The organism is Streptomyces sp. NPDC097640 (assembly GCF_040302705.1).
In the GTDB taxonomy this organism is placed as follows: domain Bacteria; phylum Actinomycetota; class Actinomycetes; order Streptomycetales; family Streptomycetaceae; genus Streptomyces.
The window spans coordinates 1-57,671 of record NZ_JBEOSB010000043.1; the positions used below are offsets into that span (position 1 = coordinate 1).

Annotated in this window: 40 protein-coding genes and 1 pseudogene (1 of these 41 running past the window's edge); 30 read left to right on the top strand and 11 right to left on the bottom strand. The window is 69.5% G+C overall.

The features are described from left to right. Positions 1 to 248, bottom strand: a pseudogene (locus ABTY62_RS43515) (alpha/beta hydrolase); the annotation flags it as partial. Then, a complete protein-coding gene (locus tag ABTY62_RS43520) occupies positions 245 to 766 on the bottom strand; it encodes a hypothetical protein (RefSeq protein ID WP_352134929.1) in 522 nt (173 codons plus the stop codon). The pseudogene ABTY62_RS43515 and the gene ABTY62_RS43520, both read right to left, overlap by 4 nt. Positions 767 to 1,065: 299 nt before the next feature. On the opposite strand from ABTY62_RS43520, the gene ABTY62_RS43525 reads away from it, so the two are divergent. The 4 genes from ABTY62_RS43525 to ABTY62_RS43540 all read left to right on the top strand — a co-directional run bounded on the left by ABTY62_RS43525 (position 1,066) and on the right by ABTY62_RS43540 (position 11,887). Beyond that, positions 1,066 to 5,808 carry a putative T7SS-secreted protein gene (locus tag ABTY62_RS43525; RefSeq protein WP_352134930.1) on the top strand — a complete coding sequence of 1,581 codons (4,743 nt, stop codon included), beginning with the start codon at positions 1,066 to 1,068 and terminating at the stop codon, positions 5,806 to 5,808. Between the two features lie 95 nt (positions 5,809 to 5,903). Then, entirely contained in the window at positions 5,904 to 6,587 is a 684-nt protein-coding gene (locus tag ABTY62_RS43530; RefSeq protein ID WP_352134931.1) for a hypothetical protein, read from the top strand. Between the two features lie 144 nt (positions 6,588 to 6,731). Next, a complete protein-coding gene (locus tag ABTY62_RS43535) occupies positions 6,732 to 11,438 on the top strand; it encodes a putative T7SS-secreted protein (protein WP_352134932.1) in 4,707 nt (1,568 codons plus the stop codon). Between the two features lie 8 nt (positions 11,439 to 11,446). Then, positions 11,447 to 11,887 (top strand): hypothetical protein, encoded by a 441-nt coding sequence (locus ABTY62_RS43540; protein WP_352134933.1) that lies wholly within the window; start codon positions 11,447 to 11,449, stop codon positions 11,885 to 11,887. A 107-nt stretch (positions 11,888 to 11,994) separates the two neighbouring features. On the opposite strand, the gene ABTY62_RS43545 is transcribed toward ABTY62_RS43540, so the two are convergent. Further along, entirely contained in the window at positions 11,995 to 12,930 is a 936-nt protein-coding gene (locus tag ABTY62_RS43545) for an NmrA/HSCARG family protein (protein ID WP_352134934.1), read from the bottom strand. A gap of 91 nt (positions 12,931 to 13,021) precedes the next feature. Between ABTY62_RS43545 and ABTY62_RS43550 the strand changes: the two genes are divergently transcribed. The 4 genes from ABTY62_RS43550 to ABTY62_RS43565 all read left to right on the top strand — a co-directional run bounded on the left by ABTY62_RS43550 (position 13,022) and on the right by ABTY62_RS43565 (position 20,623). After that, the gene (locus tag ABTY62_RS43550; protein WP_352134935.1) at positions 13,022 to 13,597 is read left to right on the top strand and encodes a TetR/AcrR family transcriptional regulator; all 576 of its coding nucleotides are present in this window, start codon (positions 13,022 to 13,024) and stop codon (positions 13,595 to 13,597) included. A gap of 867 nt (positions 13,598 to 14,464) precedes the next feature. Next, positions 14,465 to 14,707: a hypothetical protein gene (locus tag ABTY62_RS43555; protein ID WP_352134936.1), complete on the top strand. Its 243-nt coding sequence runs from the start codon at positions 14,465 to 14,467 to the stop codon at positions 14,705 to 14,707. Between the two features lie 706 nt (positions 14,708 to 15,413). Beyond that, entirely contained in the window at positions 15,414 to 16,001 is a 588-nt protein-coding gene (locus ABTY62_RS43560; protein ID WP_352134937.1) for a hypothetical protein, read from the top strand. After that, positions 16,001 to 20,623: a putative T7SS-secreted protein gene (locus ABTY62_RS43565; protein ID WP_352134938.1), complete on the top strand. Its 4,623-nt coding sequence runs from the start codon at positions 16,001 to 16,003 to the stop codon at positions 20,621 to 20,623. Before ABTY62_RS43560 ends, ABTY62_RS43565 begins: the two co-directional genes overlap by 1 nt. A gap of 626 nt (positions 20,624 to 21,249) precedes the next feature. On the opposite strand, the gene ABTY62_RS43570 is transcribed toward ABTY62_RS43565, so the two are convergent. Next, positions 21,250 to 21,537 (bottom strand): DUF397 domain-containing protein, encoded by a 288-nt coding sequence (locus tag ABTY62_RS43570; protein WP_352134939.1) that lies wholly within the window; start codon positions 21,535 to 21,537, stop codon positions 21,250 to 21,252. 12 nt (positions 21,538 to 21,549) lie between these two features. Further along, a complete protein-coding gene (locus ABTY62_RS43575) occupies positions 21,550 to 22,404 on the bottom strand; it encodes a helix-turn-helix domain-containing protein (protein ID WP_352134940.1) in 855 nt (284 codons plus the stop codon). A 205-nt stretch (positions 22,405 to 22,609) separates the two neighbouring features. Here ABTY62_RS43575 and ABTY62_RS43580 point away from each other — a divergent pair, with 205 nt between their 5' ends. Beyond that, entirely contained in the window at positions 22,610 to 22,945 is a 336-nt protein-coding gene (locus ABTY62_RS43580) for a hypothetical protein (protein WP_352134941.1), read from the top strand. 61 nt (positions 22,946 to 23,006) lie between these two features. On the opposite strand, the gene ABTY62_RS43585 is transcribed toward ABTY62_RS43580, so the two are convergent. After that, positions 23,007 to 26,879, bottom strand: coding sequence for a GH92 family glycosyl hydrolase (locus ABTY62_RS43585; protein WP_352134942.1), 3,873 nt, complete (start codon positions 26,877 to 26,879; stop codon positions 23,007 to 23,009). 333 nt (positions 26,880 to 27,212) lie between these two features. On the opposite strand from ABTY62_RS43585, the gene ABTY62_RS43590 reads away from it, so the two are divergent. Further along, complete coding sequence (locus ABTY62_RS43590; protein ID WP_352134943.1) at positions 27,213 to 28,841, top strand: IS200/IS605 family accessory protein TnpB-related protein; 1,629 nt, start codon at positions 27,213 to 27,215, stop codon at positions 28,839 to 28,841. A gap of 42 nt (positions 28,842 to 28,883) precedes the next feature. On the opposite strand, the gene ABTY62_RS43595 is transcribed toward ABTY62_RS43590, so the two are convergent. Further along, on the bottom strand, positions 28,884 to 29,402 hold the full coding sequence (locus ABTY62_RS43595) for a hypothetical protein (RefSeq protein WP_352134944.1): 519 nt from the start codon (positions 29,400 to 29,402) through the stop codon (positions 28,884 to 28,886). A 345-nt stretch (positions 29,403 to 29,747) separates the two neighbouring features. Between ABTY62_RS43595 and ngcE the strand changes: the two genes are divergently transcribed. From ngcE to ABTY62_RS43635, 8 genes are all read left to right on the top strand, one after another. Then, positions 29,748 to 31,184, top strand: a complete 1,437-nt coding sequence (gene ngcE, locus ABTY62_RS43600) for an N-acetylglucosamine/diacetylchitobiose ABC transporter substrate-binding protein (RefSeq protein ID WP_352134945.1) — start codon at positions 29,748 to 29,750, stop codon at positions 31,182 to 31,184. A 156-nt stretch (positions 31,185 to 31,340) separates the two neighbouring features. Continuing rightward, on the top strand, positions 31,341 to 32,300 hold the full coding sequence (locus ABTY62_RS43605; protein WP_311723876.1) for a carbohydrate ABC transporter permease: 960 nt from the start codon (positions 31,341 to 31,343) through the stop codon (positions 32,298 to 32,300). 61 nt (positions 32,301 to 32,361) lie between these two features. After that, the gene (locus tag ABTY62_RS43610; protein WP_502997641.1) at positions 32,362 to 33,309 is read left to right on the top strand and encodes a carbohydrate ABC transporter permease; all 948 of its coding nucleotides are present in this window, start codon (positions 32,362 to 32,364) and stop codon (positions 33,307 to 33,309) included. Between the two features lie 305 nt (positions 33,310 to 33,614). Then, positions 33,615 to 35,087, top strand: a complete 1,473-nt coding sequence (locus tag ABTY62_RS43615) for a class I adenylate-forming enzyme family protein (protein ID WP_352134946.1) — start codon at positions 33,615 to 33,617, stop codon at positions 35,085 to 35,087. Then, positions 35,087 to 35,335: an acyl carrier protein gene (locus ABTY62_RS43620; protein ID WP_311723656.1), complete on the top strand. Its 249-nt coding sequence runs from the start codon at positions 35,087 to 35,089 to the stop codon at positions 35,333 to 35,335. Before ABTY62_RS43615 ends, ABTY62_RS43620 begins: the two co-directional genes overlap by 1 nt. Continuing rightward, positions 35,332 to 36,786: a condensation domain-containing protein gene (locus tag ABTY62_RS43625; protein WP_352134947.1), complete on the top strand. Its 1,455-nt coding sequence runs from the start codon at positions 35,332 to 35,334 to the stop codon at positions 36,784 to 36,786. The genes ABTY62_RS43620 and ABTY62_RS43625 overlap by 4 nt, the downstream gene beginning before the upstream one ends. Next, positions 36,776 to 37,816, top strand: a complete 1,041-nt coding sequence (locus ABTY62_RS43630) for a glycosyltransferase (RefSeq protein ID WP_352134948.1) — start codon at positions 36,776 to 36,778, stop codon at positions 37,814 to 37,816. Before ABTY62_RS43625 ends, ABTY62_RS43630 begins: the two co-directional genes overlap by 11 nt. Continuing rightward, on the top strand, positions 37,813 to 38,769 hold the full coding sequence (locus tag ABTY62_RS43635) for a hypothetical protein (RefSeq protein WP_352134949.1): 957 nt from the start codon (positions 37,813 to 37,815) through the stop codon (positions 38,767 to 38,769). The genes ABTY62_RS43630 and ABTY62_RS43635 overlap by 4 nt, the downstream gene beginning before the upstream one ends. On the opposite strand, the gene ABTY62_RS43640 is transcribed toward ABTY62_RS43635, so the two are convergent. The 3 genes from ABTY62_RS43640 to ABTY62_RS43650 are packed head-to-tail and all read right to left on the bottom strand — an operon-like array spanning position 38,744 to position 42,153. Further along, complete coding sequence (locus ABTY62_RS43640; RefSeq protein ID WP_352134950.1) at positions 38,744 to 40,309, bottom strand: class I adenylate-forming enzyme family protein; 1,566 nt, start codon at positions 40,307 to 40,309, stop codon at positions 38,744 to 38,746. The genes ABTY62_RS43635 and ABTY62_RS43640 overlap by 26 nt on opposite strands. Next, positions 40,296 to 41,912 carry an AMP-binding protein gene (locus ABTY62_RS43645; RefSeq protein ID WP_352134951.1) on the bottom strand — a complete coding sequence of 539 codons (1,617 nt, stop codon included), beginning with the start codon at positions 41,910 to 41,912 and terminating at the stop codon, positions 40,296 to 40,298. Before ABTY62_RS43645 ends, ABTY62_RS43640 begins: the two co-directional genes overlap by 14 nt. Beyond that, the gene (locus ABTY62_RS43650; protein ID WP_352134952.1) at positions 41,905 to 42,153 is read right to left on the bottom strand and encodes an acyl carrier protein; all 249 of its coding nucleotides are present in this window, start codon (positions 42,151 to 42,153) and stop codon (positions 41,905 to 41,907) included. Before ABTY62_RS43650 ends, ABTY62_RS43645 begins: the two co-directional genes overlap by 8 nt. 150 nt (positions 42,154 to 42,303) lie before the next feature. Here ABTY62_RS43650 and ABTY62_RS43655 point away from each other — a divergent pair, with 150 nt between their 5' ends. From ABTY62_RS43655 to ABTY62_RS43710, 12 genes are all read left to right on the top strand, one after another. Next, the gene (locus ABTY62_RS43655; RefSeq protein WP_352134953.1) at positions 42,304 to 43,062 is read left to right on the top strand and encodes an acyl-CoA dehydrogenase family protein; all 759 of its coding nucleotides are present in this window, start codon (positions 42,304 to 42,306) and stop codon (positions 43,060 to 43,062) included. Beyond that, positions 43,059 to 44,300: an acyl-CoA dehydrogenase family protein gene (locus ABTY62_RS43660; RefSeq protein ID WP_352134954.1), complete on the top strand. Its 1,242-nt coding sequence runs from the start codon at positions 43,059 to 43,061 to the stop codon at positions 44,298 to 44,300. The genes ABTY62_RS43655 and ABTY62_RS43660 overlap by 4 nt, the downstream gene beginning before the upstream one ends. Positions 44,301 to 44,305: 5 nt before the next feature. Beyond that, positions 44,306 to 45,349 carry a 3-oxoacyl-[acyl-carrier-protein] synthase III C-terminal domain-containing protein gene (locus ABTY62_RS43665; protein ID WP_352134955.1) on the top strand — a complete coding sequence of 348 codons (1,044 nt, stop codon included), beginning with the start codon at positions 44,306 to 44,308 and terminating at the stop codon, positions 45,347 to 45,349. Then, positions 45,336 to 46,616: a type III PLP-dependent enzyme gene (locus ABTY62_RS43670; RefSeq protein WP_352134956.1), complete on the top strand. Its 1,281-nt coding sequence runs from the start codon at positions 45,336 to 45,338 to the stop codon at positions 46,614 to 46,616. The genes ABTY62_RS43665 and ABTY62_RS43670 overlap by 14 nt, the downstream gene beginning before the upstream one ends. A 35-nt stretch (positions 46,617 to 46,651) precedes the next feature. Next, entirely contained in the window at positions 46,652 to 46,909 is a 258-nt protein-coding gene (locus ABTY62_RS43675) for an acyl carrier protein (protein ID WP_311723646.1), read from the top strand. Between the two features lie 3 nt (positions 46,910 to 46,912). Further along, positions 46,913 to 47,626, top strand: a complete 714-nt coding sequence (locus ABTY62_RS43680) for a hypothetical protein (protein WP_352134957.1) — start codon at positions 46,913 to 46,915, stop codon at positions 47,624 to 47,626. Between the two features lie 469 nt (positions 47,627 to 48,095). Beyond that, positions 48,096 to 49,295 carry an ROK family transcriptional regulator gene (locus tag ABTY62_RS43685; protein WP_352134958.1) on the top strand — a complete coding sequence of 400 codons (1,200 nt, stop codon included), beginning with the start codon at positions 48,096 to 48,098 and terminating at the stop codon, positions 49,293 to 49,295. Between the two features lie 345 nt (positions 49,296 to 49,640). Continuing rightward, a complete protein-coding gene (locus ABTY62_RS43690; RefSeq protein ID WP_352134959.1) occupies positions 49,641 to 50,744 on the top strand; it encodes a substrate-binding domain-containing protein in 1,104 nt (367 codons plus the stop codon). Positions 50,745 to 50,872: 128 nt separating this feature from the next. Continuing rightward, a complete protein-coding gene (locus ABTY62_RS43695; RefSeq protein ID WP_311723642.1) occupies positions 50,873 to 51,661 on the top strand; it encodes an ATP-binding cassette domain-containing protein in 789 nt (262 codons plus the stop codon). Then, complete coding sequence (locus ABTY62_RS43700) at positions 51,658 to 52,947, top strand: sugar ABC transporter permease (RefSeq protein WP_352134960.1); 1,290 nt, start codon at positions 51,658 to 51,660, stop codon at positions 52,945 to 52,947. Before ABTY62_RS43695 ends, ABTY62_RS43700 begins: the two co-directional genes overlap by 4 nt. Before the next feature lie 222 nt (positions 52,948 to 53,169). Continuing rightward, positions 53,170 to 55,143: a 1-deoxy-D-xylulose-5-phosphate synthase gene (gene dxs, locus ABTY62_RS43705; protein WP_352134961.1), complete on the top strand. Its 1,974-nt coding sequence runs from the start codon at positions 53,170 to 53,172 to the stop codon at positions 55,141 to 55,143. A 154-nt stretch (positions 55,144 to 55,297) separates the two neighbouring features. Next, positions 55,298 to 56,857, top strand: coding sequence for an amino acid permease (locus ABTY62_RS43710; RefSeq protein WP_502997642.1), 1,560 nt, complete (start codon positions 55,298 to 55,300; stop codon positions 56,855 to 56,857). Between the two features lie 28 nt (positions 56,858 to 56,885). Here the strand turns inward: ABTY62_RS43710 and ABTY62_RS43715 are convergent, their stop codons facing one another. Then, positions 56,886 to 57,671 carry the 3' portion of an ABC transporter substrate-binding protein gene (locus ABTY62_RS43715; RefSeq protein WP_352134963.1) on the bottom strand. It continues 252 nt past the right edge of the window, so 786 of the gene's 1,038 nt are visible here — the last part of the coding sequence; its start codon lies beyond the right edge, outside the window — the gene reads right to left on this strand; it ends in the stop codon at positions 56,886 to 56,888.

Here is a 57,671-nt window from a genome sequence, read left to right on the forward strand (position 1 = left end):
GTGAGCACCAGCGCGCACTCCACCTGCATGTAGTGGAAGTTCTCGCTCAGCCGCTCCAGCCGGCCCAGCGCCGTACCGACCCCCTGGCCCTTCAGGGCCCCGCGGAGCTTCGCGTTGATCTCATTGTCCAGCCGGTCCTTGGACGCGCTGGCATTGCTGCTGACCTTGTGCCAGCCGTCCGCCGCCTCTTCGAACTGGGCCGGGTCAAGCGCCCTCAACTGCGCGAAAGTAACCATGATGCCGGTCACCAACTCCCCGACGGGCCGCCCGGCGGGGGAATCGGCCTCGTATCCTGCGCCTTGAAGAGCGCCTCAATGGCGTCGTCCTGGTTGGCGAGGTCGTTGCCCGCCTTCTTCAGCTTTCCCGTGAGTTCGCCGCATTCATCGCGCAGGACCTCCAGCCGGGCCTCCCAGGAGTTGAAGACCCGCTGCTGCATGGAGGTGCTCTCCAGCCCCTCCACGCCTTTGCTGGCCGTTCCCGCGCCCTGCTGCCCGTGCTGAAGGTCGCCCAGCGCACGCACGGCATTCCGGCGCAGATCGTCCATGGATGTCGACGCGGTATTCCACGGCCCCTTCGACGATTTCAGATCGCCGTCGCCGCCGCCCTTGCCATCCCCTTTATTCCCGTCCGCACTGGCCAGCCTGGTTTGGACGCTTTTGCCGTCGGTTTCCGTTCCGCCCGCCGCGTCGTAATACGCCTGCCAACGCTCAGACAGCCCTGAGTCCCCCATACTGCCTTCCTCCACCCGCTGAACCATGTTCTTCATGGCAGAACAAGGAAGGTAACAGAGCGCAATAACAGGGGGAAACTCTTCGGAGTTCCGTATCCCTGGCCCGCGGCGCCGGCGGCCCGGTGGCCGTGCCGGGCGGCGGTCGTGCCCGGCGATGTCGTTTGTATGGGCTTTGCAACAGCCCGAGCTTCAGTGGCGATCATGGCGAGGCGCGACCGTATTGTGTCAAAGGTTGCACGTTGTGCAGGTGGGGACGGGGTCCAAGAGCAGGAGCGGGGCCTGCGCCAGGGCCGGATCCGTCGAGGATTGAACCGCTGATCGGGGGATGAGCGCTCGTGGGGCTTGGGGATTTCGTTCCGGACTCGTTGGAGGACTGGGTCGAGGACCGGGTGGAGGACGTCGGTGAGGCCATCGACGTCGCCGGGGACTGGACGGCGGACCGGCTGGATGATGTCGGCTGGGAGAGCGGTGCGGACTGGGTCCGGGACAAGACCGATTCGGCGGCGAACGCGCTGGGTGCGGATGTCGACGAGATGCAGTTGGGTGAGTCCGAGGATCCGAAGAAGCTGGTGCACGGCAGTCCGGACAAGCTGCGGACCACGGCGGGTCATCTGAGGGATTTCCAGACGGCGTTCGACAATGTGGGCAAGGGGTTGCAGGGGCTGGACGCGGCTCATCTCAAGGGCAAGTCGGCGGATGCTTTTCGGGAGAGTGTGTCGGTCGAGCCGAAGAAGTGGTTCTCGGCGGCGGACGCGTGTGAGAAGGCGGGCGGGGCGCTGGACAGCTTCGCGGGGACGGTGGAGTGGGCGCAGAAGCAGGCCGAGACCGCGATCGCGCGTTACAAGAAGGGCAAGAAGGCGTCGGATGATGCGCGGTCGGCGCACAACGACAAGGTGTCGGCGTACAACACGGCGGTGGACGCGTACAACGCGAAGCCTGCGGACAAGCGTGACAAGTCGACGCTGCCGGAGAAGCCGGGGGAGTTCCATGATCCGGGGACGGCGGATGTGCAGGCCGCGCAGGACATTCTGAAGGAGGCGCGGCGGCAGCGGAACGAGGCGCAGACGACGTCGAAGGCGGCGGTGGAGACGGCGCGTGACAAGGCGCCGGCCAAGCCCTCGTACGCCAGGCAGCTGGCGGACGGTGTGGACGGGCTGAACCTGGACGCGTCGCATTTCGTGGGCGGCATCGTCAAGGGGACCGCCGGGATCGTCAAGTTCGCCCGGCAGCTCAACCCTCTGGACCTGTACAACATCACCCACCCCGCCGAGTACGTCACCAACCTCAACAACACGGCCGCCGGCCTGGTGCGTGTGGCCAACGACCCGTGGGGGACGTTGGGCACCATGTGGGACACCTTCCAGAAGGATCCCTCCGAGGGCCTCGGCCGGCTGGTGCCGGAGCTGATCGGCACCAAGGGCCTCGGCGGCATCAAAAAGGTCGCGACCACCGCCCGGCGCGTGGCCGAGGTGAAGCCGCCCGGCCGCGGCCTGCTGGACGAGGGCGGCCCGGCCTCGCGGGCCACGCGCGACGGTGCGAAGACCACCACGGGTTCGGACCCGATCGACTTCGCCACCGGCCGGATGTTCCTGCCGCAGACGGACGTGACGCTGCCGGGCGTGCTGCCCCTGGAGTTCCGGCGCCGCGTGGAGTCGGGCTACAGGGCGGGTCGGTGGTTCGGCCCGTCGTGGTCGAGCACGGCTGACCAGCACCTGGAGATCGGTCCGGAGGGCGTGGTTTTCGTCTGCGAGGACGGACGTCTGCTCGACTATCCGCACCCCGCGCCCGACCTGCCCACCCTCCCCACGGCAGGGTCCGTGCGTTGGCCGCTGGAGCGCACGTTCGACGGCGACTACACCGTCATCGACCCCACCACCGGCCTCACCTACTTCTTCACCGCCCCTCGGGACAGCGCCGACGGGATCGCGCCCATCGAGGAGATCCGTGACCGCAACGGCAACCGGATCGCCTTCCACCACGCCCCCGACGGCACCCCGACCGACATCGTGCACTCGGCGGGCTACCACCTGAAACTCACCACGCACGAAGCCCGTATCACCGCCCTCCACCTCGCCGGCGCCGCGCCCGACGGCAGCGACCAGGAGATCGTCCGCTACGGCTACACCGACGGCGACCTGACCGAGGTGTTCAACTCCTCCGGCCTGCCGCTGCGGTTCGAGTACGACGACGAGAAGCGCGTCATCGCCTGGACCGACACCAACGACCGCCGCTACGACTACATCTACGACAACCGCCACCGCTGTATCGCTGAGGGCGGCACCGCGGGCCATGTCTCCATCCGGCTGGACTACCACGGTGTCGACCAGCGCACCGGCCACCGGATCACCACCGTCACCACCGCCGCCGGCCACATCGCCAAGTACCTGATCAACGACGCCTGCCAGGTCGTCGGCGTGATCGACCAGCTGGGCGCGTACACCCGGACCGAACACGACCGCCACGGCCGCGTGCTGGGCCACACCGACGCCCTCGGGCACCGCACCGCGTACGCCTACGACGACCACGGGCGCCTGGTCTCCCTCACCCGCCCCGACGGCAAGCAGTCGCACGTGTCCTACGACGCCCTCGGCCTGCCGGCCGTCGTCACCGGCGTGGACGGGGCCACCTGGACCCATGAACACGACGCGCGCGGCAACCGCCTCGCCGACACCGACCCCGTCGGGGCCACCACCCGCTACACCTACGACGACCTGGGCCGGGTGACCTCGATCAGTGACGCCCTGGGCGAGACCAGCCGCGTGCGCTGTGACGCCGCGGGCCTGCCGGTGGAGATCGCCGATCCCCTCGGCGCGGTCACCGCCTACCGCCGCGACGCGTTCGGCCGCCCCGTCTCCATCGTCGACCCGCTCGGTGCCACGACCCGCCTGGAGTGGTCGGTCGAGGGAGACCTCCTGCGCCGGACCAACCCGGACGGAACGCGGGAGACCTGGACCTACGACGGCGAGAGCAACTGCACCGACCACGTCGACGCGGCGGGCGGGGTGACCTCGTACGAGTACACCCACTTCGACCTGCTCGCCGCGCGGACCGGCCCGGACGGGGCGCGCTACGCGTTCGAGCACGATGCCGAGCTGCGCATGACCAAGGTCACCAACCCCCAGGGGCTGACCTGGTCCTATGAGTACGACCCGGCCGGTCGGCTGCTCTCCGAGACCGACTTCGACGACCGCACCATCCGCTACGAACACGACGCCGCCGGGCAGCTGATCGCGCGCACCACACCACTGGGCCGGACCATCGCCTTCGAACGCGATGTGCTGGGCCGCGTCGTCGCCAAGGACGCCGACGGCCTGACCACCACCTACGCCTACGACCCGGCCGGACATCTGGTCGCGGCCACGGGCCCGGACACCGAGATCGTCCTCCAATGGGACCGGGCGGGCCGAGTGAAGTCCGAGGTGGTGGGCGACCGCGTGCTGACGCACAAGTACGACGCCCTGGGCCGCCGCACCCGCCGCACCACCCCCGGCGGCGCCACCACCACCTACGCGTACGACGCGGCGGGCAACCGAACCACCCTCACCGCCTCCGGCCGCACGCTGGCGTCCGAATACGACGCCTCCGGGTGCGAGATCGCCCGCCACATCGGGGGCGCCCTGTCCCTGTCCCAGGCCTGGGACGCGTCGGGCCGCCTGGCCGAACAGGCCCTGACCAGCCCCTCGGCCGGAACGGTGCAGCGCCGCGCCTACGCCTACCGGGCCGACGGTCATCTGGTCGGCGTGGAGGACCAGTTGCGCGGCCACCGCTCCTTCGAGCTGGACGCGATGGGCCGGGTCACCGCGGTGCACGCCAGGCGGTGGAGCGAGACCTACGCCTATGACGAGGCGGGCAATCAGACCCACGCCACGTGGCCCGCCAGGCACCCTGGCTCGGAGGCGGCGGGCGAGCGCGCGTACACCGGCACCCGTATCACCCGGGCGGGCCGCGTCCGCTACGAACATGACGCGGCGGGCCGGGTCACCCTGCGGCAGAAGGACCGGCTGTCGAAGAAGCCGGACACCTGGCGCTACGCGTGGGACGCCGAGAACCGGCTGACCTCCGTGACCACCCCCGACGGCACGGTGTGGCGCTACCTCTACGACCCCCTCGGCCGCCGTACCGCCAAGCAGCGGCTGGCGGCGGACGGCGAGACGGTGGTCGAGCGGACCGACTTCACCTGGGACGGCGCGATCCTCGCCGAGCAGACCACCACGGTCCCCGGCCGCACCGACCTGGTGACCCTGACCTGGGACCACGACGGCCTTCAGCCGGTCGCCCAGTCCGAGCGCATCACCGACGCCACCAGTCAGCGCGAGATCGACCGGCGCTTCTTCGCCATCGTCACCGACGTCGTCGGCACGCCTTCCGAACTCGTCGACGAGAGCGGCGAGATCGCCTGGCGCACCCGTACCACCCTGTGGGGCAGCACGACCTGGGCCCGCGGCAGCACCGCGTACACCCCCCTCCGCTTCCCCGGCCAGTACTACGACCCGGAGAGCGGCCTGCACTACAACGTGCACCGCTACTACGACCCCGAGACCGCCCGCTACGCCACCCCGGACCCGCTGGGGCTGGCCCCGGCCCCCAACCCGGCCACTTATGTGCACAACCCGCACACATGGGCCGATCCGCTCGGTCTCTCTCCGTACAAGCGGGCCAACAAAGCGGCCGACAAGGTCGTCAACAACGCGCAGAACGGTGTCAGGAAGGAACTCAAGCCGTACGAGGGGTCGCCTCGCGGCTACCACGGCCATCTGTCGCCCACCCGGGAGCTCGAGATCCTCTCGAACCCGGACGCGGTCTATCTGTCTCAGGGAAAGAGCGGGCGCATGCTCTTCCACCAGGGGGAGGACATCGTCATCACGGAAGGACCCGGCTCCCGCGCGGGGCAGATTGTCACCAGCTATGGGCCGAGTGGTCCTCGTATGGAGTCGGGGGTCAAGGCGTTCGGCGGCTCGCCCGAGGAACCCGGACTGCCGATCACGAGGGATCAAATCATCAATGGCAAGATTCCCTCCGGCGGCAACCCGATCGCCCCGGCCAAGGAGATCTGGCCGAACTTCCCGTCCGAGGGGTGACGCAGATGCTCAGGCTCGAACCCTCAGTCGTCGTCGAACTGTGCGGCCTTCCGGGAATCCCCGAACCGCCCAGGTACTTCCCAAGGGGCCTTTTCGTGGACGCCGGTCCGCGCATGAACGCGGCCGAGTACGAGCGGTATGTCATCCACGAGACCGTCGGAAGCGTCGACTGGGACTCACCGGAAGGCGTGGACGAATTTCGGTTCGACCGCACGACCGGGCTTTTGTCCCGGGTCTCCCTGCGTATTCCGGAATATCTGGAGGAGGACCGCGACCGGGCCTTGGGCTGGCTGTCGGTGGATTCCACACCGGGGAACCTTCGCCTGATCGAGCCGAAGGCGGACTTCCATGTCGAGCCCGCGGGGGCGCGATGGAGCACCGACCGCGAGCTGATCCTCCTGCGCGACGGCCCGGACGCGCCGACAGCAGCGGACCCCGCGGACCGCTTGCGCGTCCAGGTGGCCCCGGGGCTGCATCTGCTCTTCGCGGACGGACTGCTCACGGGCTGGATGCTGGACGCCCCGGAGTCGCGCATCTCCCCGTCGTCCGGTCAGCCGTCGTCCAGCCCTCCCGACCCCGTGCTGGCACAGGTCCTGGAGGACTACCTGCGGCTGATGGCGTTTCCGGCCCTCGACGACCTGATGGACGGCGAACCGGGCTTCCGGCGCTCGCTCGAGGAACTGGCCGCGCGCATCGACGTCGGCGGCGGAGCGGCCGACCGGAGGTCGGCCTTGCGTGACTGCATCGATGACGTGATCAAGGAGTGGTACGAGGAGTAACCGATCCCGCGCGCCCCCTGATACGTCCGGATCCCGTTTGTGCGGGATTTGCAACAGCGGACTTCTTGACCGCAACTTTGCCGTTCTTTGGCCTTACGGTGGAGGGAGTTGCTCATGCGGACGCTGATCGGGGGATAAGCGATCATGGGATGGGGGGACTTCGTTCCGGACTCGATTGAGGACTGGGCCGAAGATCGGGTCGAGGATGTCGGCGAGATCGTCGATGGTGTGGGGGACTGGACCGCGGACCGGCTGGACGACGTCGGTTGGGAGAGCGGTGCGGACTGGGTCCGGGAAACGTCGGATTCGGCGGCGAACGCGCTGGGCGCGAATGTCGACGAGATGCAGCTCGGCGAGACCGAGGACCCGAAAAAGCTGATCCACGGAAGCTCTGGAAAGCTGCGTTCCACGGCGGATCATCTGAGGGATTTCCAGACCGCATTCGACAACGTGGGCAGGGGGTTACACGGGCTGGACGCCGCCCATCTCAAGGGCGAGGCGGCGGAGGCCTTCCGGGAGAGCGTGTCGATCCAGCCGAGGAAGTGGTTCACGGCCGCGGACGCGTGCGAGAAGGCCGCCGGGGCGCTGGACAGCTTCGCGGGGACGGTGGAGTGGGCGCAGGGGCAGGCCGCGGAGGCCATCGCCCGCTACAAGCAGGGCAAACAGGCGTCGGAGGAGGCCCGCTCGACCCACAACGAGCGGGTGTCGGCGTACAACACGGCGGTCGACGCGTACAACGCCGCGCCCGCTGGTGAGCGTGACCGTTCGTCGCTGCCGGACAAGCCGGGGGAGTTCCGCGACCCGGGCACCTCGCACCTCAATGTCGCCCAGGAGATCCTGAGCGAGGCGCGGCGGCAGCGGAACGAGGCGCACACCACCGCGAAGGCGGCGGTGGAGACGGCGCGCGACGCGGCGCCCGACAAGCCGTCGTACGCGGAGCAGGTGAACGACGGCTTTACGGGGCTGGCCCTGCACTATTCGCACTTCTACGGCGGCATCATCAGGGGCACCGCGGGCGTCGTCAGCTTCGCGCGGCAGATCAACCCCTTCGACCTCTACAACATCACCCACCCGGCGGAGTACGTCACCAATCTCAACAGCACGGCCGCCGGGCTGGTCCAGATGGCCAATGACCCGTGGGGGACGTTGGGCACCATGTGGGACACCTTCCAGCAGGATCCCTCCGAGGGCCTCGGCCGACTGGTTCCCGAGCTGATCGGCACCAGGGGCCTGGGCAGCGCCAAGAGGGTCGCGACCACCGCGAGGCGCGTGGCCGAGACGAAGCCGCCCGCCCGCGGCCTGCTGAACGAGAACGGGCCGCATGGCCACGACACCCCCAACAGCGGGAAGAGGTCGGACGGCTCGGACCCGATCGACTTCGCCACGGGCCGGATGTTCCTGCCCCAGACGGACGTCACGCTCCCGGGCGTGCTGCCCCTGGCCTTCCGCCGCCAGGTCGAGTCCGGCTACACGGCGGGTCGGTGGTTCGGGCCCTCGTGGTCGAGCACGGCCGACCAGCACCTGGAGATCGGCCCGGAGGGTGTGGTGTTCGTCTGTGAGGACGGACGTCTGCTGGACTACCCGCACCCCGCGCCCGGCCTGCCGACCCTGCCCACGGCGGGCATCGCGCGCTGGCCCCTGGAGCGCACGGTCGACGGCGACTACACCCTCACCGACGTCGACAACGGCCACACGTACTCCTTCACCACGCCCCGGCACGATCCCGATGGCATCGCGCCGATCGAGGAGATCCGCGACCGCAACGGCAACCGGATCGCCTTCCACTACGCCCCCGACGGCACGCCGACGGACATCGTCCACTCGGCTGGCTACCACCTGAAGCTGACATCGGAGGACGGCCGGATCACCGCCCTCCACCTCGCGGGCGCCGCGCCCGACGGCAGCGACCAGGAGATCGTCCGCTACGCCTACACCGACGGCAACTTGACCGAGGTGTTCAACTCCTCCGGTCTGCCCCTGCGGTTCGAGTACGACGACGAGCGCCGTGTCATCGCCTGGACCGACACCAACGACAGCCGTTACGACTACGTCTACGACAACCGCCACCGCTGCATATCGGAGGGCGGCACCGAAGGCCATGTCTCCATCCGGCTGGACTACCACGGTGTCGACCAGCGCACCGGCCACCGGATCACAACCGTCACCACGGCCGCCGGCCACATCGCCAAGTACCTGATCAACGATGCCTGCCAGGTCGTCGGCGTGATCGACCAACTGGGCGCGCGCGCCCAGACCGAGTACGACCGCCACAGCCGGGTGCTGGCCCACACCGACGCCCTCGGACACCGCACCGAATACATCTATAACGACATCGGCCATCGAGTGGGCGTCGTCCGCCCGGACGGCAAACGCTCAAGCGTGGCCTACAACGACTTGGGCCTGCCAACCTCGACCACCGGAGTCGACGGGGCCATCTGGACCCAGGAGTACGACGAGCGCGGCAACCGCATCGCCGTCACAGACCCTGCCGGGGCCACCACGTGTCACGCGTTCGACGACCTGGGCCGTCTGACCTCGATCAGGAACGCGCTGGGCGAGATCACTCGCGTCCGCTGCGACACCGCCGGTCTTCCGGTGGAGATCACCGACCCGCTCGGCGCGGTCACCGCCTACCGGCGCGACGGCTTCGGCCGTCCCGTCGCCGTTGTGGATCCGCTCGGCGCGATGACCCGACTGTCCTGGTCGGTCGAGGGCAGGCTCCTGCACCGTATCCGCTCGGACGGGGCGGAGGAGTCATGGACGTATGACGGCGAGGGTAACTGCGTCAGCCACTGCGACGTGATGGGCCGGGTAACCTCGTACGAGTACACCCACTTCGACCTGCTCGCCGCGCAGACCGGCCCGGACGGGTCCTGCTACAAGTTCGAGTACAGCACCGAGCTGCGTCTGACCAAGGTCACCAATCCGCAGGGGCTGACCTGGTCCTATGAGTACGACCCGGCCGGTCGGCTGATCTGCGAGACCGACTTCGACGACCGCACCATCGGCTACGAACACGACGCGGCCGGACAATTGGTCATGCGCACCGCGCCAACGGGGCAGACAGTCACCTTTCAGCGCGATGTGCTTGGCCGCATCGTCGCCAAAGATGCCGATGGGGAGACCACCACCTACAACTATGACCCGGCGGGGCGCCTGGTCTCGGCCTCCGGCCCGGTCGGGAAGATCGTCTTCAAGCGCGACCGGACCGGCCAAGTCGAGTCCGAGATGGTCAACGGTCGGGTGGTGACGCACCAGTACGACCTGCTGGGGCGCCGTACCGGCCGTACCACTCCCATCGGCGCGACCACCACCTACGCCTATGACGCCGCGGGCCATCGCGCCACCCTGAACACCTCGGGCGTCACTCTTGACTTCGAGTGTGACGCGGTCGGCCGTGAGACCACCCGCCGTATCGGTGACACTTTAACCGTGTCCCGGATCTGGGACACGGTGGGACGCCTGGCTGAGCAGACCTTGACCGCCTCGTCGGTTGGAACGGTCCAGCGCCGCGCCTACAGCTACCAGGTGGACGGCCACCTCGTCGGCGTCGAGGACCATCTGCGCGGTCGCCACTCCTTCAAGCTGGACACGGTCGGCCGGGTCACCGCCGTCCATGCCCGAGGTTGGACCGAGACCTACGCCTACGACCAGGCGGGCAACCAGACCCACGCCTCATGGCCCGGCAACCACCCCGGCGCCGTGGCGACAGGCGCCCGGGCCTATACGGGCACCCGTATCACCCGTGCGGGCCGGCTCCGCTACGAATACGACGCGGCCGGCCGCCTCACCCTCCGGCAGAAGAACCGGCTGTCGAAGAAACCGGACACCTGGCGTTATGAATGGGACGCCGAGGACCGGCTGACCTCCGTCACGACTCCCGACGGCACACGGTGGCGCTACCTCTACGACCCACTCGGCCGTCGTACCTCGAAGCAGCGCCTGGCTGCGGACGGCGAAAGCGTCCTGGAACAGGTCAACTTCACCTGGGACGGCGCGGCCCTTGTGGAGCAGACCACGGCCTCACCCGGACGCTCCGATCTGGTGACCCTGACCTGGGACCACGAGGGCCTCCACCCGGTCGCTCAGACCGAGCGCATCACGGACGTCACCGGTCGGTACGAGATCGACCGGCGCTTCTTCGCCATCGTCACCGACCTCGTCGGTACCCCGACCGAAATCATCGACGAGGCCGGCGAGATCGCCTGGCGCACCCGCAGCACTCTGTGGGGCGGCACCACATGGGCGCGCGGCGGCACCACATACACTCCGCTGCGTTTTCCGGGGCAGTACTACGACATCGAAAGCGGCCTACATTACAACTACTATCGCTATTACGATCCTGAGGTCGCCCGTTATGTCTCTCCAGATCCCCTAGGGCTGGCCCCGGCCCCTAATCCGGCCACCTATGTCAATAATCCGCACACGTGGACCGATCCCCTGGGACTGTCGCCCTACCCGCTCGGGGAGAGAAGCAACCCGTTCCCGACGCGGGCCGACGCGGAGCGGGCCGCCCATGAGTTGGCGGGTATCGGGCCGGACGCAGAACTCCTCGCGGAGTGGCAGGTGGTGGGGGACATCCGGCTGAGGCATGTCGAGGGCTATGTGTACTCGGATAACCTTACGCATTGGGGCAACTTCCGCCAGTACGAGACGCCCAACGGCTCTCGGGTCGTGGTCGAGCATACGCATGACCCGGCCGGTCCCCACTTCCATGCCGGGAAGCCCAAGGGCGATGACGCACGCGAATTTGTGAACTTCGGCTGGGACAACCGCAACTACGGCGAGATGGAACGGTATGGAAAAATCAATAAGCCCGGCGGTGATCACCACTTGTTCTACGATCAGTGAGGCGAATCATGGTGGACCTGGACAGGGAAATCTGGCTGAGGAAGATTTCGGCCAGCGGGCTGGAGATGATTGATGGCCCGCCGCCCGGGAACGTTCCCTCGGTTCTGGACGCGTGGAAGCGTGTGGCGAGCGTGGAGACGGAACCCGTCGTGGCCATCAGGCAGGACCACCCGGACGCTCTGTCGGAAGTGAACCGACAGTGGTCTCTGTACGCATCTGAAAACGGACTCTTTACCAATGACGGATCCTTCCTCATCAGCGTTGCGGGACGCGGCAGCTCGAAGTTCGGCTGGGCGCGCGTGAAGTGGTCCGAGGAATGTGCGTTGGCCGAGAGGCTTCAGGACGAAGGATCTCCCGAGTTTGTCGGGATGTCGCTCGACGGACGCTGCATCTGCGCCGTCACCACGGAAGAGTGCGACTACTGGATCGTGGTCCATCGAATGGTGTGAAGCCGCGTGAGACGAGAAGGGCGAGGTCTATGACGCACAAGGACGGTTGACGTACTGCACCGCAAGTCCATGTGCTCGTCGACCTCGCCCGTCAGGCAGCCGGCGGCTTACGGACGCCGGGCCGGCGGCAGCGCCGCCCCGTGCTCCCGCGCCCACTCCTCGAAGCCGGTCACGCTCAGGCCGAGCGCCTGCGCGTACCGCGGCGACGCGGGCTGCCCCACGACGTTCAGCCGGTCGTACGAGACACCGATAGCGGGCGGCATGCCCGCGGCGATGGCCTCCTCCACCGTCATGTCCGGGGCGGCCAGTTCGGCTCCGCTGGCGCGTGAGAGCACCGCGGCGATCTCGGCCATCGTCAGCTCGTCACCCGCGAGTTCCAGCTCCACGCCGTGGAACCGCTCCGGGTCGGTGAAGGCGGCCGCCGCGGCATGGCCGATGTCCTGGACGGCGATCAGCTTCACCACGGTGTCGGGCTTGATGACGGTTACCAGCCGGCGGCCGTCGCGGCCGAACAGGAAGCCGGGCTCAAGGAAGTTCTCCATGAAGAAGCCCGGCTTGAGGAGCGTCCAGTACCGGAATCCCGCGTCACGCACCCGGTCCTGGAGCGCGGTCTTGGTCTCGTAGTAGTGCTCCACCGCCTTCCAGCGCCCCTCGGCCCAGCCGGCTGTCTGACGGTGCTGTCCGGCGCCGGAGACGGAGGTGTGCACCAGCTGCTCGACGCCCGCTTCGGCCGCCGCGTCGATCAGGTTGCGCCCGCACACCCACTCCGCGTCGCCCTGGAGGTCGGCCAGGTCCGGCATCTGCACCGAGAAGACGGCGCGCACCCCGTCCACCGCCCGCGTCACGGCGTCGCGATCCCGTAGATCGCCGGTGACGAGCTGGGCGCCGAGCTCCGCCAGGGCGCGGGCCCGTTCGCTGCCCGCGTCGCGTACGAGGGCGCGTACCGGAACGCCCTGCGCCAGCAGGGCCCGGGCGGTGGCGCCACCCTGTTTGCCGGTGGCGCCGGTGACGAGTACGGGTGCGTGCGCGGATGCGGTGGTCATGCCGCAGCCTCCTAAACGGTGGGGTCCGCCACTTATCTTCCGCGTACAATACGGAGGGGTCCGCCGTTTAGCAAAGGTCAAGGTGACGAAGGTGTCCGACGTCCAATCGCGCACACAGCGCGCCGACGCCCGCCGCAACTACGCGCGCCTGCTCGCCGCCGCGGAGGCGGAGGTCGCCGTCCACGGCGCGAACGTCTCGCTGGAGCAGGTCGCCCGCACCGCCCAGGTGGGATCGGCCACCCTGCGCAGGCACTTCCCGAACCGGGGCGCCCTGCTCGCCGCCGTCTTTGAGCAGCGGTACGAGGCCCTGTGCGACCTCGCGGCGGACCTGACCGCGCGGGACGACCCCCAAGCGGCGCTGCTGGAATGGCTGCGCGCCATCGGCCACTACGTCGCCTGCGCGCGCGGCATGGCCGCAGCCCTGACCGGCCACACCGCCGCCGAAGACGAACACTGCGCCACCCGCCTCGCCACCGCCGCCACCCCCTTGGTGCGCCGTGCGGTCGCCGCGGGCGCCGTACGGGCGGACGCCACCGCCGCCGACCTGCTGACCGTGGTCGCCGGCATCGCCCTGGCCACGGAACACCACCCCAACGGCGCGGCCGAAATGGACAGGCTGCTGACACTGGTGACGGAGGGGCTGGTACCGCGCGGCACCGGCGGCTGACCGGCGTGCACGGGGGGCGCGGTGGTCGTCACCGACGTCGAGCTGGTGCGCGACGAGAGCGACGCGGAGCAACTGCGTTTCCGCCGCAACGGCGAGCCGGTCCGGTGGCACGTCTGCACGATGACCCTTCGCCGCCGGGGCGGTCCGGCACGTGGACGAGACGCTGTTCCGGACGATCGACGCCCGGAGGAATCAGGCACTGTCCGATGGGTCGCGTGACCGGTGCCGGACACTCATCGTTTCAGGTCTCGGTCCGCTTTGCGGCGTGAATACCTGTGCGGCCGGTGCGACTGATCCGCCCGCTACATCGGGCACGGCACGACCGACGTCGTTGGGAACATCCCGCTCCGGGAAGCCCTAGCGGGCGTAGGCCCAACGCGTCGCCGTCGATGCGGCCCAGCCGCCGCCGTACTGTCGTTTCCCCTCGGCGGGCAGGCGAACAAAGTACGCGCGGATCATGTCACCTAATGACAAGTCAGTCCTGCTAATCTCGCATTCCCCCAGGGTGTTCGACTGTGATCCGTTCAAGTGGTGACGGCTCTCTCGGGCGATGTCGGCCTTTGGGTTTCCATCCGACGTATGGCGGCAGCACAAGGAGCCGGCCGGACAATGTCCCGAATCGAGAAGCCCTTCACCTCAGGGGAAGTGATCGCTGCGGCAGCCGCCGCTCCGACCCTCGCAGTCCCGACACCTGTATTCGCAATCCACAGGGTGGACGCAGGAGCGGAAGACGAGTAAAACCGCTGTCCGCTGGAGCCGATCGCGCATTATCCGCGCCTTCCGTGAATGTCCCGTTCAGCCCGATCGGGCGATCTCGCGAGAATTCCGGAATGCCTGACCTCAGGCATCGAAAAGAGTGGAGAGAAAGTGAATTCCGTTTCCCGTAAGGCCACGCTTGTCGTCGGCACCATAGCAGCGGCCGTGGGCCTGTCCATGTTCGGCGCCGGGACGGCCTCGGCCAGCCCGCTCCTGCCGTACCAGGGGACTGTGTACAGCAGCCTGGGCAAGTGCCTGACTGTGGGGAACACTCTGGCCCAGAAGGGTGCAATAACCACGTTCACCTGTCAGCCGCGCGGCAAGGACGGCTACGCCTTCTACTACACGACCTGAGCGGCGGTACCGGTCAGACCTGAAGCGGGTCGATGCGAACGAGGCCGGTTTGGAGGGCGTTGAGGAACTCAACGTGCGGAGTATCGCGGCCTCCTGAGCATGGCGTACGAAGGGGCGGTGCACACCCGTATCGGTTCGTGCACCGCCTCTTCGGGCGTTCTGGCAGGGCAAGGAGGCCGGCACCGTCGCGGCGGCCCGCGCCTTGGCCGCCACATCTTCCTGGATGTGCTGGTAGATGTGGCGTGAAGGGCCGGGCGCGGTTCCAGGTTGTTCTCGCGTGCAGCGATGAGGGTTTCTTGCGCATGCAGAGAATCGCCGCAAATCTGTGTTGAGCCGGTGATGGATGCGAGTTGGCGGGACCACCCACCCGCCGCGCCACCGGGAGGCCTGACGGCAACGGCGGCTCCCTGCCTCCCCTTCCTCCCCTCAGCCGGCCGTTTTGCGCTGCGAGCGCGACACGCACCCAAGCAGAGCGGGCGCAACCACCGCACTGAGCCCGTGACACGCCCGCAAATGGCGGTGACACTCCGTTGTCTGTCGAATACCGTTGCGTAGCACGGGGGATCGACCATGGAGGGTGAGGGGGCGTGATGAGCCTGCCGGGGCAGATCGCGATACGACGGGGTGGCTGCTGTGAACTCGCTACGCGTGTAGTGGAAGAGCTCAGACGTGCCCTGGGCATCGCCCTGCCCGGGGAGGGCGCCCAGTGAGCGGCGGCGGGGGCGGTGGCAAGGAGCCGGACCTGAAGCTGGACAAGGAAGCGTTACAGGACATCACCAAGGGTTTACGCGCAGCCATCAGCGAGTTGAAGGACATCGGGTCGGCGACGGACGCGGTGATGGGGTCGGGGTTCGATGAGTTGTCGCTGACGTCGATGGAGGCGGGGCACAACGGTCTCGCCAAGGACTTCGAGGACTTCTGCGAGCGCTGGGAGTGGGGGGTGCGCGGCCTGATCCAGGACGCGAACAAGCTGGCCAAGAAGGTGGGCCTCGCGGCGGGGATGCAGTGGGAGGAGGACCGGTACATCGAGGGCACGTACAAGGTCGTGGCGAACTCGGTGGCCGGGAATCCGCATCTGAGCGAGGAGGAAGTCACCCAGAAGGAGTGGGGCGAGCTGTTCTCGGGGGATACCTGGCGTCCGGATTACAGCAAGGAGTCGTACGAGAAGGCAGGGGAGGAGATTCGGGGCACCTGGCAGGCCACAGGCGACAAGATCGGCCGCACCAGCAGCATCGCCCAGTACGCCCTCCCGCCCGACCAGCAGGTCCCTGAGCAGGATGGGGGCGAGCGCTGATGGGGTGGGGGGATTGGGTTCCGGATGTCATCGAGGACAAGGTCGAGGACGGTGTCGAGGCGCTCGGGGATGTCGTCGAGGCGGGGGGTAACAAGCTCGCGGACGGCCTGGACAAGGTGGGCCTGGAGGACGGGGCGGACTGGGTCCGCGACAAGTCCCGCTCGGCGGCGAACAAGCTGGGCGCGGATGTCGCCGAGATGCAGCTGGATGAGACCGAGAACCCGAAGAAGCTGATCTTCGGCAGTGCGAGCAAGATCCGCTCGACGGCGAGCCATCTGCGGGACTTCAAGAAGGCGTTCAACGACGTCGGGGACGGTCTGAAGCGGCTGGACTCGGCGCACTGGAAGGGCAAGGCGGCGGACGCGTTCCGCGAGGAGGTGGCGGTCGAGCCGAAGAAGTGGTTCAAGGCCGCCGATGCGTGTGAGAAGGCCGCCACCGCGATGGACACCTTCGCGGGCACGGTGGAGTGGGCGCAGACCCAGGCGCAGGAAGCGATCAACGCCTACAAGGCTGCGAAGAAGGCGTCGAAGGACGCGGTTCAGGCGTACAACGAGCAGGTCGTGGCGTACAACGCGGCCATCGAGGACGGCAAGGATGCCTGCAAGCCGGGGAAGTTCCACGACCCGGGCCCAGGCAAGGCCAAACTGGCGCAGCAGAAGCTGGACGAGGCCCGCCGCCAGCGCAACGAAGCGGCGGATACGGCCCGCACCGCGGTCAAGGCGGCCCGGGACGCCGCGCCGCCCAAGCCGTCGTACTTCGAGCAGGCGGAGGACGGCCTGACCGGCCTGAAACTCGACGCCACACACTTCACGGCGGGCGTGATCAAGGGCGGCGCGGGGGTCATCGGTTTCGCGCGCAGCGTCAACCCGCTGGATCCGTACAACATCCTGCACCCAGCCGAGTACGCGACGGGCCTGAACAACACGGCCGCGGGGCTGGTCAACGTGGCCAGCGACCCCTTCGGCGCGGGCAAGCAGATGCTGGACGACTTCGCCAAGGACCCCGCCGAGGGCACCGGCAGGCTCTTCGGTGAAGGGCTGGGGGCCAAGGGGATCAACGCGGCGCGCAAGGGCGCTACGGCGGGCAAATACGGTCGGCGCGGGAGGGGCGGCGCGCGCAAGTCCCTGGACAAGGACGGACCGAACGCCCACGGCCAGCAGGACGCCAAGAAGACGACCGATGGCACAGACCCGGTCGATCTGGCGACAGGCAAGATGTTCCTGCCTCAGACGGACGTGACCCTGCCGGGCGTGCTTCCGCTGGTCTTCCGTCGCCGGGTGGAGTCGGGCTACACGGCAGGGCGCTGGTTCGGCCCGTCGTGGTCGAGTACAGCCGACCAGCGTCTGGAGGTCGACGCCGAAGGTGTCGTCTTCATCAGTGAGGACGGCCTGCTGCTGTCCTACCCCCACCCCGCACCCGACCTGCCCACACTCCCAGCGGCGGGCCCGCGCTGGCCGCTGGAGCGGGACGCACACGGCGACTACACCCTCACCGACCCGACCACTGGTCACACCCGCCACTTCACCGGCCCGAGCGAGGGGGCCGACGGGGTCGCGCGGCTGGAGCAGATATCGGACCGCTCTGGCAACTTCATTACCTTCGAATACGACCCCGACGGCACCCCCCTCGGGATCAACCACTCGGCCGGCTACCACCTGAAGCTGACCACCGCCGACGGCCGGATCACCGCCCTCCACCTGGCTGGCGCCGCGTCCGACGGAACCGACCAGGAACTGCTCCGCTACGACTACACCGACGGCAACCTCACCGGGGTCATCAACTCCTCTGGTTTGCCGATGCGGTTCGAGTACGACGACGAGCGTCGGGTCATCGCTTGGACGGACACCAACGACCGTCGCTACGACTACGTCTACGACAACCGCGACCGCTGCATCACGGAAGGCGGCGACGCGGGCCACATATCGATCCGTATCGACTACGACCGCATCGACGAGGCCACCGGCCACCGGATCACCACCGTCACCACGCCTGACGGCCACGCCACGCGCTACCTGGTCAACGACGTATGCCAGATCGTCGCTACGACCAACCCCCTCGGCCAAACCTCCCGCACCACGTACGACCGCCACGACCGGATCCTGACCCACACCGACCCGCTCGGCCACACCACCGCCTACACGTACGACAAGACCGGACACCTCACGAAGATCACGGGCCCGGACGGTTCTGAGAGCACCGCCACGTACAACGCCCTGGGCTTACCGATGTCCGTGACCGGCCCGGACGGAGCCACGTGGAACCAGACCTACGACGAGGCGGGCCACCGCACCAGCGTCACAGACCCGGCCGGCCACACTACCCGCTACACGTATGACGACCACGGCCACTTGATCGCCATCGCTGACGCACTGGGGCAGACCACGGGCGTGCGTTGTGACCCGGCGGGCCTGCCAGTGGAGGTCACCGATCCTCTCGGCGCCGCCACCCGCTACCAGCGTGACGCCTTCGGTCGCCCAGTGGTCCTCACCGACCCCATGGGCCACTCCACACACCTGCGGTGGACGGTCGAGGGCATGCTCGCCGCCCGCACCAACCCGGACGGGACGACGGAGACCTGGACGTATGACGGCGAGGGCAACTGCAAGCAGAGCATTGACGCGGCGGGTGGAGTGACCTCGTACGAGTACACCCACTTCGACTTGCTGGCTGCCCGCACCGGCCCGGACGGCGTGCGCTACGCGTTCGAGCACGACACTGCCCTGCGCCTGACCCAGGTCACCAACCCCCAGGGCCTGACTTGGACGTACGACTATGACCCAGCAGGACGCCTGGTCGCGGAGAAGGATTTCGACGACCGTACCCTGACGTACAACCACGATGCGGCGGACCGCCTCACAGACCACACCAACCCACTCGGCCAGAGGATCCGCTATGAGCGCGACGCGGCGGGCCGTATTGTCGGCAAGCTCGCGGACGACGCCGTCACCCGCTACGCGTATGACTCGGCAGGGCGCCTGCGCCAGGCCACTGGCCCGGACGTGGAGGTGGTCTACCAGCGCGACCGGTTGGGTCGCGTCAAGTCGGAGATGGTGAATGGCCGGGTCCTGACCCACACATACGATGCCCTGGGCCGCCGCACCCGCCGTACCACGCCTACCGGCGTTACCACCACCTACACCTACGACGCGGCAGGCAACCGCACCACCCTCACCGCTGCCGGCCACACCGTTGCCTTCGACCACGACGCAGCAGGCCGCGAGACCGCCCGCCACGTAGGTGAGACACTCACCCTCACCCACACCTGGGATCCCTTGGGCCGCCTCACCGAACAAACCCTCACCGGCCCAGCGGCCGACCCCCTCCAGCATCGGGCCTACACCTACCGCGCCGACGGCTACGTCACCGCAATCGACGACCAGCTCACCGGCCGTCGAACCTTCGACCTCGACGCGACGGGCCGCGTAACCACGGTCCGGGCACGGGGCTGGACCGAGAGGTACGTGTACGACGAGGCGGGCAACCAGAGCCAGGCCAGCTGGCCCAGCGCCCATCCTGCCCAGGAAGCAACTGGTACCCGGGCTTACACCGGCACCCGTATCACCCGCGCGGGCAACATCCGCTACGAGCATGACGATGCTGGGCGCCTGGCTGTCCGTCAGAAGATTCGACTGTCCAAGAAGCCCGACACTTGGCGCTACGCCTGGGACGCTGAAGACCGCCTGACCGCTGTCACGACTCCCGACGGCACGCTCTGGCGCTACCTCTACGACCCCTTCGGCCGCCGCACCACAAAGCAACGCCTCGCACTCGACGGAGAAACGGTCACCGAACAGGTGGACTTCACCTGGGACGGCAACATCTTTATCGAACAAACCTCCACGACATCTGGCCTCTCCCATCCGGTAACCCTTACGTGGGACCACGACGGCTTGCACCCCGTAGCCCAAACCGAACGCATCACCGAGGAGACCACCCAGCGCGAGATCGATCAGCGCTTCTTCGCCATCGTCACTGACCTGGTCGGCACCCCGACCGAACTTGTCGATGAGTCCGGCGAGATAGCCTGGCAAACCCGTTCTACCCTTTGGGGCACCACCACCTGGACCAGAGGCAGCACCACCTATACCCCCCTTCGCTTCCCCGGCCAGTACTACGACCCCGAAACCGGACTCCACTACAACCATTACCGCTACTACGACCCCACCACCGCTCGCTACCTCACCCCCGACCCCCTCGGACTCCTCCCCGCCCCCAACCCCACCACTTACATCCACAACCCCCACACCTGGACCGACCCCCTCGGACTTTCCCCCTATCCTAAATCGAGGATAGGGAAATTCTTCGACAACCTACTTAAAACCAAGGAGGAAATAACGGACGAAGAAATGAGAGCCAGTCGGGTCCCCGTGAGGCTTGAAGATCTAAAAGGTTACAAATTGCGTGACCATGGTGACGAGCAAAAGATGAAAGATGCTAATGGAATGCACGACGAGCGTCTCCTGGAGGCATTAAATAACCCAGACACAATTGGTGCTGTTGTCACCCTGGTTGACGGGGAGGTGGTCCAGGGGAACCATCGAATATTCGAAGCCCTGAAGCGAATGGAGAACCCAAGGCATCCAATATTCCACCCGGATACAGAGATCTTGGTAATTCGCTAGACCCCGAGTCTGCCCCCCCGCTCTGCACCCAGCCACTAGCGATGACGAGAAGCGGCAAAAGTGAGAAACTGGTTTAGGTATTTCAGGAAATCTCGGTCATGGTACGGCTGGCCTGTGCCTGCGGCCGTCTTTGTGGCATCGCGGCGGAGAATGCAGGCGCTTGTGGCTACGGCGAACCAATCCGGCTTTAGTAGGAAGGCGAAGGATCTGGACCTGGAAGCCGGGCAAACGTTCATAGTAATCCCAGTCCTTCGAGAATACTCGCCCGTCAAGAGCTGGATCTGTCTAGTTGTGGCCTTTCCGCACTCACTGAAAATCAAAGCCGGAGAAAAGCCCGAATGTAGCTTTGGTAGGCTCGATGTTTCCGAGGGCGACCTCAAGTCGCTATCGCAGGCCAAAGCAAAGGTGAGGGATCAGCTCGTCCATTGGATGAGCTGGGAGGCATACAGAGGCTGGCTGCAAAATGAAAAATAGAGCACCTTGGATTAGTTCGAGAACGCCGCCCACTTTCGCCTTCGAGCCAGCTGGTCCAACACGAACAACGATGCACGATCAAGTGGACGAGTGGGTAGTGACCGATCAGCCAGTCCGAGCCTTGCCCGTTTGTTTGGCCTTCGGGCGTACCATCATGTTTGGCAGCCTGTAGGCGGACTGTCGGCGAGGTGATCGAACTGACCTGCCTTGGCCGCGCGTATGAAGACGCCGAGTGTGGCGGGGGTGGTGGTAAGGATGATGTCGGGGTCGTCGCTCTCGCGGATTTTGATGGCGTCAGGGGTGGGGGCGGCGACGTTGATGCAATTGGATCCTTGGGCGCTGTGGGGGGACTTCCGCCAGTCGGCGGGCACCCTGGCGACGTAGAGACAGTTGGCTGCTTCGGCACTGAACGAGGACTTCTGCCAGTCGCGGACGGACACTTGCTCTCCCTCTCAGATGCTTTCTGCGATGCGGTGGATCAGTTCGCGGGACTCAGTCGGCTTGAGTGCGCATCCTTCCATCCGGTCAAGAACTGTCCGGTACTTGACGAGCTGCGCTGGGGCGTCGTGAAACTCGGATCCGTAATCCGTGTCGAGTTGCACGGTGTCGAGCTGTGATACGGGGCCGCTGAAGTAGACGATTGACTGTCCGGAGCTGGGAAATGTTCCTGCGTCGAAGGGCACCACGACAACTGAGATATGGTCGCGCTCGCTCATGGTGATGAGGTGTTCCAGCTGTTTGTGAGCCACGGTGCGTCCTCCGAATTGCATACGCAGAGCGGCCTCGTGAATGATCGCCGTCAATGGGGTTGGCTTATCGCAGTAGACAACGGCTTGCCGCTTGAGTCGGAATGAGACTCGGTGCTCCACATCAGGGGGAGCCAACGGCGGCACGGCATCGCTGATGACGGCACGGGCGTGGTCCCTGGTTTGAAGCAGCCCGGGGAGGTGGATCACCGACGCGACGCGCATGGCGGTCGCGTGATGTTCAAGCTCGGCCAGGTCGAGCGCCCCGGGTGGGAGGATCTCGCGGTACTCCTCCCACCAGCCGCGCGTCTGGCGGCCGGTCATCTGGGCCAGGCTCTCGATGAGCTCCTGATCTGTGCAGCTGTAGGAGCGGGCGATGGCGCGTACCCGATCCGCGCTCACTGCGTAGCGTCCGGCTTCGATGCTGCTGACGCGCGGCTGGTTGGCGCCCAGGAGCGTGCCTGCCTGGGTGGCGGAGAGGTCGGCCTGCTCGCGGAGCCTGCGTAGTTCGGCGCCCAAGCGCCGTTGACGCACGGTTAGCCGGAGGTTGCTCGAGGGCATCGCTCTTCTCTTCTCCTTGCTCGCACGTGGCGTGCAGCTGCCACCCACACGGGGGTTGTTGGGCATCTATATTCAGGAGTGCGTGGCATGCATCTTATGTTGGCCGCTACGGTGTGACGCGTACCACTTCGGCTGGCGCAATGGCGGCACCGCAGTGTGCATGGCCGGAACCTGCCCAACTCCTCCTTTGCCAAGGGAGACATCCATGGACACCGTATCCCCGCAAAACATCCAACCCGCCCCGTTCGACCTCGATAAAGAGCTGTGTGAACTCGCCCTGGACAACGCCCCGCGCGTCTTCGCCGTCACCGTCCAGTACGACGTGGCCCCAGGCGAGCCCGACGCGGCGATCGCCGCCTGGGGGCTGGCGTACGGCGACGGAAGCGCTCACGTCGTCACCGTGGACGGTCGGCATCGGCTGAGCCTCAAGTCCGCTGAGCGCGCCACCTGGTGGTTCGGGCGCCAGAGTGACACCACCGCTCGGCTGCTGTGGTTCGCCGCGCCCTCCGCGCCCAGCTTCGAGGCGGCCGAGGCTGCCTGAGACGCCGACGGGCCGCGCCGCCCCCGTAGGGACGACGCGGCCCGTGCCGAACACAAATCAACTACGCCAGCAGCTCCACCTCCGCCAGCGTCGACTTCCCCTCCGGCACCAGCCGGTACTGCTCATACGACCCCGGCGAGCCGACCGAGAAGACCCGCGTCTGCTTGTCCCACGCGAAGGACTCGCCCGACCGCCGGTCCACGTCCGTCCACTTCTCGCCGTCGTGGGAGCCCTGGAGCACCCAGCCCGACGGGGCCTTCGCCTTGTCCGCCGATGACGTCAGCGTGTATTGGACCACCCGTGAGGGCTCTGCCAGCGGAAGGTCAAGGGACTCGAACGACGCCTCCGTCTTCGACGTGTCGTCCAGCAGCGCCGAACCCCCACCCGGCGGCACCGTCACATCGCGGCGCGGCGTCGGGACCTTGTCGTCCGTTGTAATCGACGTAGGCGCTGCGCCCTTCCCCGTGCCCCACTTCGTGGGCTTGGCGCCCATGTCGAAGTCCAGCGTCCCGCCCCGCGCGAGCAGGTCATGGGGCAGCGCGGTGGAGTTCCAGGGCTTGCCGTTGACCCTCAAACCCTGGACGTAGACATTCCGGGCGCTGTTCTTCGGCGCCTTGACGACCAGGTCGCGGCCGTTCTCCAGGTGCACCGTGGCCTTGGTGAACAGGGGCGAACCCACCGCGTACTCGGAGCCGCCCATGACCAGCGGATAGAAGCCCAGGGCGCTGAAGACGTACCAGCCGGACTGCTCGCCGTTGTCCTCGTCGCCGTGGTAGCCCTGGCCGATCTCGCTGCCGGTGTAGAGGCGGGAGAGGACCTCGCGGACCTTCTCCTGGGTCTTCCAGGGTTGGCCGGCCGCGTCGTACATGTATGTCGCGTGGTGGGCGACCTGGTTGCTGTGGCCGTACATGCCCATGCGGACGTCGCGGGCCTCGGTCATCTCGTGGATGACGCCGTTGTAGGAGCCGGCGAGGTCGGGGGAGGCGGTCTCCGGGGTGGTGAAGTAGGTGTCGAGCTTCTTCGCCAGACCTGCCCGGCCGCCGTAGAGGTTGGCGAGGCCCCGGCTGTCCTGGGGGGCCGTGAAGGCGTAGCCCCAGCCGTTGGTCTCGGTGTAGTCGTAGCCCCAGATCCGGGGGTCGTACTTCTCGGACTCGACGCGCCATTGGCCGTCCGCGTCCTTGCCCTGGAAGAAGCCCGCCTTGTCGTCGAAGAGCTTGACGTAGTTCTGGGCGCGGCGCAGGAAGTACTCGGACTCCTCCTTGTAGCGGGCCTTCTTGGTCTTCGCGTAGAGCGCCTTGCCCATCTTCGCGAGGCCGAAGTCGTTGAGGTACCCTTCCAGCGCCCAGGACAGGCCCTCGTGGGTGTCGGTGGTGGTGTAGCCGAGGAAGAGCGACCGGTCCATGCCCTTGCGGCCGACCCCCGATTCGGTCGGGACGGTGGTGGCGTTCTTCAGGGCGGCCTCGTACGCGGCCTCGGCGTCGAAGTTGACGCCCTTGAGGTAGGCGTCGGCGAAGGCGACGTCCGAGCTGGTGCCGGTCATCAGGTCGGCGTAGCCGGGGGAGGACCAGCGGGAGATCCAGCCGCCGTCCTTGTACTGCTGGACGAAGCCGTCGACCATCTCTCCGGCCCGCTTCGGGGTCAGCAGGGAGTACGCGGGCCAGGTGGTGCGGTAGGTGTCCCAGAAGCCGTTGTTGACGTAGACCTTGCCGTCGACGATCTTGGCGCCGGTGTGGGTCGGGGTGTTCTCGCCGACCGGCTCGGAGAATGCGCTGGCGTACTGGTACCTGGGCTTGTCCGTGGTGCCCGTGTTCTCGAAAGCGGAATTGGGATACAGGTACAGCCGGTAGAGGCTGGAGTAGAGGGTGGTGAGCTGGTCGCGGGTTGCGCCCTCTACTTCGATCCTTCCCAGGATGTTGTCCCAGGCCGTCTGCGCATGCTCTTTGACCTGCGTAAATGAAGTCGACGCCGGGATCTCGCGGTTCAGGTTCGTCTTCGCCTGGTCCAGGCTTATCAGGGACGTGGCGATCCGTAGCGTGACCGTACGGTCCGCGCCGGGCTTGAAGCGGAAGTATCCCGTGACGTCCTTGCCGCCCCCGCCGGACAGCTTGCCGCCCGCGCTCACGGGTGCGTCGAAGACGCCGTACACGAACATGCGGCCCGACCCCGGGTTGCGGTCGCTCTTGACGTCGGAGTAGCCGGTGACGACCCCGTTCTCGGCGTCCAGGGTCAGTCCTCCGTCCCCGTTGACGTTATCGAAGATGACGCTCGCGTCGTCGCCGGGGTACGTGAAGCGCAGCAGCGCCGCGTGGTCGGTGGGGGTGATCTCCGCCTTGAGGCCGTTCTCGAAGGTCACGCCGTAGTAGTGCGGCCGGGCGGTCTCGTTGGTGTGGCGGAAGGGGAGGGCGCGGGCCGTGCGTCCGGCGTCGGGGGTGCCGCCGGCTGTGGACGGCATCAGCTGGAAGGTCTGCCGGTCGCCCATCCAGGGGCTCGGTTCATGGCTCGCGCTGAAGGCCTGGACGGTGGGGAGGTTGTCGGCGTTGTTGCCGCGGGCGTACTCGTACAGCCAGCTGCGTGAGCCCGCGTTGGTCACCGGGGTCCAGAAGTTGAAGCCGTTCGGGACGGCGGTGGCCGGGAAGTTGTTGCCGCGGGAGAAGCTGCCGCTGGAGTTGGTGCCGCGGGTGGTGCTGGCGTAGTCGGACAGGTGCTTCAGACGCTTCTCGGGGGCCTTGGGCGCGATGGAGATGTCGTCGACCCAGCCGCGGAACTTCGCCGCGCCCTTGGGGGAGTCGTACGCGACCAGGACGCGGTCGATCGTCTTGCCCGCCGCGACCGCGCCGATCCGCGACTCCTTGTGGTTCCACTGGTTGACGTACAGCGTCTTGGAGGCGGCCTGGCCCTGGGGGCTCAGCCGGGCGCCGTGCTGGTCTACCGCGCCGGGCAGGTCGCTCAGGTAGGTGCCGTCGGTGAAGGCGAGGTCGACGGAGACGTGGGTGGCCGGGTAGTTGAGGTCGGTCTCCGGCATCGAGGGGAAGATCCGGTACGAGAGCAGGGTGTCGCGGGCGACGGCCGTGTTCACGTCGAAGATCTTGTTGTACGAGTACGCCCGGCCGTCCGGCTTGTGCGTGCCCGCGTACAGCAGGGCGCGGGTGCCGGTGAAGCCGGCGTTCGCCTTGGCGGTGGGGGAGCCGGCCGGGCCGCTGTCGATCTGCGTGCGCATATCGGCGGGGGTGGGCGGGGTGGTGTCGGCGGTGGCGAGTTGCACCTCGGCGAGCTGCACGATGTCCTCGCCGGCGTTGCGGGTGATCTCCAGCCGGTAGTGCTGGTAGGCCGTGTCGTTGTCGAAGGCGAACTCGCGGGTCTGCAGGCGCGAGGCGAAGGACTGGTTCTCGCGGGTGTCGAGGGTCTTCCAGTCGGAGCCGTCGGCGGAGCCCTTGAGGGTCCAGTCGGCGGGGTCGCGGCCGGGGACGTCGTTGGCGGAAGTGAGGGCGTAGCGGACGGCCTTGACCGCGTCGCGGAGGTCGAATTCCAGCCAGGCGGTCTTTTCGAAGACCAGCCACTTGGTGCTGGACTCGCCGTCGACGAGGTTCTCCTTCACCTCGCCGGACCCGGCGTTCTCGCCGTTGGCCCGGACCGCGGTGACCTTGTCGGTGACATTGCCGGGGATGCCGATGCTGTAGCCGCCGTCGACCCCGGAGGCCTTCTTCTCGCCGTCGGGTCCGGTCTCGACCGTGTTGCGCCAGTCCGGTTGTGGGTCGTTCGGTTCGAAGGATGACTCGAAGGACGAGGCGAGGGCGGGGGCCGGGGGCTCACCGCGCGAGGCGGCCGCCGCCGCGCCTTGCGCCGTCAGGGTCAACACAACGGCCGCCACCAGGGCGGCCGGTCGTCGGGGTGCGTGCCATGGTCTGGGGCTGGGGCTGGGGCGTCTCAGTCGCATGCTCCGCGTCTCCACGAGCTAGACAACGTTGTCTGTTCCGTAGCGCAGAGTTAAGTAGGGAGGGGCCGCCCCGGTGGTGTCAAGGATGTGTAGGGGATTTCGGAGCCGGGTGAGCGAACGGGCCGGGTGGGCGGGACCGGCCGCGGTGGGGGAGAGAGAGCTGCTGCCGGTTGAAAGTACTCGGGCCCGTTTGGTGTGCATGGGTGAGTACTGACGACCGCGCGATAAGCATGCGCAAGGGAATGGGAGTTCTTGTGTCGAATGCGTGACCTTTGCGGTGGGTGCTCGTTGGATGCAGTGACGGGGGTCTTCGCTACCGGGTGGGGGTGGAGGATGGGCGAGCTGCGGAAGGTGGCGGCGCCGTTCGTGGTGCCCGGCCCGTCCGCGGTGACGATCCGCACCAGCCTGAAGGGCCTGACCGGGCAGGACGAGATGGTCTTGCGCCTGGTCGGTGGCCTGTTGGGCTCGCTGGCCTCCCTGGATCTGAAGGCCCGCTGCGTGGCGGGGCTGGATCATGGTAGTGACCAGTGGGCCCGGCGCAAGCGGGCTTTGACCGGGGAGTCCTCCTCGCGGTGGGCGGGCAGTATCACCAAGGCCTCGCATGATCAGTGGGGGCTGGCCCGACGCGGTCAGCTCGCCTGCATCCAGAACCTCCAGGCGGGCATCGACATGATCGTTCGGCGGTTGTCGCTGCCGGTCGGGGCGACGGGTTCCAAGGGTTCGCCGGGTGGTTACCGCTCCCGGAAGGAGTGGTTCGCCAAGTCCCGTCGTCTGCACGTGCTCGAAGACCGGCTGGAGCGGGAGCGGGCCGACTCTGAAGCCGGGCGGGTGCGGGTGGTGCGCGGTGGGAAGAAGCTGCTGCGCAACCGGCACAACCTTCAAGCCGTCCATCTGACCGAGACGCAGTGGCGGGAGCGGTGGGAGGCCGAGCGCTGGTTCCTCCAAGCCGATGGTGAATCGGGCAAGCGGCATGGAAACGAGACCATTCGCCTCGCCCCGGACGGTGAGGTGAGCATCAAGCTTCCGGCGCCGCTGACCGCGCTGGCGAACGCACCCCACGGCCGCTACGTACTGGCCTGTCGGATCACCTTCCGGCACCGGAGTGAGCAGTGGGCCGACCGCATCGCGGCCAACCGCGCCGTGGCGTACCGCATCCACTTCGACGTGGAGCGTGGCCGCTGGTACCTGACTGCCTCCTGGCAGATCCCGCCAGTGAGGACCGTGCCGTTGGAGGCAGCCCGTGTCGGCGGGCTGGTCGGTGTGGACATGAACGCCGACCATCTGGCCGCTTGGCGCCTGGACGCCCACGGTAACCCCGTCGGCGAGCCCCGCAGGTTCGACTACCACCTCGCGGTCAGTGCGCCGCACCGGGATGCGCAGGTGCGGCATGCCCTCATCCGCCTCCTGCACTGGGTCCAACGCCACCATCTGGCCATTGCGATCGAGGACCTGGACTTCCAGGCGGAGACGACTCGGGAGAAGCACGGGCGAAGGAAGCGGTTCCGCAAGCTGATCTCCGGCATGCCGGTGAGCAGGCTGCGCAGCAGGCTGGTGTCGATGGCCGCTGAGCTCGGGATCACCGTTGTGGCCGTCGACCCCGCCTACACCTCCCGCTGGGGCGCCCAGCACTGGCAGCGGCCCCTGACCACCAAGACCCGCAGGACCACCCGCCACGACGCTGCCGCCGTGGCGATCGGACGGCGCGCCCTGGGGCGCCCGATCCGGCGACGGACGCAACCGCCCCCACGACACCGGAGTGATGCTGTGGGACATCGGGCCGTCCAGGCCGCATCGGGTGTTCCGGGGCGTGAGGGAACCCGCCCCCGCATTCCCGGACCACGGACACGATCCGCTGGCGCCGGATGCGGAGCGAAAGTGGGGGACCAGTGTGCCCACAACCGTTCGGGGCACACGGCTGAGCATGAGTTCTGGCACCAGGACTCACTCCCGCTCAGTCTCTAGGAACGGTGTGGCCGCTCCCGCACCCGGGTCCTCATCGACGGCTCAGGCGGCGGTCTTGGACTTGGTGCCGAGGGAGACCCGGCACTTTGTGGCTTTCTTGGAGGAGTCCGCCTCGAGCGCCACCACCTTGACGGTCTTGGTGGCGTTTCCGGCCACCTCGGCGTCCGACTCGATGGCCGTGGTCACCACTTCGCCCTTGCTGTCGACGAAGCCGACCATCAGCGTGTAGTAGGACGTGGTCGAGTCGGAGTTGGTTATCTTCACATTGGCGTACGGAATGCCGGTCGAGCCCCATCCGCAGTTGCCCATCTTGATGTCCGGGCTGACCAGTCCACCGCCGCCGGTCGGGGTGTCCGTGGGGTCCTCGGTCGGGTCCTCGGTGGGGGTGGGCGACTCGGTCGGCTCCACCGGCAGCTCGGCCATGCCCTTCCCGATCGCCGCGCCGCCCTTGGCGTCACCGGCGGAGGATCCGCCCCCGCCGCTGGAGCCGCACGCCGAAATCGACGCGAGTGTCGCGACCACGACAAGCGTGGAGGCGAAGGGGAATTGCTTCCGGACCACAGGGGCCGCCTTTCTTGTTGGTTCACGCGCACGGCGGCGTGCCGCACGGGCTGCGTCCCCTACGGTATGTCGGACAGGTCTCAACTCGGGAAAGACTGCGACCCAATGACCATTCGATCTTGCCCACTTGAGGCCAAGTGGACTATACCTGTCGCCCCGGGGGGAGGCCGTCATGCGGCCCCACGTCGCGCCCGCCTCTGCGGGCCTCCGTGCTCCCCGGAGCACACTCAGCAATACTCCGAATCACGCTTCAACTGACCCGCGGTGTCGGGCCCCTCGCCGGTGGCGAGTACGTACGGGAAACCGCTACACCGCCTGAGTCCTGACGAAGGCGAGGACTTGAGCATGGGATCCACCCCAGATTTCGGCCGTCGCGACCTGATCAAGCGGTCCGCGGCGCTCGGACTGGTAGCCGTGCCGTCCATCAGCATGCTGACTGCCTGTGCGAGCGGCGGTGACGACGACGGAAACAAGGTCGACAAGGGCAAGAAGAGCGACAAGAACCCGCTCGCCGTCAATGAGAGCGCCGCGCTCGACGTCGTCATTTTCGACGGTGGTTTCGGACAGAAGTACGCGAAGGACGCCGAGGCCGAGTACGCGAAGGCGTACCCGAAGACCGATGGCAAGATCAAGCACTCGGCCACCCAGAAGATCCAGACCGTGCTCCAGCCGCGGTTCAACGGTGGCACCCCGCCGGACCTGATCGACAACTCCGGCGCCGAGCAGATGGACTTCGGCACCCTGGTCGCCAAGAACCAGCTGACCGACCTGACGCCGCTGCTGGACGCCCCCTCAGTGGACGACCCCAGCAAGAAGGTGCGCGACACGCTGCGCCCCGGGGTCGTGGAGATGGGCCAGTTCGACGGCAAGCCGGTGTGGATCCTGTACTACGCCTACACCGTCTACGGCGTCTGGTACTCCAAGACCAACCTGGAGAAGCTGGACGCGGAGTACCCGGAGACTTGGGACGACATGCTCAAGCTCTGCGAGAAGGCGAAGAAGAAGGGCGTCGCCGGCTGGACCTACCCGGGCAAGTTCCCGTACTACATGCCGTTCAGCCTCTACCCCTTCATCGCGAAGATCGGCGGCCCCGAGACGCTGATCGCGATCGACAACCTGGAGCCGAACGCCTGGAAGCACCCGGCCGTCAAGGCCGCCTTCGAGGCGTACTACGAGCTCTACAAGAAGGGCTACATCCTCAAGGGCAGCCCGGGCCTGACCCACATCGAGTCGCAGACCGCGTGGACCGAGGGCAAGGCGCTGTTCATCCCGAACGGCTCCTGGGTCGAGAACGAGGCGAAGAAGACCACGCCCGACAACTTCCAGATGGCCGTCAGCGCGCCGTCCAGCCTGGACAGCAGCGACAAGATGCCGTTCGGCACCATCTGGGCCTCCGGCGGTGAGCCCTTCATCGTGCCGAAGGCGGCGAAGAACCCCGAGGGCGGCATGGAGCTGCTCCGCATCATGCTCGGCGAGAAGTCCACCAAGAACTTCGTCAAGCAGGTCTCCTCGCTCACCTCGCTCAACGGCGGCACCGACGGCCTGACCCTGCCCCCGGGCCTGGCGTCCGCCCAGGAGGCGCTGAAGAAGGCCGGGGACAACGTCGTGAACCCGCGTCTCCAGGACTGGTACGTGGCGCTCCAGAAGCAGCAGATCGGCGTGGGCGCGCTGGGCGAGATGATGGCGGGCCGGATGACCCCGGCCGAGGCGATCAAGAAGATCCAGAAGTTCGCCGACGACACGGCCAAGGACGACGCCGTCAAGAAGTACAAGCACGCCTGATGAGGTCCGAGCGTCACCAGCGGCCCTGTCCGCAGGGAAAGACCGAGGTCGGTAGAGATGCAGCACGATAAGCGCCAGTCGGTGGCGGCGACGGCCACGGCGGCGGTCACGAAGGGCCCGGGCGTTGGGCAGCCAGTGGTCAAAACCCCGGGTGCCATGCCCCCGCGCGTCAAGCTGTCCACGCGGCAGAAGATTCAGCGCGCGTACCGGCAGTACGGATTCCCTCTGGGATTCCTGTCCGTGCCGGTGGTGGTTTATGCGATCTTCGTGATCTCGCCGTTCGTCCAGTCCATTTATTACTCGTTCACGGACTGGACCGGCCTGAGCTCCGACTTCAAGATGGTCGGGTTCAAGAACTACGACTGGATGCTGCACGACGACCTCTTCTGGAAGGCCGTCGGGCACAACCTGCTTCTGCTGCTGGTCGTGCCGCTGGTGACGCTCGGCCTGGGACTGTTCTTCGCCTTCATGCTCAATGTCGGCGGCCGCGGAAAGAAGAACGGGGCCGTCTCCGGGGTGGCCGGGTCGAGCTTCTACAAGATCGTGTACTTCTTCCCGCAGGTGCTCTCGATCGCCATCGTCGCCCTGCTGTTCCAGTTCACGTACAACCCGCGGAACGGCGCGCTCAACGCGCTTCTGGGGGGCATCGGGCTGGATGCGCTGGAGCAGGAGTGGCTGGCCGATCCGAAGCTCGCGCTGTGGTGCCTGATGGTCGTCATGGTCTGGTCCAACGTCGGCTTCTACGTCGTGCTGTTCTCCGCCGGAATGAGCGCCATTCCCAAGGACTTCTACGAGGCGGCACTGCTGGACGGCGCCAACCGCATCACGACCTTCTTCAGGATCACCCTGCCGCTGCTGTGGGACACGGTCCAGTCCGGCTGGATCTATATGGGCATCCTCGCCTGCGACGCGTTCGCCGTGGTGCAGATCATGACCGTGGGACCGGGGGGACCCGCGGACTCCACCCAGGTCCTGGGCTACATGGTCTACACCAAGACGTTCCGTGACGGGCAGGCCGGGCGTGCGACGGCGATCGGTGTCGCGATGCTGATCGTGACCCTGATCTTCGCGGTCATCGTGGGCAAGCTCGGTCGGCGCGAACGGCTGGAGTACTGATGGCCAGGACCGCTCCCGTACACCGGAACCGCCGTATCTCCGCCCATCTGGGGGTAGCACAGTGACCGCGCAAGCACAGCCCTCGGAGCTCCCGGGCGCCACGAAGGAAGCCCAGGCGCCCGGCGCGACGTCCACGGTGGGCAAGGTCCCGCCGGGCTCCGCGTCCGGGGGCCGGGCCGGCGGCGAGGGGAAGGTCCTCAACGTCTTCTCGCACGGCATGCTGGTGATCTGGGCGCTGCTGGTCACCCTGCCGCTGCTGTGGGCGGTGATGAGCTCGCTCAAGACCGACAAGGAGATCTTCACCTCTCCCTGGGGCCTGCCGTCCACGCTGCACTTCGACAACTGGGCGCGGGCCTGGAACAAGTCGAACATCGGCGACTTCTTCCTCAACACCGTCCTGGTGGTGGGGTGCTCGCTGATCGGGACGATGCTGCTGGGGTCGATGGCGGCGTACATCCTGGCCCGCTTCGAATTCCCGGGCAAGCGTTTCATCTACTACTTGTTCGTCGGCGGAATGAGCTTCCCGGTCATTCTGGCGCTTGTCCCGCTGTTCTTCGTCATGCGGAACATGAGCCTGCTGAACACCTTTCACGGGCTGATTCTGGTCTATATCGCCTATTCGCTGCCGTTCACCGTCTTCTTCCTGACGTCCTTCTTCAAGACGCTGCCGACATCGGTGGCCGAAGCGGCGCTGATCGACGGGGCCTCGCAGACCCGGACGTTCTTCCAGGTCATGCTGCCGATGGCCAAGCCGGGCCTGATCAGCGTCGGCATCTTCAACTTCCTCGGGCAGTGGAACCAGTACATGCTGCCGACCGTGCTCAACACGGAGGAGGACAAGCGGGTGCTGACGCAGGGCCTGGTGCAGCTGGCGGCCAGCCAGCAGTACAAGGGGGACTGGTCCGCGCTGTTCGCGGGGCTGGTGCTGGCGATGCTGCCGGTGCTCGGGGTGTACATCATCTTCCAGCGCCAGGTGCAGGCCGGCCTGACGGCGGGGGCGCTCAAGTAGCGGCGCCGGGCAGCGCCACGACGGCGCCATAGCGGCGCGACATGGACCACGACCGGGCCCCGCCTTTCCGTTTGACACGGAAGGGCGGGGCCCGGCTCTTACTCATTCGGCGATGATGTTGCCGTCAATCCCTCTCACCCGCGCGGTACGCGGCTGTAAGGTGCCCGTAGTTTCCCGGCTACAACCCGGGAGACAAGTCGCTGTTTCCGGACGGAAATTCCTCCATGACGGAATTGGGCGACCGGTGGTGGAATTCCCGGCCGGGCGCCACGCGGCGGCGAGGGTTGCAACGGGGAGGAGCCGCGGTGTCCACGGGGCTGTGCGAGGGGATCGCGAGCCGGATCGCCGATCCGGGCCGCGTCGTCGTCAAAGAGCAGGCCGGTCACACCTGGAGTTGGGACGGGCTGCTGGCGGCGGCCGAGGATCTGGCCGGGCAGCTGAGGCGGCGGGGGCCGCTGCGGCTGGCGGCCGTGCGGACCGGCCGACCCGTGCTGACCCTCGTCACGACGCTCGCCTGCGATCTGCTCGAAGTGCCCCTGATGCAACTGGACTCCGGCCAGAAGGAGGCGGAGTACGAGCGCGTCACCGCCGCCTTCGGGCCGCATCTGCTGCTCTCCGACCCCGGTTCCGACCCCGGTCCCGGCTCTGAGCGCGATGCCGTGTGGGAGTGTCATGGGCTCTCGCTCGCCGTCTCCAGGAGCGGGGGCAAAGGTGGCGGCGCGGAGGACCCTGCCGCCCTGGGCTCCCGGCGCTCGGGAATCTTCCTCACCTCGGGCTCGACGGGCGAGCCCGCCGGCGTCGTACGGTCGGCGCGCGCACAGCTCGCCGACTCGCTGCGCTGCGCCGCCGCCGTGGGCTACGGCCCCGAGGCGCCCGTGGTGTGCGCGGCGCCGGTCTTCCACATGTACGGACACACCGTGGGGCTGCTCGGCCCGCTGCTCGTCGGCGCGCCGGTGACGCTCTGCGGATCGCGCCTGGTGCCCTCGCAGCTCGCGGCCGCCGTCCGGGACAGCGGGGCGCGGGTGCTGGTCGCCCTGCCCTTCCACTACCGGCTCATGGCGGCCGACACGACATCGCGCTTCGACGGCCTGGAGCGCGCGGTGTCCGCCGGGGCGCCGCTCCCCGAAGGCGCCGCGGCGGCGGTGACGAAGGCCCACGACTTCGCGCTGCTGAACATCTACGGCTCCTCCGAGACCGGGATGATCGCCATCAAGCGGGTGGACCCCGACAAGGACCGCCCGGGGGACGTCGGGCGCCCGGTCCCGGGCGTCGTGGCGACCCTGCGGGAGACCGGCGACGAGGACGGCGCGGGCGAACTCCAGCTGGCCACGGATTCACTGGCCGACGGCTACGCCCATGTGGACGGACTGCGCCCGCTGTCCATGAACGGGGACCTGCGGTGCACCGGGGACCTGGCGACGCTGGGCCCCGACGGTGCCATCAGGCTGGTCGGCCGGCTCGCCCGGATGATCAACGTCGGAGGGAAGAAGGTCAACCCGGTGGAGGTGGAGCGGGTGCTCGCCGAGCACCCCGCCGTCACCGAGGCGCAGGTCTTCGCGGCGGCGGACGGCGGCCGGGGCCAGGTGCCGGTGGCACGGGTGGCCGCCCCCGGGCCCGTGACGGCGGACGAGCTGATCGTCTGGTGCCAGGAGCGGCTGGCGGAGCACAAGATCCCCCGCCGGATCCAGGTGACCGCCGAACTGCCCCGCTCGACGACCGGCAAGGTCCTCCACCCGCGTTCGGCCGAGTCAGAGCACGAGAAGGAAGGAAGCGCGTGATGGACCGCGAGAGCCTGGTCGAGGAGATCGCCCGGCATGTCACCGTGGTGGTGCCCGCGCTGGCCGAGGCCCCGCCCGGCCCCGACGCCAACCTGCTGGAGATCGCCGACTTCGACTCGATGGCCATGCTGGAGCTGCTGGTCTGGCTCCAGGGGAACTACGGGATCGACGTCCCCGACGAGGAGGTCTCGCCGGAGAACCTCTCGACCGTCGGCCGGATGGCGGACTTCGTGCTGAGGCAGCGTTGACCGGCCCGCGGGAGACGGGCGTCGAGGTGGTCGAGGTGAGCTTCGAGGTCGTCGAGGTGAGCGGGGAGCGCACCGTACGGGCCCCGCTGACCTGGGGCCAGCAGTTCATCTACCGCGCGCTTCAGCGCCGGGCCGACCGGGCCCACTACGACTACAACCAGCGGGTGTCGCTGCCGGTGCCCGAGGGCCGCACCCTGCGCGAGGTGATCGGCGCGATACGGGCGCTGGTCACCGCCCACGAGAGCCTGCGCACCGTGTACCGGGACGGGACCGCCGACTCCACCCCGTACCAGGAGGTGCGTGGGGAGGGGCGGCTGACGGTCCGGGTGGTCCGGGGTGACGACCCGGCCGCGGCGCTGGACGCCCTGGCCGGGACGGACTTCGACCTGTCCCGGGAGTGGGGCATCCGGGCGGCGGTGCTGACCGGGCCCGACGGCGAGCCCCGCCATCTCGCACTGTATGTGTCGCATGTGGCGGTGGACGGCTGGGCGATGGGGCTGGTCGTGCGGGAGTTGAAGGCTCACCTGGCGGGCGGTGGCAAGCCCGTAGGGACCAAACGCGCCGAGTCCGTACCGCAGCCCGCCGACCTCGCCGGGATCGAGCGGTCCGACGCCGGGCGCACCATGGACCGCCGCGCCGACGCGTACCAGCGCTCGCTGCTGCGCCGCGCGCCCCGGACCCTGTTTCCCACCCGCCACCCGACGTGTCCCGAGCCCGCCGACCCCGCAGGGCCGCCGGAGTGGGCCCACGGGGAGTTCCGCTCGGGGCGGCTGGAGGAGGCGGCGCGGGAGGTGGCGGCGCGCTGCCGGGCCGGTGAGGAGACCGTGTATCTGGCGGCCGTCGGCGCGCTGCTCGCGCGCCGCGCGGGCCTCTCCCACTGCGCGCTCACGACGATCTTCGCGAACCGGATCGGCGCCGCGCGGCAGGCGATGGTGACCCCGCTGGCCTCGGATGTGCTGCTGTGCTTCGACGTCTCGGGGCCCTCGTTCGACGACTGCGTCCGCGCCGCCCACCTCGCCAAGCTGCGCGGATACGCCCGCGCCCAGTACGACCCGGTCCGCCTGGGGCGGCTGGTGGCGGAGGTCGGCCGGGAGCGCGGCGAGCAGCTGGACCTGTCGGTGCTGCACAACGACCTCGGTGCCCTCACACCCCCCGAGGAGGCCCCCGAGAAGGCCCCCGAGGAAGGAGAGGGCGCGCGTGGCCCCAGCGGCGCGGAGACCTCCTTCCGCTGGGCCGAGCCCTTCCGGCTGCCCTCGGTCAAGCTCTACTGCGCCGTGCGCACCGCGGAGCGCGGCGAGCGGGTGATCGCGGTGGCCGCCGACACCCGGTATCTGCCCGCGCCGGACCTCCGCGAGCTGCTGTACGGCGTGGAGGAGCTGGTGGTGACGGAGCGGCGGGGGCCGCACGGCCCGAGAGACACCGACGAGCGGCTGCCGGCCCATGTCTCGTGACACCGTCGGTGTGGTGATCGCCGCGATGAACTCCGCGGCGTTCATCGACCAGGCGCTCGGCTCCCTGGCCATGCAGACCACCCACGCCGACCAGGTGGTGGTGGTCGACGACCACTCGGACGACGACACCGTACGGCTCGTCGAGCGCTGGCGCGCCATCCTCCCGCTGACCCTGCTGCGCAACCGCGGCCCGCGCCGGCTGGGCGTGTGGGGCGCGCGGCGGGCCGCGATCGAGGTGCTGGAGACGGACCTGGTGCTCCAGCTGGACGGCGACGACCTCGTACTGCCGCACCATGTGGCCGCGATGAGCGAGACCTACGCGGCCTCGCCCGGCCTGATCAGCCCGCGCCCGCTCGCCTGGACCGGCCAGGGCCCCTTCCGCCCCGCCACCTACACCAAGGGCGGGCTGCCGCTCCCGGGCGACCAGCTGGTCCAACTGCTGGCGCAGAACTATGTGGTGGTGGGTTCGCTGTACGCGCGCGAGCTGTACGAGCGGATCGGCGGCTACCGCCAGGTGGCGTACGGCGAGGAGTGGGACCTGTGGCTGCGGCTGGTGGCGGCGGGCGCGCGGGTGAGCAAGCCGGACGAGCCGTCGTACGTCTACCGGGTGCGGGCCTCGAGCTACGCGGGCGGCTTCGCCCGGAATGAGGCGGAGACCGAGGTGCTGAACCGGTTCCTCGGGGGCAGCGACCACCCCGTCCACCGGCGGGCCGCGAAGGTGGCCCTGCTCCAGCGGACGGGCATCGCCGCGCTCGGCCCGCTCGCCCCGGTGGGCGGCCCGCTGCCCGATCCCGTACGGGCCTTCGCCGCCGGTCACGACCGCGCCCTGACACGGGCTCACCACGACCCGGACCTGGGCTGGGTCCTCGCCTTCGACTCCGGCGGGGCGGTGGTCGTGACCGACGACGCGGCGCGGGTGATCGTGCACGTGGTCGAGAAGGACGGGAACTACGAGGCCGTGGAGATCGCCGATCCGCTGATGCGGCGCGACGCGTCCTCGCTGCGCGACATCCTGTGGGGGGAGATATGAGCCGCGAGCGGGCGATCGAGGGGGCGATCGAGGCGGCGCTGGAGCGGGCCGCGCGGGTCCCGCGCCGCTTCCGGCGGTTCGCGGTGAGCGCCGGGACGGCGGCCCGGGTGCACCGGATCGGCGAGGCGCTGCTGGGCGAGGCGCTGGACCTCGGCCTCGCGTACGAAGGGAGCGGCGCGGACCGCCGCTTCGACGACTTCGACCTGAAGAACCTCGGCCTCGCGCTGCGCATCCCGTCCCCCGCCTGGCTCCAGGTGCGGCTGTCGGCCCAGCCGTTCAACACGGCGGCGGTCGCCACGACGACGTACCAGGCGCGGTTCCAGGGGCGGGAGGCCGGGGTGCGGGAGGCCGGAGTTCCGGCGGCCGGGGTGCTGGAGCCCTCGCCGCGGCTCGCCTCCGGCGTACTGGACGGCACCCTGCGGCGGCTGGGGCCCGATGTCTTCGAGGCGGACCTCCGGGTGTCCGCCGGGGAGAACGCGGCCGACGCGGACCAGGGCGCGGCCGACTGCGCGCGCGAACTGGGCCCGCTGCCGGCGGAAGCCGCGCGGCTCGAATACCACCTCGTGCCCGACGAACTGTGCGACGACGCCGGGTTCGTGCGGGAGACCCGGCTGGCCGACTGCCGCGCGGGCTCCACCTATCTGGTGCACGTCGCGGCGGAGGCCGGGATGCCCGTGCGCCGGGCCGGCGGGCTGCTGCTGGCCGGTGCGTTTCCGCTGCCGCACCACTGGATCGAGGTGCGCCGCGGCGACCGCTGGCTGCCCGCCGATCCGCTCTATCTGACCATCCTGGCCGCATACGGGCTGGTCGACGCCGACCGCTGGCCGTCGCACCGGTCGGTGGTCGGGACGGTGTGGAAGATCTGCGACTCCTACGCCGGCCTGCGCTTCCTGACGGACGCCGACGGCCGGCGCGTGAAGACCTCCGTCAGGATTCTGCGGCGATGGCCCTGAGCGCCCTGCGGTCCGTCTTGCCGTGTCCGGTGAGGGGCAGCTCCGGAACCACCACACAGCGGGCGGGGATCTTGTACGGCTCGATCTCGTCCTTCAGCGCGGCCAGCACCTCGCCCGCGCCCAGCGAGCCCGCCACGCACAGCACCGCCTCCTCGCCGTCCCCCGACGGCGGCAGCACGGCCGCGCCGCGGACGCCCGGCACCCGGCGGACGGCGGTTTCCACCTCCTCCGCGCTCACCCGGAACCCGCGCTGCTTGTACAGATCGTCGCGGCGCCCGGAGAAGTACAGATAGCCGTCCTCGTCCAGATGGCCGAAGTCCCCGGTGCGCAGCTCGGGGAACAGCCCCTCGGCGCGCGGGAACCGCAGCGCGGTCTGCTCCGGCCGCCGCCAGTAACCCGCCATCACATGCGGGCCGCGCACCACGATCTCCCCGACGGTGCCCGGCGCCACCCGCCGCCCCCGGTCGTCCACGACGAAGACCTCCGTGCCGGGCAGAGCCCGGCCGCACGTGCCCGGCCTGCGCAGATCCTCGTCCGGCGGCATGATGGCCACGCGCTTGCACTCCGTCAGCCCGAACATCAGCTGGACCCGCAGCGCGGGCAGCGCGGCGCGCAGCCCGGCCAGCACCTCCGGGGGCATCGCCGAGCCGGTGTTGGTGAGCAGCCGCAGCCGCAGGCCGTCGGCGCCGTAGCGCGGCAGCATCCGGGCCAGGCCCTGGGCGAGCGACGGGACGACGGGCAACACGGTGGCCCCGGAGCGCCGGAGGTTCTTCAGCAGGATCAGGCCCATGTCCGAGGCGCCGCCGAGCCACAGATGGGCGCCCGCGAGGGTGCTGAGGAAGAGCTGGTAGAGGCCGTAGTCGAAGGAGAGCGGCAGCGCGCCGTAGACGATGTCCTCGGCGGTGTACGCCAGTTCGCCGTGGATCGCGCGCGCCGCGAACAGCAGCTGGGCGTGGGTGGACACCACGGCCTTGGGCGGTCCGGTGGAGCCCGAGGTGTAGATGAGGCAGACGGGGTCCACGGACAGCGGGCCGGTCGTCCCGTACCTGTATTCGTCCGCGGGCTCCGGGGGGTCCTCGTCCAGGGGCGGTGGGCCGTCGTCCGCGGTGACCAGCAGAACGGCCTCGCTGTCCTCACGGACATGGGCGAGGGCCGGGCCGCGCACCTGCTCGTGCAGCACGCAGAACGCCGCCCCCACCCGCGAACAGCCGTACACCAGGGCCGCCGTGGCCAGACCGGGCGGCAGGGGGTGCTTCCCGGCGGCGGCGGAGGAGGACGGGAGAGCCAGCAGGACCCGGTCGCCGCGCCCGGCGCCCCGCTCGCGCAGCCACGCCGCCGCGCGCAGCGAGGCCGTGCGCAGCCGGGCGTAGTCCCAGGTCACCCCGGCCTGGGTGAGCGCCGGGCGGGCCGGGTGGCGGCGGGCCGCCGCGTCCAGCAGGTCGTGCAGCACGGACGCCGGCCCGAACCCGGGGTCGCCGGACGGCGGTCCGCACCCGGGGTCACCGGACGCCGGCCCGAACCTGGGGTCACCGGACGGCATGTCGCTCCGCCTCCTGAGCCAGCGCCTTGCGGTCGATCTTGCCGTTTCCGTTCAGCGGGAACCGGGTCACCCGCTGGAGGACGCGCGGAATCGCCGCCCGGGGAAGCAGCTTGCCGAGTTCCCCGACGACCGGGGCCCGGTCGGCGGCGGTCCCGGTGTAGAAGGCGTGCAGGGCGTGGCTGTTGCCCGCGGGCACCGCCACCACCACCGCCTCGTCCACCCCCGGGCAGCGCCGCAGCGCCCACTCCACCTCGGGGATCTCCACCCGTACACCCCGGATCTGCACCTGGTGGTCGAGCCGGCCCGAGTACAGCAGGGTGCCGTCGGGGGCCGTGGCGACCAGGTCGCCGGTGCGGTACCAGCGCTCGCCGTCGAGTTCGAGGAAACGCCCGGCGCCGTCCGCCGGGTCCAGGTAGCCCGCGAACATCTGCGGCCCGGTGACGCACAGTTCGCCCCGTTCCGGGTGGCGGTCGCCCTCCGCGTCGAGGAGCACGCCCCGCAGCCCGGGGTGGAGCCGGCCCATGGGCACGCCGCCGTGCGCCTCGGGGTGCCGGGCGTCCGCCGGGCGCCATGCGTGGGCGGTACAGCTCACGGTGAGTTCCGTGGGCCCGTACAGGTTCACCACGGTGGACCCGGGGGCGGCCCGCTGCCAGTCGGCCGCGTCGTGTTCCATGAGCGCCTCGCCGGCGAACAGGCTCCAGCGCAGCCCGGGCATGGCCCCGTCGGTGAGCCGCCGCGTCCTGCGGACGACGGAGATCGCGCTGGGGGCGGAGAACCAGACCGTAATGCCGAGCTCGTTCACCAGCGCGGGGAGATCGGCATAGCCGAAGCCGGGGACGTGGGCGACGCTCGCCCCCGCGCTCCAGGCGCAGAACAGATCGAAGATCAGCACGTCGAAGGTGACGTCGAAAGTCTGTGAGAAGACGTCCTGAGGCCGGAAGTCGTAGCGGTCTCGCACACACCGCAGATAGTGCTCCGCATTCCCGTGCGAGATCGGCACGCCTTTCGGGCGGCCGGTGGAGCCGGAGGTGAACATGATGTACGCGCGATCGTCCGGTTCCACGGACCACGGCTGGAAGGGATCGGCCTCGTCCGCGTTTTCCGCGGGGCCATTTTCTTCAGGGCGCCGCGGCGCCTCCGGGGCGCTTTCGCGGCCTTCCGTGCCGAGCCCGGTATTCACGCCGCCGGAATTTAATCCTCCGGCATGCACAACGGGTGGCTGATCGGACAGCCGGGCAATGATCCGCGCCCCCTGGTCGTCCGCGATGACCATGGCCGGACGGGCGGCCCGCAGCATGGCGTCGGTGCGCGCCGCGGGGAATTCCACATTCAGCGGCACGGCGGCGGCGCCCGCGTACAGCGCGGCCAGCAGGCCGACGTACGCCACCTCGCCGCGCGCCGCGAGGACCCCGACCGCGGCCGGCCGGCCGCCGGCCGTGGCGACGACGGACGAGGCCAACGCCCGTGCTGCGCGGTGCACTTCGGCATAGGTCCAGGTCCGCTTCCCCACCCGCAGGGCGATCCGGTCCGGGTGGGCCCGGGCCGAGGCCAGGAAATGGCCGTGCAGGCCCTGTTGGGCGCCCGGGCCGCCCTCGTCAGCCATGCGTGCTCACGAACTCCGTGAGCGTTCCGACGGTGGCGAAATGCTCCAGTTCCAGGCTTTCCGTATCGAATTCGGCGCCGGTCTGGGTCTCGATGAGCATGAGCAGCTCGATAACCGAGGTGGAATCGAGACCGAGGTCCTCGAAGAGCCGGGTGCCGGAGTCGACACCGGTCAGCTCGCCGCGCCCCAATACTTGTCGCAGCGCCGCCAGAACGCTCTGCTCTGCGGAGGACTTTCGCATGGTCCGGATCGAAGTGGAAACGGCATCGGGTGTCAAGGGCTTGACGTGGATCTTGGCGGCTCCTAGGGTCGTGCTCCACGATTGGCCATCACGGGACCGTGGGATATGGGGCTGGGGGATATGGCGGCAAAAGCTGCGGAATTGTCCTCCATGGACCCCGGAGCTGAGCCCCTCACCGCCGCCCTCGACGTCTTGCGCACGGCGCGCGAGAGCGGCTTCTCGGCGGCTTTGGCCGACGCCGTGCGCCATCTGGATTTCACCGCCCCCTGCTCCGGCAGGGGCTTTTGTGTCCTTCCCGGCGGAATGGCCCCGCGCATGCGCGGCTGGCTGATGGCGGGGCGCGCGGTGCCCGGGGAGCGGGTCACGGTGCGGCCCGGCCCGCGCCATGAACTGGCCCAGCGCGAGGGGCTGGAGGTCGTCCAGGTAGTCCAGGTCGTCCCTCGGGACGTTCCGGACGCCACCGCCACAGCCACCACAGCCGCCGCCACTGTCACCCCCGCCGCCGAGCCGGGGCCCGGGGCCCGGGACCGGCTTGCCCTCGCCGGGACGCTGTTCGGCGCGCTGCGCGCCGGGCTCGCCGAGGCGCTGCTGGAGCGGGCCGTGGCCCATGTGGCGGGGCGGCGCTCCGGCGACCGGCCGCTGATCGAGCGGCAGTTGGTGCGCGCGAAGATCGCCGACTGCACCGCCGCCGTCCGCGCCTGCGAGCTCCTGCTGACCACGTCCGGCGCCGATCCGTACGCCGCCCACGAGCTGCACCGGCGCCTCGACGCGGCCGACGAGGCCCTGACGAACCTCTTCGGCGGCGCCGGCTATCTGGCCGGCCACCCCGTGCGCGCCCTGTATGTCTCGGCGTACGTCGGCAGCCTCTGGAGGCCGTCGCAGCGAGACCCCGGGTGGGAGCGGTCGTGACGTACCACGCCCTGGACGCCGCGGCCCTGGACATCGCGTACGAACCCCTGCGCGCCCGAGCGCGCGAGCTGGCCCCCGCCCTCCGGGATGCCGCCCTCGCCATCGACGCCGACCCGGCCCGCATGGACGGCCACCTCGACAACCCCGCGTTCGGCCTCGTCCGCGCCCTGGGCATCCCGGAGCGGTTCCACGACGAGCGGGTCCGGGCCGAGGCGAAGGGCCTGCCACGGGACTTCCTCGGACAGATGATCTGCGCCATGGAGCTGGCGCGCGGCGACGCGGGCGCCCTGTTCTCCGCCCCCGGCCCCGCCCTCGCCGGGGTGGTGGTCCGCTCCATGGGCGGCCCCGCGCAGCAGGCCGCGTTCTATGAACGGGTGGTCACCGGCGCGACCTGGGCCTTCTGCGCCATCACCGAACCGCAGGCGGGCAGCGACGCCACCCGGATGAGCACCGCGCTCGCCCCCGCCGACCCCGCCGACCGCAGCGGCGACTGGCTGCTGAGCGGCGCCAAGAAGTACGTCGGGAACGGCTCGCGCGGCGGCGTCGGGGTGGTCTTCGCCCAGACCGGCACCTCGCCGCTGGGCGTGCGCGCCGTACTCCTGGACCTCCCGGCGCCCGGCGCGCACGGCGAGGCACTCGACATGATCGGGCTGCGGGGCGCCCGCATCAGTGAAATGACCTTCGACGAGGTGCCAGTCGCGCGGGACCGGGTGCTCGGCGCCCATCTGCCCGCCACCCGCCGGGGGATGTGGGGCGCGGTCACCGCCTTCTACGGCGCGCGGGTGCAGATCGCAGCGACCGCCGTCGGGCTCGCCGCCGCCGTGCACGACTACGTACGCGCCGAGCGCCGGGCACCGGCCCCGGCCGAGCGGCGGGCGCTGGAGACGGCCGCGCTGCGGATCGCGGCCACCGCCCGGCTCGTCCACCGCACCGCGCGGCTCGTCGAGGCGGACCGGGGGCGCGGCGACGCCTCCGCCCTGTGCAAGCTGGAGGCGGTCCGCCTGGTCCGGGACGTCACCCACCGGCTGCCCACCCTCCTGGGGCGCGGCGCGCTGCTGGACCACCCCCTGCTGGAGAAGTGGACCCGCGACGCCGCCGCGCTGGAGATCATGGAGGGCACCAGCGACATCCAACGGCTGCGGCTGGCCCAGGACTACGCCCGGTCGGGCGCTGTGCCCGCGGGCGGCGATCCCGTGCCCGTGGGCGAGGACGTCGTGCCCGCGGGCGAGGACGGGTGACGCCGATGCGCCTGGGGCCCATCGGCACCTTCGTCCCGCACACCGCGCTCACGGTCGCGGACGTGACCGCGGAAGCCGGGCTCCCGGACGCCAAGGCCCGCTTCTACCGCGACTACCTCGGCTTCCGCGACATCCCCCGAAGCCCCGGGCACTCGCTCGCCGACATGCTCACGGCGGCGGGCCGCGAGGCCCTGCGCGGCACGGACCCGCGCGGCGTGCGCCAGGTGCTGTACGCGCACATCGGCGAGGACGCCGACCCGGCCGGGGACGACCCGACGGGCGCCCAACTGCTCGACGGCGTCCGCACCGCGCTCGGCCTCGACCACGCCCCGGCCTTCTCCGTCGGCCAGATGAACTGCGCCGCCGGGCTGTTCGCGCTCTTCCTGGCCGAGCAGCTGCTCGCGCCCGCAGACAGCGGAAGTGTGCTGCTGCTCACCGGCGACCGGGTGGCGCGCCCGCGGCAGGGCGTCATCCCCGGGATCGCGGTCGTCGCCGACGCCGCCGCCGCGTGCGTGGTGGGGCCGCGGGTGCCCGGGGACCGGCTGCTCGGCTCCGCCTTCCGTACGTACGGGCGGTTCTACCGCAGCCTCGGCGGCGCGGACCCCGATCGGGAGCGGGAGTACACCCGCTTCTACGCGCCCGCCCTCGCCGCCGTGATCGAGGAGGCGCTGGGGGAGGCGGGGACCGGGCTCGACGGCGTGCGGTGGATCGTCCCGCACAACGTCAACCGCCTGTCCTGGAAGGGCGTGGCGAAGGAGCTGGGCATCCCCTTCTCCCAGGTCTTCCTCGACAACCTGCCGCGCCTGGGCCACGCCAACTGCTCCGACCCCTACCTCAACCTCGCCTCGCTGCGCGCCTCCGGGCGGCTCGGCCCGGGGGACATGTATGTGCTGGCCACCGTCGGCCTCGGCGCGACCTTCGGCGCGGCGGTCCTGGAGCGGGGGGACGAGCGGTGCGACGAGCGGGAGAACGGGCGGGAGAACGGGCGGGGGAGCGAGCGGGAGTACGAGCCGGGAAACGGGAGAGGGAGGAGCCATGGAGAGCTTTGACGCCGTCCAGGGGATCCGGGCCGCGGAACTGGCGGACCACTACGGCACCCCGCTGTACGTCTACGACGGCGAGCTGCTGACGGGCGCGGTCCGCTCGCTCGCGGAGGCGCTGCCGCCGCCCGTGGAGATCTTCTACTCCCTGAAGGCCAACCCCAACAGCAGCATCTGCTCCCTGCTGTTCGCGCACGGCGCCCACGCCGAGGTCTCCTCGCTCGTCGAGCTGCGCACCGCCCGCACGGCCGGGGCCCGCCCCGAGAACATCATCTTCCTCGGCCCCGGCAAGACCGCCGAGGACATCCGCGCCTGCGTCCAGTGCCGGGTGTACGCCATCGTCTGCGAGTCCTGGCAGGAGCTGGAGCTGATCGAGGCGACGGCGCGGCAGGCGGGGCTGCGCCAGCGGGTGCTGCTGCGCGTCAACCCCTCGTTCGGCGCGGCGGGCTCGCGGCTGGCCATGGGCGGCAAGCCCCGGCAGTTCGGGATCGACGAGGAACAACTTCTGGGCGGAAAGGACCGGTTGAGCGCGCTCACCCACGCCACGCCGGTCGGTGTGCACGTCTATCTGGGCACCCGGATCCTGGACGCCGCGGCGATCGTGGAGAACACCGCCCAGGTGCTGGCGCTGGCCGAGCGCGTCGCGGCGGCCACGGGCGTCGAGCCGGAGGCGGTCGACATCGGCGGCGGGCTCGGGGTCGCGTACTTCGACGGCGAGCGCGACCTGGACCTCGACGCCCTGCGGGCGGGCCTGGCCCCCGTCGTGGGCGACTTCGCGCGCCGCCATCCGCGCACCCGGCTGCTGGTGGAGTCCGGCCGCTTCCTCACCGCCCGCGCGGGCGCTTATCTCGTCCGGGTTCAGTATGTGAAGGAATCCCGCGGCACCTGGTTCGCGGTCACCGACGGCGGCACGCACCACCACATGGCGGCGGTCGGGGTCGGCTCGTACGCCCGGCGCAACTTCCCCGTCGCGGCGGTCGCGGCGGTCGCGGGCAGCGGCGCGGGGCCCGAGCGCCCCTGGCACATCACCGGCCCGCTGTGCACCCCGGACGACACCCTCGCCCGTGCCGTGCCCCTGCCCGACCTCGCGCCGGGCGATGTGCTGGCCGTGCTGCGGTCGGGCGCGTACGGGCCCACGGCCTCGCCCGGACTCTTCCTCAGCCATGGGTTCCCGGCCGAGGTGCTGGTCCACGAGGGCCGCCCGCTGCTGGTCCGCGACCGGGACACCGCCGATGACCTGCTGCGCAAGCAGCGCCACCACCAGTTCGTCCAGTGAGCTCAGTACGTTCGGCAAGTGACGGGAGGCCCGGGATGGACCGCGCGCAAATGGTCGAGGCGATCGGCAGGTCGGTGGCGGCGATGGTGCCGTACGCCGACACTCCGGTCGACGAGGGCAAGCGGCTCTTCGAGGACCTGGGGCTCGACTCCACCAGCATCATCGAGCTGATGATCGACCTGGAGGACAACGCCGGGGTGGTCGTCGACACGGACGCCATCGAGCCGGACGTCTTCGAGACCGTCGGCTCGCTGGTCGACTTCCTCATGCGCAGCCTCCCAGCCGAGCGCTGAGAGATGGCGGACGGGGCGGACGGGGCGGGGCTGTGCCTGGGCGCGGCCTGGGGGCTGGACTTCCCGGCGCGGCCCGGCGAGCGCTCCTTCGTCGCGCTGGGCGGCGAGCTGCTGGCGGCGGCGCCCGCCGGCGACGGGCCGCTGCCGCGCCCGCTGGACTACCTGGTGGTGGCCCACGAGGCGTACGACGCGGCCCCGGCCGGGCTCGCGGCGGGCTACCTCGCCGAGGCCTGCCCCGGCGAGCCGCGCGCCTTCTCCGTCGCCGACCAGGGGATCGGCGCCCCGTTCAGCGGCCTCGAGCTGCTCGACCGCATCCACCGGGGCGCGGGCCTGGGCGACGCCGCGCTGTTCGTGCTCGAACCGGCGGCCGGGGCGGCGCTGGCCCTCGGCGGGACGGGCGGCACGGGTGGCTGGCGCCTCGAGACGGTGGCGGAGGAGCGGGCCGGGGCGGCGGCGGACTGCCTGCCGCCGCTCCTGGAGCGGGGCGGCGCGTACCTCCTGGGCGACGGCCTGCGCGCGCAGGCGGGCGCGCTGGAAGCGGCGGGCGCGACGGTGTGGACGGCTACGGCGGGGCACGGGTGTGCCGGGGTGTGGCGGGCGCTGGGTGGGGCCCTTGCGGGTGCGGGTGCGGGGGAGGCGGGTGCGGTGCGGCTGGTGATCGCGGACTGGGACGGGGGGCTGGGGCGGCTGCACGTCGCGGTGTTTGTCGCGGGGTGACGCGCCTGCGGCGGGCTGACCCCTCCCCGCCCCTTCCCGCAGCATCGATATGCGGCTCCGCCGCGTGGGGGGCTCCGCCCCAGACCCCGGTCCTCAAGCGCCGGACGGGCTGGCTATCAGTCGGCAGGCGAGACCAGGTGCTGGACAGCGCCCACCTTCCCGCCGCGCCCGTCGTACGCTGGCGCGATATCGAGATTGTGCGTCCAAGCCACGGGAAGCCTCAAGGCGTACCGGCGCGGCGGCGGGCATCGCCGGGAACCACCGGACGATCACTCACGGTCCGGCGTGTGCGCACTTTCGTGATCAAGGAGTTGCCACGGCTCTGTCAGGTCCGTCAAGGTCTTGACGGGGCACAACCGAGGCGGCTCAGCTTAGAGTTCACATGTTGGAGACAAGCCGGTCCTCACCAGCTGCGGCCCGGTCGGCGGAGCGGCGGTCGTGCCGCCCGCGGAGGCAGGAGTGGATGGGCGTGGAGACTCCGGGATCGCAGTCGTCGCTGCACCGGGCCAACCTCGAGCGGGTGGTACGCGCGGTGCGCATGGCGGGTTCGCTCACGCAGGCGGAGATCGCCCGGACCACCGGGCTGTCCGCGGCCACCGTCTCCAACATCGTCCGCGAGCTGAAGGACGGCGGCACGGTCGAGGTCACGCCGACCTCGGCGGGCGGCCGCCGGGCCCGCAGCGTCTCGCTCAGCGGTGACGCGGGCATCGTGGTCGGCGTGGACTTCGGGCATACGCACCTGCGCGTGGCCATCGGCAACCTGGCCCACCAGGTGCTGGCCGAGGAGTCCGAGCCGCTGGATGTGGACGCCTCCGCGTCCCAGGGCCTGGACCGGGCCGAGCACCTGGTCAGCAGGCTGATCACGGCGACCGGCATCAGCCAGGACAAGGTGGTGGGCGTCGGCCTCGGCGTGCCGGCCCCGATCGACGTCGAGACGGGCACGCTGGGCTCGACCGCGATCCTGCCGGGCTGGGCGGGCACCAATCCGCGGGACGACCTGGCCCAGCGCCTCGGCGTGCCGGTGCACGTGGACAACGATGCCAACCTCGGCGCGCTCGGCGAGCTGGTGTGGGGGGCCGGGCGCGGGGTCGCCGACCTCGCGTACATCAAGGTCGCCGACGGTGTCGGCGCGGGGCTGGTGATCAGCGGGAAGATCTACCGCGGCCCCGGCGGCACGGCCGGTGAGATCGGCCATATCACGCTGGACGAGTCGGGCCCGGTGTGCCGCTGCGGCAACCGCGGCTGTCTGGAGACGTTCACCGCGGCCCGGTATGTGCTGCCGCTGCTGTACTCCAGCCATGGCGTGGACCTGACCGTGGAGCGCATGGTGCAGCTGGCCCGGGACGGTGACCCCGGCTGCCGCCGGGTGATCGCGGACGTGGGCCGGCACGTGGGCAGCGGTGTCGCGAACCTGTGCAATCTGATCAACCCGAGCCGGGTGGTGCTGGGCGGCCACCTCGCCGAGGCGGGGGAGCTGGTGCTCGGGCCGATCCGGGAGTCGGTCGCGCGGTACGCGATCCCGAGCGCGGCCCGCCGGCTTTCGGTGATGCCCGGGGCACTGGGCGGCCGGGCCGAGGTGCTGGGGGCGCTCGCGCTGGTGCTGAGCGAGATGGGCGACTCGACGCTGCTCGACGGGGCGCTGTCGGCGGGCGCCCCCGCCCTCACCTGAACCACTGAGCGGGCCCGGAGGAGGGCCCGAATCGGAACTGGCCAAGGCCCGATCCGGGCTTGCCCAGAGGCCGATTCGGGCCTGCCGGAGCCCGATTCGGGCCTGACCAGGGCCTGAACAGAACCGCCGATCGCCGTTGAGCCGGGGCTCCGGGCACCGTACATGCCCGGAGCCCCGGCTTTTCTGCCTGCCTCGGCCCGCATCGGGCTGTGTTCACCCAGATAACGAATGGCACCGTTGCCATCTCGTTAAGGATTTACTTCTTGACGCCATGCGGGCGGCCGAGTTGACTTCCAGCCACCTCGGCCGCAACGACGCGGCCTCGTCAGGGAGGTCACCCCCACCATGAACGCAACGATGCGTCGCGTCGTCGTCGCCACGGCCGCCGTCTCCATGGCCGTCTCCCTCGCCGCCTGTGGCTCCGCCAAGGAGGCAGACAAGAGCAACGAGGGCAAAGAGAAAAAGAAGACCGGCCCGCTCACCATCGGCCTGCTCCTGCCGGAAGACCAGACCGCCAGATACGAGGCGATGGACCACCCCCTGATCGAGAAGGAGATCAAGGCGGGCTGTGCGGACTGCAAGATCGTGTATGCCAACGCCAAGTCGGACACCTCGGTGCAGCAGCAGCAGGTCGACTCGATGATCACCAAGAAGGTGGACGTGATCATCCTCGACTCGGTGGACTCCAGGGCCATCTCCAGCTCGGTCAAGAAGGCCGACGAGGCCGGAATCCCGGTCGTCGCCTACGACCGGCTCGCCGAGGGCCCGGTCTCCGGGTACACCTCGTTCGACAACGAGACGGTCGGCAAGGTCCAGGGCGAGGCGCTGCTCAAGGCGCTCGGCAGCAAGGCCAAGTCCGGCAAGGTCGTCATGCTCAACGGCTGGGAGGCCGACCCGAACGCGGCCATGTTCAAGAAGGGCGCGCTGTCGGTTCTGGAGGGCAAGGTCGACATCGCCAAGAAGTACGACATCGACCGCTGGCTGGCGGATGAGGCCAACAAGGCCATGACCGGTGCGATCAACTCGCTCGGCAAGGACAAGATCATAGGTGTCTACTCGGCCAACGACACCATGGCCGGCGGTGCGATCGCCGCGCTCAAGCAGGGCGGCGTCGACCCGCTGCCCCCGGTCACCGGGCAGGACGCGGAACTCGCGGGCGTCCAGCGGGTTCTGGCGGGCACGCAGTACATGAGCGTGTACAAGCCCTACGGCCAGGAGGCGGCGGCCGCCGCGAAGATGGCCCTCGCGCTCGGCCGCGGTGAGAAGGTCCCCGCCGAGACCACGGCCGACAGCCCGACCAAGAAGGGGATCCCGGCGACGCTGATCCCGCCGGTGTCGATGACCAAGGACAACATCAAGGACACCGTGGTCAAGGACGGCCTGTACAAGGTCTCCGCCATCTGCACGGCCAAGTTCAAGGCCGCGTGCGACGAACTCGGCATCAAGTAGTGCGCCACCGGCCGCCCGTGGCTCACGGGCGGCCCGCCCCTGCTGTCGACACCACCCCCCTGTCGAGGTGAGAGAGCGCTCTCCCACCTCCGCTACACCGCAGGGGTCCGCCCCTGCGCAGATCGGAGATGGCCATCGTGCCGAACGAACCCGTGTTGGCGTTGCGCGGGATCTCCAAGCGGTTCGGCGCCGTCCAGGCGCTGACGGACATACATCTGGAGGTCCGCGCCGGTGAAGTGGTCGCCCTGGTCGGCGACAACGGCGCCGGCAAGTCGACCCTCGTCAAGGCGATCGCCGGAGTCGGCCCCGCCGACGAGGGCGTCGTCGAGTGGGAGGGCAGGCCGGTCCAGGTCAGCCGCCCGCACGACGCCCAGGAACTGGGCATCGCGACCGTGTACCAGGACCTCGCCCTGTGCGACAACATCGACGTGGTCGGCAATCTCTTCCTCGGCCGCGAGATCCTGCGCGCCGGGGTGCTCGACGAGGTCGAGATGGAGCGCCGCTCCCGCGAGCTGCTGGAGACCCTGTCCATCCGGATCCCCAGCGTGCGGATCCCGATCGCCTCGCTGTCCGGCGGCCAGCGGCAGACCGTCGCCATCGCCCGCTCGATGCTCGGCGAGCCCAAGCTGGTCATCCTCGACGAGCCGACCGCGGCCCTGGGCGTCGAGCAGACCGCGCAGGTCCTCGACCTGGTCGAGCGGCTGCGCGAGCGCGGCCTGGCGGTGATCCTCATCAGCCACAACATGGCCGACGTCAAGGCCGTGGCGGACCGGGTCGCGGTGCTGCGGCTCGGCCGTAACAACGGCACCTTCGATGTGCAGACCACCTCTCAAGAAGAGATCATCTCCGCCATCACCGGCGCCACGGAGAACGCCGTGACCCGCCGCAAGGCGCGTAACGCGGAGGTCGCCAAGTGACCACCAAGATCGACAACACCAATGGCGGCGACACCGAGGACGCGGCCCCGGTCGCCAAGGACGCGGTCGCCGCGGTCGACCCCCGGCTGCTGGTGCGCCAGGAGGGCTTCAAGGGCTACCTCCAGGAGTTCGGCCGCAAGCTGCGCAGCGGTGAGCTGGGCGCGCTCCCCGTCATCGTGGGCATCGCCGTCATCTGGGTGGTCTACCAGGTGAAGGACGACGCCTTCCTCTCGCCCAAGAACCTCTCCGACCTGTCGATCCTGATCGTCGGCACCGGCCTGATCTCGGTCGGCATCGTCTTCGTGCTGCTGCTCGGTGAGATCGACCTGTCCGTCGGCTCGCTCAGCGGTCTGGCCGCGAGCACCATGGCGGTGCTCACCATCAGGCACGGCGTGCCCGAGGTGCTCGCCGTGGTCATCGCGCTGGCCCTCGGCGCCGCCCTGGGCGCGCTGCACGGCTTCTTCTTCGCCAAGATCGGCGTCCCGGCCTTCGTGGTCACCCTCGCCGGTCTGCTGGCCTGGAACGGTCTGATGCTCCAGGTGCTGGGCACCACCGGCACCCTCGACCTCGACGACGACGGCTTTGTGCAGACCCTGTCCAGTCACTACTTCTCACAGCTGATCGCCGCGTACGGGGCGGCCACGGCCGCCGTGGCCGCGTTCTTCCTGGCCCAGTTCCTGGGCGCGCGGCGCCGCAAGGCGGCCGGCATACCCTCCCGGCCGCTGAGCGAGATTCTGGTGCGCACCGCGGTGCTGGCCGTCATCGCCTACGCCGCGGCCTGGCGGCTCAACGAGTACAAGGGCCTGCCGCTGGCGCTCGTGATCTTCGTGGTGGTGCTGCTCGCCCTCGACTTCGTGGTGCGCCGCACGTCGTACGGGCGCAAGGTGATCGCGCTGGGCGGCAACGTCGAGGCGTCCCGCCGCGCGGGCATCAATGTGGATCTGGTGCGGATCTCGGTGTACGCCCTGTCCGGGCTGATGGCGGCGTTCGGCGGAATCATGATCGCCTCCCGGATCGGCTCCGCGAGCCAGCAGGCCGGCACCGGCAACCTGCTCATGGAGGCGATCGCCGCCGCGGTCATCGGCGGCACCAGCCTCTTCGGCGGTCGCGGCTCGGTCTGGTCGGCGCTGCTGGGCATGCTGGTCATCGGCTCCATCGCGTCCGGGATGGCGCTGCTGGGCGTCGCCAACTCCGTGCAGTACATGATCACCGGTGCGGTGCTGCTGGCCGCGGTCGTGATCGACTCGGTGTCGCGGAGGACCCAGCGCTCGGCGGGGCGCGGCTGACCGGACCCGCGCCGTATCCGCTGTGCCAAACCTCACGTACCCGGCATCGCCTCGCGCAGGCGGTGCCGGGTACCGGTGTTCTGCCGCCGAACGCGTGACGTGGATCGCGGGGACCCGGCCATCGCCGGTGGGACGGAACATTAGACTCAGGCGGACCGGCAAGGCTCGACCAGCACAAGAACAAAGACGCACGACGGCAAACTCGACAGCAAGGAGGCACGGGTGCTGCTGACCCACATCAGGGGACCGCGTGATCTGGACCGGCTCACTCCGGAGCAGCTGGACCAGCTGGCCGCGGAGATCCGCACCTTCCTCGTCGAAGCCGTCTCCAAGACCGGTGGCCATCTGGGCCCCAACCTCGGTGTGGTGGAGCTCACCATCGCCCTGCACCGGGTCTTCGACTCGCCCCGGGACAAGGTGCTCCTGGACACCGGCCACCAGTCCTACGTCCATAAACTCCTCACCGGCCGCCAGGACTTCTCCAGGCTCAAGGGCAAGGGCGGGCTGTCCGGCTACCCCTCGCGCGCCGAGTCCGAGCACGACGTCATCGAGAACAGCCACGCCTCCACCGTGCTGGGCTGGGCCGAGGGCCTCGCCAAGGCCAATGAGCTGCTGGGCAAGCAGGACCGGGTGGTCGCGGTCATCGGTGACGGCGCGCTGACCGGCGGCATGGCCTGGGAGGCGCTGAACAACATCGCCGCCGCCAAGAACCGCCCGCTCGTCATCGTGGTGAACGACAACGAGTGGTCGTACTCGCCGACGATCGGCGGTCTGGCGAACCACCTGGCCACCCTCCGCACCACCGACGGCTATGAGCGCTTCCTCGCCCGCGGCAAGGACCTCCTGGAGCGCACTCCGGTCGTCGGCCGGCCGCTGTACGAGACGCTGCACGGCGCCAAGAAGGGGCTGAAGGACTTCATCGCCCCGCAGGGCATGTTCGAGGACCTGGGGCTGAAGTACGTCGGCCCGATCGACGGCCATGACATCGAGGCGCTGGAGTCCGCGTTCCAGCGGGCGAAGCGTTTCGGCGGCCCGGTCATCGTGCACTGCCTCACCGAGAAGGGCCGCGGCTACACCCCGGCCGAGCAGGACGAGACCGACCGCTTCCACGGCATCGGCCCGATCCACCCCGACACCGGGCTGCCGATCTCCGCGGGCGGTGCCGACTGGACCTCGGTCTTCGGCGAGGAGATGGTCAAGCTCGGCGAGGAGCGCGAGGACATCGTCGCGATCACCGCGGCGATGCTGCACCCGGTGGGCCTCACCGAGTTCGCCAAGCGGTTCCCGGAGCGGGTCTTCGACGTCGGCATCGCCGAGCAGCACGGGGCGGTCTCGGCCGCGGGCCTGGCGACCGGCGGGCTGCATCCGGTCTTCGCGGTGTACGCCACGTTCCTCAACCGCGCCTTCGACCAGGTCCTGATGGATGTGGCGCTGCACAAGTGCGGGGTGACCTTCGTCCTCGACCGGGCCGGGATCACCGGCACCGACGGCGCCTCGCACAACGGCATGTGGGACATGTCCATCCTCCAGGTCGTCCCGGGGCTGCGGATCGCCGCCCCGCGCGACGCCGACCAGGTCCGCGCCCAGTTGCGCGAGGCCGTGGAGGTGGACGACGCCCCGACGGTGGTGCGCTACTCCAAGGGCGCGGTCGGCCCGGCGGTCCGGGCGGTGGGCCGGATCGGCGGCATGGACGTGCTGCGCGAGCCCGCCCCGGCGGACGCGGACCGGCCGGATGTGCTGCTGGTCTCGGTCGGCGCGCTGGCTCCGATGTGTCTGGAGGTCGCCGACCTTCTCGACAAGCAGGGCATTTCCACCACGGTGGTGGACCCGCGCTGGGTCAAGCCGGTGGACGAGGAGCTGCCCGCGCTCGCCGAGCGCCACCGCGTGGTGGTCACCGTCGAGGACAACATCCGGGTGGGCGGTGTGGGCTCCGCCGTCGCGCAGGCGCTGCGCGACTCCGGGGTGGACATGCCGCTGCGCGACTTCGGCATCCCGCCGCGCTTCCTCCAGCACGCCTCTCGCAAGGAGGTCATGGCGGAGATCGGGCTGACCGCCCCGGACATCGCCCGCCAGATCACCGGCCTGGTCTCCAGGATCGGCGGACGTTACGCGGGCGAGTCGGCCCCGGCGGCCGAGCCGGCCGGTACGGGCGCCGCGTCACAGGCCTCCGCCGCGGCCGAGCCCGTAAGGGACTGACCTCCGCACTTCCGGGCCGGGCCGGCCGGGGCCGCCGCGCGACACGCGCGGTGCTCCGACCGGCCCAGTGCCTTTCCCACCGCCCTGCCCCCATCGGGTGAATCGGCCATGCCCGAGAGTGTGCACACATCCCGCATGCCCGGTTGGCAGAACGATGGCGCGCACGGGCAGGCGTGGAGGTGGCGCGGTGAGCGTGAGAGAACCCAGCGGCGGGGGCGCCGGAGGCAGGGGCCGGGGCGGTCTGCTCAGAACGAAGTCCGTCGAGCAGTCCATCCAGGACACCGAGGAGCCCGAGCACGCCCTGACCAGGACGCTCTCCGCCCTCGACCTGACCGTCTTCGGCGTCGGCGTGATCATCGGCACCGGCATCTTCGTGCTGACCGGGGCCGTGGCCAAGCAGCAGGCGGGGCCCGCGACCGCGCTGGCCTTCGTGGCCGCGGGCATCGCCTGCGCCCTGGCCGCGCTCTGCTACGCCGAGTTCGCCTCCACGGTGCCGGTGGCCGGGTCCGCGTACACCTTCTCGTACGCCTCGCTGGGCGAACTGCCCGCCTGGATCATCGGCTGGGACCTGGTCCTGGAATTCGCCCTGGCCACCGCCGTGGTGGCGGTCGGCTGGTCCGGCTACGTGCGCTCGCTGCTCGACAACGCCGGATGGCAGCTCCCGGCCGTGCTGTCCGGCCCCGATGTGGCGCACGGCTTCACCTTCGACATCCTCGCGGCTCTGCTGGTGCTGCTGCTCACCGGGATCCTGGTGCTGGGCATGAAGCTGTCCGCACGCGTCACGACGGTCGTGGTGGCGGTGAAGGTGACCGTGGTGCTGCTGGTCATCATCGCCGGGTCCTTCTTCATCAAGGCCGAGAACTACCACCCCTTCATCCCCGAGCCCCGGGTCACGGCCGCCACGTCCGGGCTCAAGGCGCCGCTGATCCAGCTGATGTCCGGGTATCAGCCGACGGCCTACGGAGTGCAGGGCATCTTCACCGCCGCCGCCGTGGTCTTCTTCGCCTTCATCGGCTTCGACATCGTGGCCACCACGGCCGAGGAGACCAGAAACCCGCAGCGCGACATGCCGCGCGGCATCCTCGGCTCGCTCCTCATCTGCACCGTGCTCTATGTCGCGGTGTCCGTGGTGGTCACCGGCATGCAGAAGTACACCCAGCTGTCGGTGGACGCCCCGCTGGCCGACGCCTTCAAGGCCACCGGACACCCCTTCTACGCGGGGCTCATCAGCTTCGGCGCGGTGATCGGGCTCACCACCGTGTGTCTGATCCTGCTGCTCGGGCAGACCCGGGTCTTCTTCGCGATGAGCCGCGACGGGCTGCTGCCCAGGGTCTTCTCCAAGGTGCACCCGAAGTACGCCACGCCGTACCGCTCGACGATCCTGCTCGGCGTGGTCATCGCCGTCGTCGCCGGGTTCACCAGCATCTCCCAGCTGGCGGCGCTGGTGAACATCGGCACGCTCTTCGCCTTCGTCGTGGTCGCGCTCGGCGTCATCGTCCTGCGCCGCACCCGCCCCGACCTGCCCCGCGCCTTCCGCGCCCCCTGGGTGCCGGTGCTGCCGATCGCCTCGGTCGCCGCCTCGCTGTGGCTGATGCTGAACCTCCCCGCGGAGACCTGGGTGCGGTTCGCGGTGTGGATGGCGATCGGTTTCGTCGTCTACTTCCTCTACGGGCGCGGCCACAGCAGGCTGGCGGCCCGCCCGGAGCGGCGCTGAGCCGCCGCCCCGGCCGGGCCGTTGTGGGCTATGCGGTGAGGCGCTCCTGGAGGTCGGCCACCACGGTGTCCGCCGCCATCACCCCGAGGCCGAGGTACCAGGTCTCGTCCGGGACGTCGGACGCGTGGCCGTTCTTGACCGCCTTGAGGTTCTTCCACAGCGGGTTGCCTTGAGCCTTGGTGCGGTCCGTGGCCTTCGGGTCGCCGTAGACGCCGGTGAAGATGTAGTCGGCGTCGGCCTGGTCGATGTTCTCGGCGCTGATCTCGGCGGCGAGGTCCTCGATGTCCTGGTTCTTCGGCCGCGGAATGTGCGCGTCCTTCAGGATCGTGCCGATGAACGAGGCGTTCGCGTAGAGGCGGGTCACCCCGTCGGGCATGAAGCGCACCATCGAGACGGTCGGCTTCTTGTCGCCGAGCTTCTCGTCCAGCGCCTTGATCTTCTTGTCGTAGTCGGCGAGCTTCGCCTTGGCCTCGGCGGTCTTGTCCAGGGCCGAGGCGTTGAGGAGGTAGTTCTGCTTCCAGGTGAAGCCGGGGCGGATGGAGAAGACGGTCGGCGCGATCTTCGACAGCTCGTCGTACTTGTCGGCGGCGCGCAGCTGGCTGCCGAGGATCAGATCCGGCTTGAGCCCGGCGATCGCCTCGAGGTTGAGGTTGTTGATGGTGCCCACGTTCTTCGGGCTGCCCGCCTCCTTCTTCAGGTAGGACGGCAGCTCCGGGGAGCCTTCGGTGGGCGCCAGGCCGACCGGCTTGATGCCGAGCGACACCACGTTGTCGAGCTCGCCGACGTCCAGCACCACCACCCGCTTGGGCTGGGC

Excerpts from the sequence above, each read along its gene's own strand:
- ABTY62_RS43520 (WP_352134929.1), bottom strand. The coding sequence starts at position 766 with ATGAAGAACATGGTTCAGCGGGTGGAGGAAGGCAGTATGGGGGACTCA.
- ABTY62_RS43535 (WP_352134932.1), top strand. The coding sequence starts at position 6,732 with ATGGGATGGGGGGACTTCGTTCCGGACTCGATTGAGGACTGGGCCGAA.
- ABTY62_RS43540 (WP_352134933.1), top strand. The coding sequence starts at position 11,447 with ATGGTGGACCTGGACAGGGAAATCTGGCTGAGGAAGATTTCGGCCAGC.
- ABTY62_RS43545 (WP_352134934.1), bottom strand. The coding sequence starts at position 12,930 with ATGACCACCGCATCCGCGCACGCACCCGTACTCGTCACCGGCGCCACC.
- ABTY62_RS43565 (WP_352134938.1), top strand. The coding sequence starts at position 16,001 with ATGGGGTGGGGGGATTGGGTTCCGGATGTCATCGAGGACAAGGTCGAG.
- ABTY62_RS43575 (WP_352134940.1), bottom strand. The coding sequence starts at position 22,404 with ATGCCCTCGAGCAACCTCCGGCTAACCGTGCGTCAACGGCGCTTGGGC.
- ABTY62_RS43580 (WP_352134941.1), top strand. The coding sequence starts at position 22,610 with ATGGACACCGTATCCCCGCAAAACATCCAACCCGCCCCGTTCGACCTC.
- ABTY62_RS43585 (WP_352134942.1), bottom strand. The coding sequence starts at position 26,879 with ATGCGACTGAGACGCCCCAGCCCCAGCCCCAGACCATGGCACGCACCC.
- ABTY62_RS43590 (WP_352134943.1), top strand. The coding sequence starts at position 27,213 with ATGGGCGAGCTGCGGAAGGTGGCGGCGCCGTTCGTGGTGCCCGGCCCG.
- ngcE (WP_352134945.1), top strand. The coding sequence starts at position 29,748 with ATGGGATCCACCCCAGATTTCGGCCGTCGCGACCTGATCAAGCGGTCC.
- ABTY62_RS43605 (WP_311723876.1), top strand. The coding sequence starts at position 31,341 with ATGCCCCCGCGCGTCAAGCTGTCCACGCGGCAGAAGATTCAGCGCGCG.
- ABTY62_RS43620 (WP_311723656.1), top strand. The coding sequence starts at position 35,087 with ATGGACCGCGAGAGCCTGGTCGAGGAGATCGCCCGGCATGTCACCGTG.
- ABTY62_RS43630 (WP_352134948.1), top strand. The coding sequence starts at position 36,776 with ATGTCTCGTGACACCGTCGGTGTGGTGATCGCCGCGATGAACTCCGCG.
- ABTY62_RS43635 (WP_352134949.1), top strand. The coding sequence starts at position 37,813 with ATGAGCCGCGAGCGGGCGATCGAGGGGGCGATCGAGGCGGCGCTGGAG.
- ABTY62_RS43640 (WP_352134950.1), bottom strand. The coding sequence starts at position 40,309 with ATGCCGTCCGGTGACCCCAGGTTCGGGCCGGCGTCCGGTGACCCCGGG.
- ABTY62_RS43645 (WP_352134951.1), bottom strand. The coding sequence starts at position 41,912 with ATGGCTGACGAGGGCGGCCCGGGCGCCCAACAGGGCCTGCACGGCCAT.
- ABTY62_RS43650 (WP_352134952.1), bottom strand. The coding sequence starts at position 42,153 with ATGCGAAAGTCCTCCGCAGAGCAGAGCGTTCTGGCGGCGCTGCGACAA.
- ABTY62_RS43655 (WP_352134953.1), top strand. The coding sequence starts at position 42,304 with ATGGACCCCGGAGCTGAGCCCCTCACCGCCGCCCTCGACGTCTTGCGC.
- ABTY62_RS43665 (WP_352134955.1), top strand. The coding sequence starts at position 44,306 with ATGCGCCTGGGGCCCATCGGCACCTTCGTCCCGCACACCGCGCTCACG.
- ABTY62_RS43670 (WP_352134956.1), top strand. The coding sequence starts at position 45,336 with ATGGAGAGCTTTGACGCCGTCCAGGGGATCCGGGCCGCGGAACTGGCG.
- ABTY62_RS43675 (WP_311723646.1), top strand. The coding sequence starts at position 46,652 with ATGGACCGCGCGCAAATGGTCGAGGCGATCGGCAGGTCGGTGGCGGCG.
- ABTY62_RS43680 (WP_352134957.1), top strand. The coding sequence starts at position 46,913 with ATGGCGGACGGGGCGGACGGGGCGGGGCTGTGCCTGGGCGCGGCCTGG.
- ABTY62_RS43690 (WP_352134959.1), top strand. The coding sequence starts at position 49,641 with ATGAACGCAACGATGCGTCGCGTCGTCGTCGCCACGGCCGCCGTCTCC.
- ABTY62_RS43695 (WP_311723642.1), top strand. The coding sequence starts at position 50,873 with ATGGCCATCGTGCCGAACGAACCCGTGTTGGCGTTGCGCGGGATCTCC.
- ABTY62_RS43710 (WP_502997642.1), top strand. The coding sequence starts at position 55,298 with ATGGCGCGCACGGGCAGGCGTGGAGGTGGCGCGGTGAGCGTGAGAGAA.